Genomic DNA, 45,402 nt, shown 5'->3' with positions numbered 1-45,402 from the left:
CCGGTGATGGCGTCCGAAGATCTCGCCGAGTTCATAGCCGATGACCGAGAGGAAGTTTCGGTTGGCGTCCCGGACGGTTCCGTCGAGGTCGAACTGGATCACAGCTTGCGAGCGATCAACAGCCGCCGCGAGGCTGTGAATCTCCGCCTCAACCGCCTGCTGCGCTCGACGTGTCTTGGAACCAAGGCCGAACATAATCTTCTCCTGTCGGCTCGGGAATGAGACCTACCGCCCTTATTCACTCCGAAAACTTAATGATGATTATATCAAGTACGATTTATTTATCGTTGATGATGTTAACATCGGCCTCTTTCTCGCTGGGATTGGGCCATGACCTCGTCGCAACAGCCGATCGCGCCGGACGATCTTGCAGAACTGCATGTCGATCAGCAGCTCTGCCTGGCCCTTCAAACCAGCAGCAGTCTCATCACGCGGCTTTACCGCAGGCTTCTGGCCCCGCTTGGCCTCACCCATCCCCAGTATCTGGTTCTCATCGCCCTGTGGGAATTCGACGGCCCAATGACGATGGGGGATCTCGGCGATCGCATCTCGATGGAGACGGGATCATTGACGCCGCTGGTCAAGCGCATGGAGGCGGCCGGGCTCGTCACGCGCAAACGCGACGAACGCGATGAGCGACGGGTCTGGGTGGAGACGACAGCGAAGGGGGACGGGCTGCGTCACGACCTCCTGCGCGTTCGAGGCGAAGTCGTCCACCAACTCCCGGTCACGTCCGAGCAGATCGCCGCGCTCAGGCGTCTCCTGCAAGACATGAACGAGGCTTTGACATAGTGGAGTCCGCCCTGTCGCATCAGGATGAACTTGTCGAACTTGAAACGAAGGAACGGCCTACTGGCGGCGTCCGCCTGCGATGAAGGCCTGTATCGTCGGAAAGGCCGCCGTCTGCGGCCGCATGTCCTCGCAGGCATAGTGCTTGATCGCGCCGTAGATGCTGGTGCTGTTCGTCGCCTCCCACGACGTGTCCTCGGAATAGCGGTCGGCCTCCACGCCATCCGCCCCATAGGTCACTGTCGCCCCAGAACGCGATTGGCCGTCCGAGCACCGCACCATCACCTCTTCGGTCTCATGGCTGAGATTGGTCGCCTCGCCGCGCGCGGGCACCCGCGCCATCCGCGTCGTCGCCACGCCGTCCACCGGCGCCAGCGCATCGATATCCACCAGATAGACGGTGGTGTCGCTGCGTGAAAACGCAGCCCAGCTTTCGGCCGCCGATGGCGATGCGATCGCCGCCGTCGCCAGGATCGCCGCCACGCCGATTGTTCTGATCATCCTCTTCCCTCCCCAGGCAAGACGATCATTTCATACCCGAGCGCGCGAGAATTCAATCTCTCCCGAGGGGGGCGAAAAATGTTTTCGATCAGGGCCGATCGCGAGACGGCAGGGCGTCGATCTCTGCGGTCGTCAGCTTCCTGGCGATGCGCACGCGGCACGGTTGAGGGCCCGTCGCCGGGCTGAGCAGTGAGGCCTGATCGCCGGGACACAGGCGGCTGGATGCGGCGACAGGTTCCAAGGCAATCGACAGGGCGCGGGTCATGTCGCGACAGAAGGGAGTTTCGATCTGGAACACACCGGCGTCCGCCGTGCGAACATACAGGGTCTGGTCGTTCGGCGCGGTGAAGTTGCGCACAAGATTGGGCCGGAAGCACTGGCCGGCATCGGCGCGGCTGGCCGTCGCCATACCCTGCGATGGCGCACAGGCCGATAAGGCGAGGAGGACCGCCGACGACAGGATGAGACGATGCATATTCAACTCCCGAACAAACCCCCGCTTCATCCTGCGCGCGTCGGCGAGAAAGATGCAAGGCCGTCCGCCAGAACCGAAGACCGACGGGGCGACACGCGCGCCGCGAGATCGTGCGGCAGGGGCGAGGGCTGACCAAGGACGAGGGCGGCGATATGCTCGCCTAGCAAGGGCGCGACGCAAAAGCCGCGCGACCCCAGACCGCCGAGCACATAGAGTCCGTCATCGAGAGCGCCCGCCACAGGCAGGCGATCCGGCGTCGTGGCGCGGACTGCAGCCCGATGCTGCACCGTCCCGGCCGCCGTGATGCGCTTGGCCAACGCCGGCAAGCGCGCTTCCAAGGTCGCCAGATTTCGTACGCTGTCGTCCTCGCGCGGCGCCGTGTCGGTGTCGCCCCGGTCATGGGTCGCGCCGAACAGCACGCCTTGGCCCGTCGGAACCGCATAGCCGCCCCAAGCCATGGGGTGGATGGTCACGTCCCCGTCGATCCAGTCCGCCTGCCCCCGCACGGGCGACAGGCGCGGCGTCTGGTCGAACCCGTCCATCAGGGCGGCCGATCCCCAGCCGGCGGCGAGAACCACCGCATCGACCTCGCCCAGCACCGCATCATCTTCCCCGATCAGCCGCCAGCGGCCGTCGGCGCGCTCCAGCCGTGTCACGCGCTCAGAGCGCATCTCCGCGTCGGCCAGCCAGTTCGAGAGCACCGCCGCAGGGCGCACCGCGAATGCCCCCTTCATCAGAAGACCGCCCTGCTCCGTCGCTTCGCCGGCCACGGCTGACGCCGCCCCCTCGTCCAGCACGGCCATGGCATCGTCATTCCAGATCGGCTGGCGAGCGATCTTTTCGAATCGAGCGGCATCGCGCGGCGCCTGGGGCAGTTGCAGCACGCCGTGGCCCGTCACGGCGTCCGGGATCGCGGCGTACAGATCGCCCGCCCGCTCCAGCGCCTGGGCGTGGAGGGCGGCGATGCCTTGGTCGCCGGCGTCCAGACGCGGCGTAACCAGGGCCGCCGGAAAACCAGAGCCGCCCGCGCCGGGGCGCTCGCCCTCGAACACCACGGCCCGGACGCCCTGCGCCTTTAGCGCGCGCGCCACCGATGCGCCGGCGATGCCCGCGCCGATCACGGCGACGCGGGGCTGCGGCGACGGCTCGAAAGCCGAGGGCAGATGGGCCTCAAGCCGCTCGCGCTTGCGGCCATGGCCGGGGCGCTTCTCGACGACGAAGCCCTGCTCGGCCAGGCGCCGGCGCACAGCTCCGGCGACGGTGAAGGTGGCCAAGCGCGCGCCCGGCGCTGAACGGCCGGCGATCAGGGCCATCACCTCGGGCGACCACATGCCCGGGTTCAGCGCAGGCGAGAAACCGTCCAGAAACCAGGCGTCCGCCGCTCCCGACCACTGCTCCAGCGCCCAAGCCGCATCGCCCACCGCCAGGTCCAGCACGGCGTCGAAGCCTGGCAGATCCACCCGGTGAAAGCCCGGCGTCGCGGCCGGCCAGTTTGCGATCAAGGCCTCGGCCGCCTCCGTCAGTTCGGGCCAGGCGCCCAGCGCCCGCGCCGCTTCCGCCGCCGTCAGCGGAAACCCCTCGATAGAAAAGATGTGCAGCCGCCCGCCCTCGGGCCGCGTCCGTCGCCACAGATCCAGCAGGGCGGCGATGTTCAACCCCGTGCCGAACCCCAGCTCGGCCACCGTGAAATGATCCCGTCCCATCCAGGCGTCCGGCAGGCCGCAACCTTCCAGAAACACCGCCCGCGTTTCAGCCAACCCGTCGTCTCGCGAAAAATAGACGTCGCCGAACCGGCCGGAGCGCGGCTCGCCCTCTTCGGTCCAGGTCAGCAGGGGCGAGGCGTCGTCATCAGGCGTCATCGCGCGGCTCTAGCACCTTCGTCGCCGACATGAAAAAGGCCGCCCCAGTCGGAGCGGCCTCTTCGGGGTTTGGTTTCGACGCGGCCTAGTGGGCGGCCGCCGGACCATGCGCAGGTTCGGCCGGCGCGACAGGCGCGGGCGCGGCGGCGGAGGCGTCGGCGCCCTGCATCGTCGTGGCGGCCTGGGCGGCGGTGTCTTCCTGAATGGCCTGATTGGCCGCCGCTTCGGCGTCCTTGGCGGCCTGATCGACCGTCAAAGCGGCTTCTTCGGCGCTGCCGGCGGCCTCGACCGCATCGGTGGCCGGCGCTTCGGCCTTTTCTTCCGGGGCCTTGCTACAGGCGGCCAGGACCAGGAGCGCAGCGGATGCGGCGACGAGGGCTTTGATACGCATGAAGATGTCTCCGAAGCTTGCGAGACCGGAACGTCTCTTGGCGCAAACGATAGGGCCGCCGCGCGCGGCAGGGCAAGTTAAGATCAGGAAAGTCGGGATCAGTCGGCAGTGATGCTGTTCAGCGCCTCTTCCATCTCGCCAAACGACGGCTGCGCCGATGACGGGATGTCGCCCCGGCCGATCTCGACCGAAATCTGGGCGGCGTTGCCGTGCAGGTGGGCGACCAGCACCGACTGAATGATCTTATAGTAGGCGGCTTCCTCGTTGATGATCGCCGTCAGGCGCGCCGCGAACGGACCGACCAGACCATAGGCCAAGAACACGCCCATAAAGGTGCCGACCAGGGCGCCGCCGATCATGCCGCCCAGAACCTCGGGCGGCTCGGTGATCGATCCCATGGTCTTGATGACCCCCAGCACGGCGGCGACGATGCCCAGAGCAGGCAGGCCGTCGGCCAGGTTCTGAAGCGCATGGGCGTTTTCCAGATGCTCGTGATGGTGCTTTTCGAGCTGCTTTTCCATCGCATCCTCGACCTGGTGCGGATCTTCCAGGTTCATCGTCATCATCCGCAGGGTGTCGCAGATGAAGTCGACCGCGAAATGGTCCTTCAGCACCTTGGGATACTTCTGGAAGATGGTCGATTCCTTGGGCTTTTCGATATGGCTTTCCAGCGCTACCACGCCCTTGGACTTCATCGTCTTGGTCAGCTGGAACAGCAGCGACAGCAGGTCCTTATAGTCCTGCTTCTTCCACTTCGGCCCAGCGAAGGTCTTGCCCAGCCCCGCCATGGACCCCTTGATCACCGGCAAGGAGTTGGAGATCAGGAAGGCGGCGATGCCCGCCCCGCCGATGGCCATCAGCTCGTGCGGCGCGGCGTGCAGGATCACTTCGAACTTGCCGCCCGAAATGGCGTAGCTGCCGAAGACGAGGCCGAACAGCAGCACGATGCCGATGATCTGGAACATGGAGGCGAACAATCCTGACGCGAGAGGTCGGGACTATCGCCATTAATCATTAAGACGGCGTTTCGCGAACGCCGCCTTCCCAGTCGTTACAGACGGCTTTCGCCCTTCAGGATGGCGTTGCGCCCGGCCGCCGTCAGCTTCTGATAGCCCGCAGCCCCGCCCCGCACATAGAGAGCGGCGCCGGTCTTGGACGGATCGAACCCATCGACCACCAGATCGGCCTTGCGATATTTGAAGGTGCCGGTCGTCTCCGCCGACTTGATCAGACGCACAAACACCGGCTGAGCATAGGCGGGCAGCTTGGCCTCGACATGGTCGGAGAAGGCCTGGGCGTCGAACTTGCCTTCCACCACCAGGGCCGCCATCCCGGCCTTGCCGTCCTGGGCCGGAACGGGCACGCCATAGACGATGGCTTCGGTCACGCCCGGCGCGTCCATCAGCACCTGTTCGACCTCGGAGGTCGAGACGTTCTCGCCCTTCCAGCGGAAGGTGTCGCCCATCCGATCGACGAAGTAGAAATAGCCTTCCTTGTCCTGCTTCATCAGGTCGCCGGTGCGGAACCAGCGGTCGCCCTTCTTGAACACGTCGGTCAGGATTTTCTTCTGCGAGGCGGCTTTGTCGGCATAGCCCGAGAAGTCGTGGCGGATGTCGTTGCCGATCAGGCCGATGGCCTCGCCGACCTCGCCGACGCGCGCCAGGCGACACAGTCCGTCCGAGCCGCGGATGGGCTGTTCGGTTTCCACGTCGAATTCGACCAAGCGAATATTGATCTGCGACTTCAGGAAGCTCGGCACACGACCGATCGCGCCCTGTTTGCCGTCGAAGTTGAACAGCGAGACATTGCCTTCGGTCGAGCCGTAGAACTCCAGGATGTCGGGAATCTTGAACCGGCTCTGGAAGTCGGGCCAGACATCGGCGCGCAGGCCGTTGCCGAACGCCAGACGCAGCTTGTGCTTGGTCTCGTCCTCGTGCGGCGGGCAGTTGACCAGATAGCGGCACAGCTCGCCGATATAGACGAACATGGTCGCGCCCGACGAGCGCACGTCGGGCCAGAAGGTGCTGGCCGAGAACTTCTTGCGGATCACCAACCGCGCGCCGTTCAACAGCGCTGCGCCCACGCCGACCAGACCGCCGGTCGAGTGATACAGCGGCAGGACATTGAAGATCCGGTCTTCGGGCGTCGAACGCGTGGCGCCGGCGAAGGCGCGCATATAGGTCCGGGCGCGCGAATGCGGGATGCGCGCCGCCTTGGGCAGACCGGTCGTGCCGGAGGTGTAGATATAAAGGGCGGTGTCGCGGTTGGTCAGGCCTTCGCGCGCCGACTTGGACGGCCGCACCGAAGACCCGCCGCGCACGGGCTTGTCCAGGCCGCGACGGTCGCTGGTCTCCAGATCGTCGGTCAAGCCCAGAACCCAGAGCGCCAGGTTGTGATCGACCAGAGGCCGCGCCTCCTCGATCTGACGCCAGCAATCCTCGTCCGCGACGACGTTGAAGGCCTTGGAAATGGCTAGGCAGTGAGCCAGCCCCTGTCCGTTCAGATTGGTGTTGATCAGGGCCGTGGCGATACCGACCTTCGAGAAGCCGATCCACGCCGCCAGATACTCGATCCGGTTGGTCATCATCAGGGCGATGGTGTCGCTGCGGCGCAGGCCCCGGTTCTTGGCCCAGTGGGCGAAGCGGTTGGCCATGGCGTCCAGGTCGCGATAGGTCAGGGTGCGCTGACCGTCGTCGATGGCGATGTTGTCGGCGAACTTGTCGACGGCTTCTTCGAAGTCGTCGCAGAGCAGGACGTCGCTGTCCAACTCGATCGGCTTGATGCGTTTCAACAGACGGAACAGGCCGCGCGCGAACCGGACATCCCTACGGATATTGGCTACAAAACCCATGCGCGCCGTACTCCGGTCAATGCGTGTTCCACCCGGTCCGGTGATGGACGAAGGCGGCCGGTCGGGTCAACCGTAGGGTCCGCAATCCTTCGCGAACCTGACGAATTGCCGTCCAGCCGTGATCCATTTGTTCGGTTGACGCGGCGGAAATCCAGAGCACCGCCCTGCTTTTTATTGCCGCATTGACGGCAAATGCGGCGGCCGCGCGCACGGTCTTCGCCCCATTCCGGGCGGAAACGGTGTTTCTTCGGGGCTTTTGCGCTTTACGCGGAACGCCGTTGCGGAACGGCGGGTTGGTTGATCGACGTTATGGAGGACAGAAACAATGTCTATGACCTATGCCAACGCCAATACCGAAGCCCGCGCTGACGACACGACCTTCGTCCCGCGTTACGCTCGCACGACCAAGTCCAAGAAGTCGGTGAAGACTTGGATGATCCTGGCCCCGATCGGCGCGGTGGTGCTGCTGGGCAGCGGCGTCGCCATGATGATGGGCGGCGAACAGGCCGCTCCAGCCCAGCCCGCCGAGACGGCCGCACCGCCCATGCAGACCGCGCCCGCCGCGATGACGGCCGCCCAGGTGCCGGTCACGCCCGCTCCGGCCGAGGCTACGCCAGCTACGGCTCCGACGCCCGCCGCTGCGCCTGCGCCGGTCGCTCGCCGCGCCGAACCCGTGGCCCGTCGCGCTGCGCCGGCCGTTGAACGGCCTGCCGCTGCCCGTGTTGAGACGCCGGCTACGCCTTCGGGTCCGCAACCCTACACCGCGCCGGCCGCCTCGACGGCGAGCACCAGCCGGTTGAACACCGCGCCTGCAGCATCTACTCCGGCTCCGGTCGTGACCACGCCTGCCGCTCCGGCGATCACGGTCCAGCCGCTGAACTGATCTCAGCAGAATAATGGAAAGCCCCGGTTTCGGCCGGGGCTTTTTCTATGATCGAGGTTCAGGCGCCGCTGACGCGCCAGATGACATTGCCCACATCATCGGCGACCAGCAGGGCGCCTTCTCGGTCGATCTGCACCCCGACGGGCCGGCCTTGCGCCTGACCCCGGGCGTTCAGAAATCCGGTCAGAACATCCTGCGGCGGCCCGGCGGGACGTCCATCGACGAACGGCACGAAGATCACCTTGTAGCCACTGCGCACGCTGCGATTCCACGATCCGTGCTGACCGACGAAAACGCCAGAGCGCAAGGCTGGCGGCAACAGGTTCGCGCCTTGTCCGAATGTCAGCCCCAGCGACGCCGTGTGCGCGCCCAGGGCGTAATCCGGCCGGATCGCGCGCGCGACCATCGCCGGATTGGCGGGTGGGCGCGTATCGACAGTCTGGCCGTAATAGCTCCACGGCCAGCCGTAGAAGGCGCCCGGCGTCACCGAGGTCATATAGTCGGGCACCAGATCGTCGCCGATTTCATCACGCTCGTTGACCGCGACCCATAGCTGGCCGGTCTGAGGGTTCCAGTCCATTCCGACCGGATTGCGCAGGCCCGAGGCATAGACCTGCCGCGCGCCCGTCGCTGGATCGATCTCCAGGATGGCGGCGCGGTCGACTTCCTCGTCCAGGCCGTTTTCGCCGACGTTGGAGTTGGAGCCGACCCCGACATAAAGCCGCCGGCCGTCCGGGCCGGCGACCAGGCTCTTAGTCCAGTGGTGATTGCGGCCGGCGGGCAGGTCCGTGATCTTCGTCGCCGCTGCGTCGATCTGCGTCTGGCCGCTCTGATACGGAAAGGCCACCACCGCATCGGCGTTGGCGACGTACAGGCGGTCGCCGACCAGAGCCATGCCGAACGGCGAGTTCAGTCCGGTCAGGAAATCGCTCTTGATCTCCGCTGAGCCGTCGCCGTCCGCGTCCCGCAGCAGGACGATCTTGTTGGGGCTTGGGACACCGGCGCCAGCCTTGGCCATGACCTTGCCCATCACCCAGCCACGCAGACCGCCTTTCTTGTCTTCGGGCTTGGGCGGCGCATTCGACTCCGCGACAAGAATATCGCCGTTGGGCAGGCGATAGAGCCAGCGCGGATGATCCAGGCCTGTCGCGAACGCTTGCACGCGCAAACCCGCCGCCGCGACCGGCGTCGCGCCTTCAGGCCAGCTCGACGCCGGGGCGATGTTGACGGTGGGCAGCAAGCCCTGACTCGGCGCCGGCAGTTGCGGGTCCGGCCCAAAGCCGGCCGAAACGGGCAAGGCTGTCCCGCTGGCGCAGGCTCCCAAACCGATCACCGTCGCGAGCAGTGTCGAGGCGAACAGAACCGTCCGTGACGAGCGCATAGCCTTTGATCCTTACCGCGCCGGTTGGGCCGGGAACTCCAGACGACTGACGTCGTACCCGAGGGCCCGCGCCCGTTCGGTCAAGGCGCGCACCTGCTGCTCGCTGGGCAGATCGCGCGTATAGATGAACAGGCGATTGAAGGTCGGATCAGCCGAGATGAACCAGCTGTAGTCGTCCGCCCGGTCCAACACCCAATAATCCCAGGTCACGAACCCGGCCAGATATTTGACCCTCAGCTTGGCGTTGGTGCCCGGATCGAGGATTTCGCCCCGTCCGCCGATGGCCTTTTCCTTGCCGTCCGGCGTGCCGACCTGACAGGTGTCGCGTACATCGACCCGCGTGCCCTCCACCGGCGTATAGATCGACGCGCCGGCGACGCAGCCGTCGGTCAACCGATCCGGCAGACGCGCGATCTCGTGCCAGCGCCCGGACCACAGACGCTGCACATCCACCGGCTTGGCCGGCTGCGGCGCGCGATATTCGGAAGGCGACGGTGCGGTCACGCATCCCGCCAGCGCGATCGCGGCGGCGGCGGATGCGGCGAGGGATTTCAGGCTGGACATGAGCGTTTCCGTTTGAAGCCATAAGCCGCTTTCAGCGACCCTGGTTCCGTTACGCACCGACGGCGAAATCGGACGCTGCGGGACGAAAATCTCACAGCCGAGTGCAGTATCCATCGCTTGTTCCTTGGCGCACATTGACGTTCTCACCTCCGTTCGACGGAGATACCGCTGGTGGACACTGTTATTCTGACCGAAAGCCGAAACGCTCTACACCCCGCACGCCTGACGCACCTTCAGCGGCTCGAGGCCGAGAGCATCCACATCCTGCGCGAGGTGGCGGCCGAAGCCGAGCATCCGGTCATGCTCTATTCGATCGGCAAGGACTCGGCCGTCATGCTGCATCTGGCGAAGAAGGCCTTCTATCCGTCCAGGCCGCCCTTCCCGCTTCTGCACGTCGACACGACGTGGAAGTTTCGCGCCATGTACGCGATGCGCGAACAAGCGGCGGCCGATCTGGGCGTCGAACTGTTGGTCCACCAGAACCCCGACGCCCTCGCACGCGGCATCAACCCCTTCGATCACGGCTCCGCCCTGCACACGGACCTGTGGAAGACCGAAGGTCTGAAACAGGCCCTGAACCAGTACGGCTTCGACGCGGCCTTCGGCGGCGCCCGTCGCGACGAGGAGAAGTCGCGCGCCAAGGAGCGCATCTTCTCCTTCCGCACCGCCGAACACCGTTGGGACCCCAAGACTCAGCGGCCCGAACTCTGGCGGCTCTACAACACGCGCAAAAAGCCCGGTGAGAGTATCCGCGTCTTCCCGATCTCAAACTGGACCGAGCTGGACGTCTGGCAATACATCCACTTGGAGCAGATCCCCATCGTGCCTCTGTATCTGGCCGCCGAACGGCCGGTGGTGGAACGTGACGGCGCCCTGATCATGGTCGATGACGACCGGTTCCGGCTGCGCCCCGGCGAGACGCCGCAGATGAAGTCCGTCCGTTTCCGCACCCTGGGCTGCTACCCCCTGACCGGGGCGGTCGAGAGCACGGCCGCGACCCTGACCGAGGTCATCCAGGAAATGCTTCTGACCACCACATCCGAGCGCCAGGGCCGGATGATCGACCACGACCAATCCGCCTCGATGGAGAAGAAGAAGCAGGAGGGCTATTTCTGATGGCTCACCAGTCCGACCTAATCGCGCGCGACATCGACGCCTATCTGGACGCCCACCAGCACAAGAGCCTGCTACGCTTCATCACCTGCGGCAGCGTGGACGACGGCAAGTCCACCCTGATCGGCCGGTTGCTGTACGACTCCAAGATGATCTTCGAGGATCAGATGGCGGCGCTGGAGGCGGACAGCCGTCGTGTCGGCACCCAGGGCGGCGACATCGACTTCGCCCTTCTGGTCGACGGCCTGGCCGCCGAGCGCGAGCAGGGCATCACCATCGACGTCGCCTATCGCTTCTTCTCGACCGAAAAGCGGAAGTTCATCGTCGCGGACACGCCGGGTCACGAACAGTACACCCGCAACATGGTCACCGGCGCCTCAACCGCCGACGCCGCCGTCATCCTGATCGACGCCCGGCGCGGCGTGCTGACCCAGACGCGCCGCCACGCCTATCTGGTCAGCCTGCTGGGCATCCGCCACGTCATCCTGGCGGTCAACAAGATGGACCTCATGGGCTGGTCTCGGTCCGCGTTCGACGCCATCGACGCCGACTTCCGCGCCTTCGCCGGTCAGATCGGGCTGAAGACGTTCGACGCCATTCCGATGTCGGCCCTGCGCGGGGACAACATCACCGAGCCCAGCGCCCATTCGCCCTGGTACGCCGGCCCGCCGCTGATGCACCTCTTGGAAACGTTGGAGGTCGGCGACGATCTTCAGGCCGATCCGTTCCGCCTGCCGGTGCAATGGGTCAACCGGCCCAACCTCGACTTCCGCGGCTTCTCCGGCCAGATCGTCGCCGGGACCGTGCGCCCCGGCGATCCCGTCCGCGTCCTGCCGTCGGGCAAAACCTCGACCGTGGCCCGGATCGTCACCGCCGATGGCGACCTGGATCAGGCCGTCGCTGGTCAGTCGATCACCCTCACCCTGGCCGACGAGATCGATGTCTCGCGCGGCGACGTCCTGGCCAGCGCCGACGCCCCGCCCGAGGCGGCCGACCAGTTCGAGGCCACGGTGGTATGGATGGACGACGAACCCCTGCTGCCGGGCCGGCCTTACCTGCTCAAGATCGGCGCCAAGCTGGTGGGCGCCACCATCACCGAGCCCAAGCACAAGGTGAACGCCAACACCCTGGAGCAGCAGCCGGCCAAGCGGCTGGAGTTGAACGAGATCGGCGTCTGCAACCTGTCGCTGGACGCCCCCGTCGCCTTCGCCCCCTATGCCGAGAACAAGGACCTGGGCGGGTTCATCCTGATCGACCGGATTTCGAACCGCACAGTCGGGGCGGGTTTGCTGCACTTCGCCCTGCGTCGCGCCCACAACATCCACTGGCAGGCGCTTTCGGTCGACAAGGCGGCGCGCGCCACGATCAAGAACCAGACAGGCCGCGTCGTCTGGCTGACCGGCCTGTCGGGCGCGGGCAAGTCGACCATCGCCGATCTGGTGGAAAAGCGGCTGCACGCCGACGGTCGCCACACCTATCTGCTCGACGGCGACAATGTCCGCCACGGCCTGAACCGTGACCTCGGCTTCACCGAAGAGGACCGGGTCGAGAACATCCGCCGCGTCGCCGAAGTGTCCAAACTGATGGTGGACGCCGGCCTGATCGTCCTTGTCAGCTTCATCTCGCCCTTCCGCGCCGAACGCCGTCTGGCCCGCGACCTGCTGGGCGCGGGCGAGTTCGTCGAGGTTCACGTCGACACGCCGCTGGCGGTCGCCGAAGCCCGCGACGTCAAGGGCCTGTACAAGAAGGCCCGCGCGGGAGAGCTCAAAAACTTCACCGGCATCGACAGCCCCTATGAAGCGCCCGAACACCCCGAGATCGTCGTGGACACCACGACCATGTCGCCCGAGGACGCCGCTGAACGCATCGTCGCTTGGCTGGATGGGCGCTTCTCGATCGAGGACTTCGCCATCTAGGTTCGGAACCTTGACCGTTCGCTGGACGCTCTAGGAACTGATGACCAATCCGATCCAGAAGCTGGGCCTCGACACCATTGAGCAGTCGCAGATCGCCCGCATCGCCGGGATCAATCTGACGCTGGGCGGTCTGGTCAGCGCGGGCGTGATCCTGCTGATCGCCTTCGCGGCTCATTGGCTGGTGACGCGGTCGCTGCGCCGCGTGCGCGAGCGCTCGGACCGCAGCCGTCAGGCGATCTATCTGCTGGAGCGTCTGGCCGGCTACGGCATCATCGTCGTGGGCGTCATGTCGGCCCTGTCGGCGGCAGGGCTGAACCTGTCGTCCCTGACCGTCTTCGCCGGCGCGCTCGGCATCGGCGTGGGTCTGGGTCTGCAGGGCGTGGTCAAGGAGTTCGTCTCCGGCCTGTTCCTGATCTTCGACCGGATGGTGTCGGTCGGCGACTATATCGAGATCGAGGACATCGGCATCCGCGGCGCCATCATGGAGATCGGCCCGCGCGCCACCCGTGTCCGCACCAACGACAACGTCAATGTCCTGGTGCCCAACTCGCGCTTCATCGAACAGCCCGTCACCAACTGGACGATGAAGGGCGACACCCGCCGCATCCATGTGCCCTTCACCGTCGCCTATGGCTCGGACCGGGGACAGGTGCGCGATGCGGTTCTGGCCGCCGCCCGCGCCAGCCCCTTCACCCTGCCGGAGACGGAGGCCCGCAAGAGCCAGGTCTGGCTGGTGGCCTTTGGCGATCGGGGCCTGTCATTCGAACTGGTGGTCTGGCCGACGCGCGACGCCGTCAAACGCCCGGCGGCCATGCACGCGGCCTACACCTGGCTGATCGCCGACGCCCTGGATGCGGCGGGCGTCGAGGTGCCGGTGCCCCAGACCGATCTTCGCCTGCGCACCGCCTTCGGCCTGGACGGCGAGGAGGCCTTGAAGCGCCTCGGCTACGGCGTCGGCTCGCCACCGCGACCGACCGGCCCGCAAAGTCCCGCCCGAACCGCCAACGACGCCGCCGACGACGTCATGGCCGACGACGAGGCCGAGACGCCGGAACCGCCCGCTCCGCCCAAGGCGCGTCAGACGGACTGAACCGCCTTGGCCTTCGACCGCCAGGCATGCAGCAACGGCTCGGTATAACCGTTCGGCTGCTCGACGCCTTCGAACACCAGCGCCCGCGCCGCCTGATAGGCCAGACTGTTATCCGGGTCCGTCGCCATCGGCCGATACAGCGGATCGCCCGCATTCTGCCCATCCACCTTGGCCGCCATGCGCTGGAAGGCCGCCTCGACCTGATCGGCCGTACAGACCCCGTGCAGCAGCCAGTTGGCGATATGCTGCGAACTGATCCGCAGCGTCGCCCGGTCCTCCATCAGGCCGATGTCGTGGATGTCCGGCACCTTGGAACACCCCACCCCCTGATCGATCCAGCGCACGACATAGCCCAGTATGCCCTGGGCGTTGTTGTCCAGCTCGGCCGCCACGTCGTCCTCGGACCAGTTGACGCCATTCACCAGCGGCGGGGTCAGCAAAGCCTCCAGCCCCGGCGTCTCGCGCCCAGCGACATCCTTCTGAACCGCGAACACATCGACCGCATGATAGTGAAGCGCGTGCAGGGTCGCCGCCGTCGGCGAGGGGGTCCAGGCGGTGTTCGCGCCCGTCTTCGGATGACCGATCTTGTGCTCCAGCATGTCCGCCATCCGGTCCGGCGCCGCCCACATCCCCTTGCCGATCTGGGCCTTGCCCGACAGGCCGCATTTCAGGCCGATGGCGACGTTCCTCGCCTCATAGGCCGCGATCCAGGCGCTGGACTTGATGTCCGCCTTTCGCACCACCGGGCCGGCCTGCATGGCCGTGTGGATCTCGTCGCCGGTGCGATCCAGAAAGCCTGTGTTGATGAAGACGATCCGGTCCTTCACTGCCTGGATGCAGGCCGCCAGATTGGCTGAGGTCCGCCGTTCCTCGTCCATCACCCCGACCTTGATCGCATGACGTGGCAGGGCCAGCAGATCCTCGACCGCATCGAACAGACGGTCGGTGAAGGCGGCCTCTTCCGGCCCGTGCATCTTGGGTTTGACGATATAGACCGAGCCGGTCGCGCTGTTGCCGAACCCGCCCAGACCCTTGATGTCATACAGGGCGATCAGGCTGGTCACGATCGCATCCATGATCCCCTCGGGCGCCTCCGACCCGTCCGCCAGACGAATGGCCGGGGTCGTCATCAGATGCCCGACATTGCGCACGAACAGCAGGCTGCGACCCTTCAGGATCACCGACGACCCGTCCGGCGCGGTCCACTGGCGATCCGGCTCCAGAGCGCGGGTCAGTGTCTCGCCGCCCTTCTTGAACGTCGCCGACAGATCGCCGCGCATCAGACCCAGCCAGTTGCGATAAGCCTCGGCCTTGTCCGCCGCATCGACGGCCGCGACGGAATCCTCCAGATCGACGATGGTCGAAAGGGCCGATTCCAGCACCACATCCGCCAGCCCCGCCGCATCGCTGCGCCCCACCGGATGGCTGCGGTCGATCACCAGTTCGATGTGCAGCCCGTTGTTGACCAGCAGGATCGAGGCGGGCGCGCTGGCCTCGCCCGTGAAGCCGACGAACTGTTCCGCATCCTTCAGCGCGGGTGACAACGCGCTGTCGATCACCGACCAGCCGGCGACATCCGTATGCGATCCCTCCGCCAGCGGCGCCGCCTCGTCCAAAAAGGCCTTGGCTCGCGCGACCACTCGCGCGCCGCGCGCCGCGTCATAGCCGCCGCCAGCCGGCAGGTCGCCCAACGCATCCGTGCCGTAAAGCGCGTCATACAGGCTACCCCATCGTGCATTGGCTGCGTTCAGCAGGAAGCGAGCGTTCAGCACCGGCACGACCAGCTGTGGTCCGGCCATGCGTGCAATCTCGGCGTCCACGCCTTCGGTCCCGATCGTGAACGGCGCGGGCTCCTCGACCAGATAACCGATCTCTTTCAGGAAGGCCTGCGACGCCGCCACATCATACGGCTGGCCCCGCCGCGCACGGTTCCAATCGTCGATCTGCGCCTGCAAGGCGTCGCGTCGCGCCAACAGCGCTCGGTTCTCGGGCGCGAACTGCTCGAAAATCGCCGCCGCTCCGCTCCAGAAGGCGGCTGCATCAAGCCCCAGCCCCGGCAGCACATCCTGCTCGATCAGGGCGATCAGTTCGGCCGCGACCTTCAGCCCGGCGCGATCTTCGTGGGTCGTCATGACGGCCTTTTCTCCGGCGTGACGCCGGCCTGTAACAATGCGTGATCAGGTAAGCTGAGGCCGACCGCCCGCGCAAGGGTCACGTCGCGTCATCGCCATCGCTTTTCGTCCAGGGCGAAGCCCGGCTGGTCACAAACGCTTAACCGCGTCCGTGAACGGGACCGCAAGCGACGGCGCCTATTGTGAGCTTACGGACGAACTCGCGTCCGGTCAGTCGAGCGTCTCGCCCATGCTGTTTCTTCTGAACGACGTCGTGTTCGACCTGGACGAGGCCTGCCCGGTCACGCCTGCCGACGCGCGCCGGTTCGAGAAGCTGGGTCTGGACTATCTGCTGGAACTGGGTTGCGAACTGTTCGCCGAGGACCCGCTGCTTCATCGCAACGATCCCGAACGCGCCCGTCGCCTGGCCTGGCTGATCGCCGAGCGCAGTCCGGACGTGAACGCCGCCCTGTTCGCGGCGCCAGCCGCCGCCTGCAATCCGGACTTGGTCGAGCCGCGCTTCTGCACCCTGCCCGAACAGGTGATGCGCCAGCTTCAGGCCAAGGGCCGTCGCCTCGACGCCGTCTCCGCCGACCGCGCCGTCTGGAACCGCCTGGCCGCCTGATCGCGGCCTGAAACGCCGTCAGAAGACGGCGTTGAACACCACATGGACCAGCGTCGCCACGGCTACGATAAAGCCGAAGCCGACGACCAGCCCCACCGCCGGATGCAGCGGCGCCCGCTCACGCGGCGCGTGGGCGATACGATCTTGAGGATGGATGACAGCCATCGTCCTTGTCCTTTCCCTATGATCCCGGATCGATCCGGGAGGGGAGAGTCGGACTCTGACGGCCTGATCGTCTCCTCCAGAACCGAGCATGACTCCGATAGCCCTTCGTGGCGAGGGGTTATTTCATCCGGTGCAATCCCGTGACTTTGAGGCGTGTCCGCGCTAGTCGCGCGCCATGTCTTCCTTGACCCTGCCTGAAGAAGCGGCGCGCCGTCGCACCTTCGCCATCATCGCCCACCCGGATGCGGGCAAGACGACCCTGACCGAGCACATCCTCTTGGCCGGCGGCGCCATTCGTGCGGCCGGCGCCGTGCGGGCGCGCGGCGAGAACCGGCGGACGCGGTCCGACTGGATGAAGATCGAGAAGGAGCGGGGCATCTCGGTCTCGGCCTCGGTCATGACGTTCGAGCACGACGGCAAGATGTTCAACCTGCTCGACACGCCCGGGCACGAGGACTTCTCCGAAGACACCTATCGCACCCTGACCGCCGCCGACTGCGCCATCATGGTGCTGGACGCCGCCAAGGGGATCGAGCCGCAGACGCTGAAGCTGTTCGAGGTCTGCCGCCTGCGCGACATCCCGATCATCACCTTCATCAACAAGCTGGACCGCGAGGCCCAGGACCCGATGGCCCTGCTGGACGACATCGCGTCACGCCTTCAGCTGGACCCCGCCCCGATCTGGTGGCCCGCCGAGAGCGGCAATCGCCTGCGCGGCATGGTCGAGGTCGGAACCGGCCGGTTCCAGCCCTACACCCGCAAGGCCGCCGGGTCGGCCGAGGATCCCGAACACCCCCCCGCCCTGCCGCTGGACCAGGCGGCGCAGTATTTCGAGGCGGGCGAACAAGACAACCTGGCCGAGGCCGTCGAACTGGTCGAGGGCGGCTATCCGGCATTCGACCGCCAGGCCTTCCTGGAAGGTCACATGACCCCGGTGCTGTGGGGATCGGCGCTTCGCCACTTCGGCATCGACGAACTGCTGAAGGCCATCGGCGACTGGGCCCCGGCGCCCAAGGTGATGAAGGCGAAGAAGGAATCGCCGCCCGAGACCCGCAACGCCCCCGCCCCCGTTGAGACCGAGGTCGAGCCCGGCTCGAACGAAGTCACCGGCTTCGTGTTCAAGGTCCAGGCGAACATGGACCCCAATCACCGCGACCGGATCGCCATGTTCCGTATGGCGTCGGGCGCCTTCAAGCGCGGCATGAAGCTGAAGGTGCAGAACACCGGCAAGTCCCTGTCGGTCAATGCGCCCATCATGTTCTTCGCCTCGGATCGCGAACTGGCCGACGACGCCTTCGCCGGCGACGTGATCGGCATTCCGAACCACGGCGTGCTGCGCGTCGGCGACAGCCTGTCGGAGAGCGGCGTGGTCCGTTTCGCCGGCCTGCCGAACTTTGCTCCGGAAATCCTGCAACGGGTTCGCGTGAAGGATCCGCTGAAGGCCAAACACCTCAAGAAGGCTCTGGAAGGTCTGGCCGAGGAAGGCGTGACCCAGCTGTTCCGTCCCGAAATCGGCTCGGACTTCATCGTCGGCGCCGTGGGCCAGCTGCAGTTCGAGGTCATGGCAGACCGTCTGGGCGAGGAGTACGGCCTGGACGTCGTCTTCGAACCCTCCCCCTACGCAGAGGCGCGCTGGATCGCTCCAGGCGCGGAGGGCTCCGACGCGGACGTCGAGGACTTCAGCGGCAAATACCGCCCCCAGATGGCGCGCGACATCGACCAGGCCCCGGTCTTCCTGGCCAAGTCGAGCTGGGAAACCGGCTATGTCGGCGAACGCTTCCCCAAGATCGCCTTCACCAAGACGAAGGAGCGCGGCTAAGGCCGGGCGCCGCTAACGACTTCCTTTGGTCACGTAGCTGAGCCATTCTGAGGTCATGTCGACGCTTCTCGCCCTCGCCAGCACCGTCTTTATGCTGCAGGCCGCCCCTTCCGTGGGGCTGGTTTCGTATGAGGAGGCGGTACGTTGTGCGGGCCTGACCCAGGCCGCGTCGGAGCTTGAAGGCGGCGAGAGCGCCCAGGGACGGCGGCTGTATGACGCCGCGCTCTACTGGTCCCTGGCGGCCATGCAGGCCGCGACGGCGGCGGGCAAGGCGGCGCCGGCCGCCGAGGCCGATCAGACCCGCGCGCGCATCGCTGCGGTGCGTCAGCTCAACGCCGAGGCGCCCGAGGCGCGCGCGAACCTGCAACGCTGCCAGCAGAAGACGCCGAAACTCGACTAGGTCGCCGGCTTAAGGCCAAGCCGAACCGCATTCCCGGCGCTGCGTTTGCATTGGACGTCGCAGGTGACGCAGTCTGCGTCCCGAAGCGGGATAACCGAGGTCCAGCATGTTCGAATTCGGCCGTGATCTTCGAAAACTCTTCGCCCAGGCGCGAGAGAGCGAAGACCTGGGCTGGGTCGAACTGATCGGCGCGGATTTGCTGCGCGCCGAGGCGCGACGCGAGGCCACGGACGCCGGACGCGTCTCCTGCGCCCGCCCCTTCGAGACCGAAAACCGCGCCTGCGCCCTGTGGCGCGAACACGCCCGGCGCACCGGCGCCCCCGACAGTCTGGACCGGGCCGAACGCTGCGCCGACAGCCTGGCGCGTTCAGCCGTGGGCGAAGATCAGATCGCGCGGGCCGCCATGGCCAAGGCTGCGGTGCTGATGCTGCGCTTTGATCTGTGCGGCGATCCCGCCCGTCTGGACCGCGCGGCGACGACCCTTGCGGCGATCGGGCAGCCGCGCAGCCGACGTATCGCCGTCGGCATGGCCGCGCTTCACGCCCGGCTGACGGTCCGCACGGCCCGGCTGAGCGGCGACATCGCCCGCCTTCAGCAGGCGGCTGACTTGATCGATGAGGCGGTGCGCAGGGACGACGCCGAGGACATGGATCTGCGCATGGATCGCGCGGCCCTTTCGCTGGAAATGGGCGTGGTCCAGCGCGACGTGCATCTGCTGGATCAGGCAGGCCGCGACCTGGGCGCCCTGGTCGAGGCCGCATCCCCTGACCATCGCCCCCTGACCCGCGCCCGCGCCTTGGCCCTGTGCGGCGCCGGCCTGTCGGCCCTGGCCGCGATCGCGGGGCATGACGAGGCCCGCAACCAGGGGCGGATCATGTTCGACGCCGCCGCCGATCAGTTCACCCCGGATCACAGCCCGCTGGACTGGGCCGCGATCCAGGTGCTGCGCATCGGCGACGACGCCCAACCGCTGATGCTGCTGACCCAGGCGGAAGCCCTGACGCAGGGCGGCGGACTGATCATCGGCGCCCTGGCGCGTGAGCGGCGCATCACGCGTGAGGTGGCCCTGGCCGAAGCGGTCAAGAACCTGACCGCCCTGATGACGCTGGAGACCCGGTTGCGGGCGCGCATGGCGACGGCGACGCCGCTCGACTGGGCCGCCGATCAGATCGGTATGGCCGAGATCATGCTGGCGCGGCATCGGCTGGGCGGCGTCGTCCCGACCGATCTGGGGCTGATCCTGGGCGAGGCGGCGATGACGGCCCGGGAAATGGGCGTCGACGCCCTTGCCGATCGCGCCGAGGCGCTTCTGAGGGCCTAGACCTCAGCCGCCCATGGCGACGAAGGCCCCGTTCAGGAACCGCGTCTTTCCATAGGCCATCCGCTGCCCGTCATCGGCCAGAACCCGCCCGCCGGCGGCTTCCAACACCGCCTGGCCTGCTGCGGTGTCCCATTCCGAGGTCGGGCCCGTGCGCGGATAGGCATCGAACCGCCCCTCGGCGATCAGGCAGAACTTCAGTGACGAATCCGTCCCCTGCCAATGCGAGCAGCCGTGACGGGCGGCCAGACGCGTCGCCTCCTCGTCGGTGACGCTGTGGCTCAGCAGGGCCATGCCTTCCTGCGGCCGGTCGCGCACCCGGATCGGGCGCCAGTCCTCGCCCGAATGCGCCTCGCCGGCCTGAAGGGCGCCGAACTGACGCCGGAAGGCGCCGCCCCCGGGCTTGTCGGTGCGCCAGGTCGTCGCCGTCGCCGGCGCCGTCACCACGCCCGCGACCGGATAGCCGTTATGGATCAGGGCGATATTGACGGTGAAGGCCTCGCCGCCGCGCACGAAGCCGCGCGTGCCGTCCAGCGGATCGATCAGCCAGAACCAGTCCTCGGCGGTTTCAGGCGCGCCATCGGCCGACACGGCCTCTTCCGCCACCGTCTGCACGCCCGGATACAGGGCCGCCAGCCGTTCCAGGATCAGAGCCTCGGCCGCCCGGTCGGCCTGGGTCACCGGACTATCGTCCGACTTCGTTTCGACCGCCGTGCCTGCGCGCCAATAGGGCAGGATCAGCCGCGCGGCCTCCTCTGCGATCTCGGCGATGGCCAGGGACAGCGCGCCGGACGTCAGATCGCGCTCAAGAGCAGGTGTCAAAGAGGTCGTCATTGGCGGGTCGATAGACCATCCGGGCGGTTCCATGAACCGGCAAATCACTCCAACTTCGCGCGCGACACGAACTGTGACCTGAGCGCGCCAGACATCATGACCTCCCCCCACGACACAGACGCCGCTCCGCTGGACCTTCCGGTCGATGCGACCGAGCTGGCGACCTATATCGCGGCCAAGCTGTGCCATGACTTCATCAGCCCGTCGGGCGCCATCGTCTCGGGCCTGGACCTGATGCAGGACCCGACGGCTCAGGACATGCGCGACGACGCCCTGGCCCTGATCGAGCAGAGCGCCAGGAAGATGGTCGCCCTCGTGCACTTCGCCCGCGTCGCCTTCGGCGCCGCCACGACCAGCGAGACGTTCACCGCCCGCGAGATCGAAAGCCTGGTGTCCGGCATGGTCCAGGGGGGTCGCGCCTCGCTGGACTGGCGCATCGCCGACGGCGAGTTCACCAAGCCCCAGGCCCGCGCCCTGACCAACCTCGCCTATCTGACCGTCGGCGCCCTGCCGATGGGCGGCGTCGCCACCATTCAGTCGCGGGTGGAAAACGGCCTGCTCTATCTGGAAGGCTTCGCCGAGGGCGCCCGCGCCCGGCTGAAGCCCGAGGCGGTCACGGGTCTGGCCGGCGAACGCCTGGTCGAGGGCCTGGCCGGCCAATGGATCCAGCCCTACTGGCTGTGGCTGACCGTGAACGAGGCCGGCGGCGCTCTACGCGTCAAGGTTGAAGACGGAAAGGTCGCACTGGTCGCGCGAATGCCTGCCTGAGGCGTTTCCAAACGACTCATTAACTGGCGTTTGAGATAAAAACAGTCCATGCGCCACGGGCGAAAGCCGTCGTGTCATTGAGGGATCGACCTTGGACTTCCGAACCTGCCTGATCGTCGACGACAGCCGCATCATCCGCAAGGTTGCGCGCCGCATCGTCGAGGGCCTGGGCTATGAGGTCGATGAGGCTGCGGACGGTTCCGAGGCCCTGGCCTATTGCACCGGCGCCATGCCCGACGTCCTGCTGGTGGACTGGAACATGCCTGTGATGGACGGCATCACCTTCCTGCGTCGCCTGCGCGCCATGCCGGGCGGCAAGCAACCCAAGGTGCTGTTCTGCACGATCGAGACCCGCCCCGAGCGGATCGCCGAAGCCCTGGCCGCCGGCGCCGACGACTATGTGATGAAGCCGTTCGACGGCGAAATCCTGCAGTCCAAGCTGACGGAGGTCGGAGCGATCGCCGCATGACGCCTGAGGACTTCGACAAGCTGCAGTCCCTTCTCGCCACCCGCGCCGGCTATCGGCTGTCGCGGGATCGCATCCACCTTGCCGAACACCGGCTGGGTCCGATCGCGCGGCGCGAAGGCTACGCCAATGTCGAGGCTCTGCTGACGAACCTGTGGGCCAATCCGGTCGCCTCGCTGGCCTGGTCGGTGATCGAGGCCCTGCTGAACGCCGAGACCTGGTTCCGTCGCGACCGCACCCCTTTCCGCATTCTCGAAACCGAACTGCTGCCGGCCCTGTCCAAGGCGCGGCCCGACGGACGGATCAAGATCTGGTCGGCAGGCTGCTCGACCGGCCAGGAGGCCTGGTCCATCGCCATGACGGCCAGGGAGATCGGCGTCGATGTCGATCTGGTCGCCACCGACCTGTCGCAGCGCGCGATCGAGAAGGCGCGCTCGGGCCTCTACACCGGCTTCGAGATCCAGCGCGGGCTTACGGCCAAGACCATGCTGCGCTGGTTCGAACCGCGTGAAGACCAGTGGATCGTCAAGGCCGAACTGGCCGACGCCGTGCGTTTCGGTCGCGCCAACCTGCTGGACGAACCGACCGATGACGCCCGTTTCGACGTCATCTTCTGCCGCAATGTCATGACCGATATGGACCCGTCGCGCCGGGCGCGTCTTCTCGACGGACTGGAGCGCCGCCTGGTCGATGACGGGTGCCTTCTTCTGGGCGTGGACGAAAGTCTGGAAGGCGAGACGGTCGCCTTCCGCGCCGTGAACGGCCGCCGGGGCCTGTATGTAAAGGCGCCGTCCGCGCTTCGCCGCGCCGCCTGACCCCGCCCTTCATGCGGGCGATCAGCCCGCGTGCAACTCCTGCTTCACCCGCTCCGCCAGCGTCTTGATGTCCAGCGGCTTGGGCAGGAAGGACACGCCCGTCTCGTCCTGCAACAGGTCCGAGAAGTCGCTCTCGGCATAGCCCGAGATGAACATGACCGGCGCGTCGCCCAGATATTTGCGCGCCTTCTTCAGCAAGGACGGCCCGTCCAGTCCCGGCATGATGACGTCGGAGATCATCATGTCGATCTGGCCGGCGTGTTCCTCGGCCAGCAGCAGGGCCTCCTCGCCGTCGGCGGCCTCGATCACCTCATAGCCGCGCTGACGCAGCAGCCGGGCGGCGATGCCGCGCACGGCGTCCTCGTCCTCGACGAACAGGATGCGGCCGGCGCCCGACAGGTCGCGCGGCGCCTTGGCCTTGACCTCGACAGGCTGAACCTCGGCCAGTTCCGCCTCGCCCGCCGCCGGCAGGAAGATGCGGAAGGCGGCGCCCGCCCCCTCGATATTGCTGACGGTGATATGGCCGCCCGCCTGCTGCACGATGCCATAGACGGTGGCCAGGCCCATGCCGGTGCCCTCGTTCACCGCCTTGGTGGTGAAGAAGGGTTCGAAGATCTTGTCCGCCAGTTCGGGCGGCACGCCGGGTCCTGTGTCCGAGACCTCGATCAGGGCCACCTCGTCCGTCGGCGCATCGACCCAGCCCAGGGCTCGCGCCTCGTCGCCCGTCAGGCGGCGCGTGGCGATGGTGACGACGCCGGCGCCCGGCTCGACCACGCCGCGCATGGCGTCGCGCGCGTTGACGGCCAGATTCATCACCGCCGTCTCCAGCTGAGACTTGTCGGCCAGCACGACCGGCAGGTCGCGTCCGTAGTCGGTCTCCAGCCGGACGTCCTCGCGCAGCAGCCGCCGCAGCAGGATGGCGAACTCGCCGACCAGTTCGCCCAGGTCCAGCCGCTCGCGCCGCACCGTGGACTTGCGCGAGAAGGCCAGCAGCTTGCGCACCAGGTCGGCCGCGCGAATGGCCGTCTGGCGGATCTCGTTCAGGCCCTCGTAGGACGGATCGCCCACTGGGTGCCGTTCCAGCAGACCCGACAGCTGAAGCTGGATCGCCGTCAGCAGATTGTTGAAGTCGTGCGCCACGCCCCCGGCCAGCTGGCCCACGGCCTGCATCTTCTGCGCCTGGTTGAGCTGAAGCTCCATCGACTTCTGACCCGAGACGTCGAACAGCCAGATGCGCCGCTTGTCGCCCTCGGGCGCCACATACAGATGCAGCATCTTGTCGGGATAGGCCCGCGCGACCAGTTCGATCGGGCCCGACGATCCGCCCGCCAGCTTCAGCCGCGCCTCGGCGATGCCGCCCGGATCGAACAGATGACCAAAGGCTGCATCGCGCGCCGCCCCCGGTCCGGTCAGGACCGCCAGCGCCGGATTAGCTTCTTCCGCGCGGCCGGAAAACAGGTCGTCGCCGCCGATCACGGCCGAGCCGAACGGCGCCCCGGCGGCCATGGCTCGCGCCTCGCCGGTCGCCGCGGCGGCGGGCGTGTGAACGGGCGCGGCGGCTATGGGCAGGACGGCGTCCGGCGCGGCGCGCATCAGGAACCGTCCCTCGCCCGTCTTTCCATCGCCGATCTGGCCGATGACGACCTCGACCTCGCGCTGTCCGATCATGACGATGGCGCGGCCCGGCTCGCCTTTGCGCGCCTGGGCGAAGGCCATGTAGAGCGCCTGGGCCGACTTGCCGCGCGGCAGGGCGCCGGTCGCCCCATTGGCCTCGGACCAGGCGGCGTTGAAGGCCAGGATCTGCCCCGAATCCCACACCAGCGCCGCCGGTTCGGCCATGGCGTCCAGCACCTCGATGGCCGCATCGCTGCTCGGCTTGGCGTCCGCCGCCCGGCGGAAGCCGAACAGACCGATCAGGGCGATCGCGCCCACGGTCAGAATCAGCACCAGTCCCGGCGCCGAGGTCGGGTTGGCGCGAAACGCCGGGTAGGCTAGGGCCGCGATCGCCGCCACGACGCCGAACGCCATCACGCCGGACAACAGGTCGAACGAAGGGCGGCGGGTGGACGTCATACAGCCTCGCGAATCAGTGTTGCGATCATACGCCCAAATCCTGACGCCGCCTTACCGGCGCTTACGGGACTGGAAGACGAAGCCGATGATCTTGGCGGCGGCGTCGAAATGTTCGCGCGGAATGACCTCGTCCACCTCGACGGTGGCGTACAGGGCGCGCGCCAGCGGCACGTTCTCGACGATCGGCACGCCGTGCTCGGTCGCCACTTCGCGGATACGCAGGGCCAGGGCGTCGACGCCCTTGGCCACGCAGATCGGCGCTCCATCGCCCTGATCCGGCTCATAGCGCAGGGCGACCGAGTAGTGGGTCGGGTTGGTCACGATGACGGTGGCCTTTGGCACATTGGCCATCATCCGCTGGCGGCTGCGCTGCATGCGGATCTGCTTCAGCTTGGCCTTGATGTGCGGATCGCCTTCGGACTGTTTGAAGTCTTCCTTCAGCTCTTCCTTGGTCATCCGCATCCGCTTGGCGAAGCGCATCTTCTGCCAGATGAAGTCGGCCCCGGCCGTGGCGCCCAGCAGGATGATCGAGGCCACGAACAGCGAGATCGCCATGTCGCGCGCCAGCGGCAGGATCGCCAGCGGGCTGATTGAGGCCATGTTCTCGAACTCGCGCAGGTGCGGCTTCAACACCATCCAGCACACGGCGCACACGGCGATCAGCTTCAGGAAGGTCTTGACGAATTGCGCCAGGCCGTCGGGACCAAAGATGCGTTTGAACCCTTGCATCGGACTGACCGCCGACCATTTGGGCTTCAGCTTTTCGGCGGTGAAGATCAGACCGGACTGGGCGACATTGCCCCCGACTCCGCCCAGGATGGTCGCCAGCATGACGGCTCCCAGAAAGGGCGCCACGGCCCAGACGGCGCGCACCATGATCTGGTTTCCGGCGCCCGAGTTCAGCACCCCCAGCATCTCGTGCGGGGCGGCGATGAAGGGCAGCATCTGTTCGGCGATGGACGAGGCGAACCAGCCCCCCCCCATCAGGATCACCGCCGCCGCCCCCGCCAGCGACAGCACCTGGGCGACGTCGGGCGACTTGGCCGCATCGCCCTTCTTTCGGGCGTCCTCAAGCTTTCGCGGGGTCGCCTCTTCGGTTTTCGACTCGGGATCCGCGCCTTCAGCCACCAGGGCCTCCCAGCACGAAATACTCCGCCAGACGGCGGTAGCGGTCGATGAAGAGGGTGCCCAGCGCACCCAGGCTCAGCGCGAAGATCGACAGGCCCAGGATGACACTCAAGGGCGCGGCGGCGAAATAGACCTGGAACGACGGCATGACCCGCGCCACCAGGCCGGACGCCAGGTTGAAGATCAAAGCAAAGACCAGCACCGGCGCCGACAACTGCACCCCCAGCATAAAGCTGTCGCCCAGGGTCCGCACGGCCATCTGGGTGAAGTCGGCCATCATCAGCGGCTGGGCCGGCGAGATCAGCCGATACGATCCCACCATGCCGGCGATGAACAGGTGGTGGGTGTCGGTGGCGAACAGCAGCGTCACCCCCAGCAGGGCCAGAAAGGCGGCGATGGTCGAGCCCGGCTGGGCCTGCATCGGATTGGCGGTCTGGGCGAAGCTGAGCGTCGTCTGCAACGACACGATCTCGCCCGCCGTCGCCAGGGCGCTCATGAACATGCGTAGCAAGAGGCCGATCATCAGGCCGACGACCACCTCGCGGATGATCCAGCCGACCATCAGCCCCATGCTGTCCGGCAGGCCCGGCAGCGAGCCGCGCACCACCGGCCACAGCGCCAGACTGATGACCAGGGCCAGCGACAGCCGCACGCGCGGGGGCACATAGGCCTCGCCGAAGCCGGGAATCAGCATCAGGATCGCCGCGATCCGGGCGAAGATCAGCCCCCCGGCCCAGACCTGATCGGCGGTCGCATAAGCGTCCACTACATCCCCGCGATGCGGGCCGCGATCTGGCGCATGAAGCCGCCCAACAGGGCGCCCATCAGCGGCAGGAACAGGATCAGCGAAACGAAGATGGCGATGATCTTGGGCGCATAGATCAGGGTCTGTTCCTGGATCTGCGTCAGGGCCTGAAACAGGCCGATCACCACGCCGACGACCAGGCCGACCAGCAGCACCGGCAGGCACAGCTGGATCGTCAGCCAGATGGCGTCGCGCCCGACGTCCAGAACTTCCGCGCCGTTCATCGGCTGCTCCCGCAAACTACTGGGCAGAAAATGCCGACAGGATGGTTAACAGGCCGCTAACCACACGCGTCTTCGCGCAGACCTGACCACGGAAAAATCTCGTCGGCGGCCTTGAACGGCGCCGCTTCGATGCCGACTTCCCCGCCTTCGCCTTGGGGAGCGCCAGCCATTCGATTTCAGACGAATTAGACGAATTAGACTCTCTTTTTCCGACTCCACCGTCTGAACGCGCGTCCGCCTCGTAATGGGACGGCTCGCCCTCTCCCCTTCCCTCAAGCGCTCCGCTATCTAGGCCGCCATGACAGACGCCCCCGCCTCCAAAGTCTCCCAGGCCGACGCCGAAGCCGCCGTCCGCACCCTGATCGAATGGGCCGGCGACAACCCGGACCGCGAAGGTCTGCTGGAAACCCCCGCCCGCGTCGCCAAGAGCTACCGCGAGCTGTTCCAGGGCTATGAGGTCGATCCGCTCTCCTATCTGGAAAAGACCTTCGAGGAGACCGGCGGCTACGACCAGCTGGTCGTGCTGAAGGACATCCGCTTCGTCAGCTTCTGCGAGCACCATATGCTGCCGGTCGTGGGCAAGGCGCACGTCGCCTATCTGCCGACGGACCGCGTCGTCGGCATCTCCAAACTGGCTCGGGTCGTGCGCGGCTTCGCCCGCCGCCTTCAGATCCAGGAGAAGATGACATCCGAGATCGCCGAGGCCATCCAGACCGTGCTGAAGCCGCACGGCGTCGGCGTGGTCATCGAGGCCGAGCACAGCTGCATGACCCTGCGTGGCGTCAATGCGCCCGGCGCCAGCCTGTCGACCAGCCACCTGATCGGCGTCGTCCGCGACGACCCCCGCACCCGCGAGGAGTTCATGCGTCTGGTGCTGTCGTGACGTTCGCCTGACAGGCGAACTGGCCCGACGCTTGCGGTGAAGGGATCAAAGGAGGCGCTGACGATGCCCTGGTCCCTGATTTCGACCCGCAATGAGACAGTTCAGATCGCCCGCGGCGGCTGGCTGGACGCGCTGCGTTTCATCGTGGCCTTCCTGATCATCCTGCATCATTTCCAGGCCGCCGGTCCCGAGCCGCTCGCCCACCTGATCAATCCGATCTTCGAACGCGGCGGCTTCCTGCTGACCAACTTCTTCCTGATCGACAGCGGCTATGTGCTGATGCGTGTTTATGGCGCGGCGGTGGACAAGGGTCGGATGTCGCCCGGCGACTTCTTTCTGAAGCGGTTCCTGCGCGTCGTGCCCGCCCACCTGATCATGGGTTTGTCGCTGGTCGCCTTCGTGCTTCTGGCCACCGCCGCCGGCTCGCCGCCCCGCAATCCCGAATGGTTCGCCTGGGATCAGCTGCCGGCCCAGCTGCTACTGCTGCAATCCTATGGCGTGCATGGCGGTTTGGGCTGGAACGCGCCGACCTGGTCGATCTCGGCTCTGATCGGCTGCTATCTGGCCTTCCCTTGGATCATTCGCGGCCTGATGCGTCTGGGCCCGTGGTCCGCCCTGGCCGTCGGCGTCGGCGTCTATCTGATCGCCAACCAGCTGTGCTGGTCGTTCCTCGGCTATCCCGTCTATCAGATGCCGATGCGCCACGGCATCATCCGCGCCTTGCCGCTGTTCTTCCTGGGCATGTGCCTGGCCTGGTTCGCCCAGAAGGTCTGGATCGCCCCGCGCCTGGCCGGTTGGGCCGGGGTGCTGGCCGCCGTCGGCTTCTTCGCGCTTCAGCTTCACGACAAGCACGCCCTTGCCGCCCTGACCCTGATCTCGATCATCATCCTGGCCGCCGGCGCCGTGCCTGTGACCAAACCCTCGAAGTGGGTCGAAACCGCCGCCATGGTCTCCTTCTCCATGTTCATCTCCAACGAGGTGGTCCGCATCGTCTGGTTCGGCGTGGTCAATGCGGTCGAGGCGCGCGTCGCCTTGCCCCTCTTCGTTCAATGGGGCCTGTGGGGCCTGGGCGTCATGGCGGCGGTCGCTTTCGCCTTCGCCTTCCACTTCGCGATCGACAATCCGATCCAGACCCGCATCCGCACCTGGCTGAAGCGTCGCAGCGCCCGTCGCGGCAAGGCGCAACCCAAGCTCGGCCCGGTCATCTCCATCGACGGCTGACTGCCCTGGGCGAGCGGTGATCCTCGACCCCAAGGTCGCCTTGGCGACCGACGATCCTCGACCAAAGTCGCTCTCTCCACCCGCCCCGCTCTCGGTCAATGTCGGCCTCCACGCATCCTGAAGGATGTGCAGAACGGCCGATAACGGCGACACGGGAGGAAATGGAACATGGCAACCGACGCACCCCTTGCGTCCGGAGGAGAGGAGCACACCGTCGATCGCAGCGATCGCCTGGTCATCCTCGCCTCATCGGTCGGCACCGTCATCGAGTGGTACGACTTCTATCTCTACGGCTCTCTGGCGGCGATCATCACCGTCCAGTTCTTCTCGGGCGTCAACGAAACCACCGGCTACATCTTCGCCCTGATGGCCTTCGCCGCCGGCTTTGCGGTGCGGCCCTTCGGCGCCATCGTCTTCGGGCGGCTGGGCGACCTTTGGGGACGCAAGAACACCTTCCTCGTCACCATGCTGCTGATGGGTCTGTCGACCTTCGTCGTCGGCCTGTTGCCGCCCTATGCGGTCATCGGCATCGCTGCGCCCATCATCCTGGTGCTGATGCGCCTGATCCAGGGCCTGGCCCTGGGTGGTGAATATGGCGGCGCCGCCACCTACGTCGCCGAGCACGCCCCGCAGGGCAAGCGTGGCTTCTACACCTCCTTCATCCAGATCACGGCGACCGCCGGCCTGGTGCTGAGCCTCGTGGTGATCCTGAGCGTCCGCCTTGCGGTCGGCGAAGAGGCCTTCGCCGCCTGGGGCTGGCGCATTCCGTTCCTGGTCTCGATCCTGCTCTTGGGCGTCTCCCTATGGATCCGCCTGAAGCTGGCCGAAAGCCCGTCGTTCAAGAAGATGAAGGCCGAGGGCAAGGGCTCCAAGACCCCGCTGAAGGACAGCTTCGGCAAATGGCCGAACCTGAAGATCGTGCTGATCGCCCTGCTGGGCCTCACCGCCGGCCAGGCCGTCATCTGGTACACCGGTCAGTTCTACGCCCTGTTCTTCCTGGAACGGGTCATGAAGGTCGACGCCACACTGGTCTATGTGCTGCTGACCATCGCGCTTGTCGCCGCCTCGCCCTTCTTCATCTTCTGGGGCTGGCTGTCGGACAAGGTGGGCAGAAAGCCGATCATCCTGGCCGGCTGCCTGATCGCGGCCCTGACCTATTTCCCGCTGTTCAACGCCCTAACGCAGGCCGCCAACCCGCGTCTGGCCGCCGCCGCCGCCTCGGCGCCGGTCACGGTCTATGCCGATCCGGCCGACTGCAATCTTCAGTTCGATCCGGTGGGCAAGACGGTGTTCAACCACTCCTGCGACGTGGCCAAATCCTATCTGGCCAAGGCGGGCGTGACCTACACCAACGTCGCGGCCCCGGCCGGCACCGTCGCCGAGGTGCGTATCGGCGATCAGGCCGTCATCCCCAGCTTCCGGGGCGACGCCATGGCCCCGGCCGACTTCGCCGCCCAGAAGAAGACCTGGGACAAGAGCCTGGGCGAGGCCCTGACCGCAGCCGGCTATCCGGCCAAGGCCGACAGCGCCCTGGTCAACAAGCCGATGGTGGTGCTGATCCTATTCATCCTCGGCTTCTACGTGACCATGGTCTACGGACCGATCGCGGCGGCCTTGGTCGAGATGTTCCCGACCAACATCCGCTACACCTCCATGTCCCTGCCCTATCACATCGGCAACGGCTGGTTCGGCGGCTTCCTGCCGACCACCGCCTTCGCCATCGTGGCAGCGACAGGCAACATCTACTCCGGCCTCTGGTACCCGATTGTGGTGGCCCTGGGGACGGTCGTTCTGGGCTTCCTGCTGGTCAAGGAAGGCAAGGACGTCGATCTGAACGCCTGATCCTGCTTTCAGGCGGAATGAAGGGCGGGTCGTTGCAAGACGGCCCGCCTTTCGCTTGTGAAACACCCCGTGCCCGGTTCAGATGCCCCGATGTTCAGCCTGACGATCCTCGGCCTGGTCGCCGCCTATATGGCAGTGCTGTTCGCCGTCGCCTGGTCTCAGGAACGGCCGTCGGCGCGCGCGCGCGGCAAGGGGCTGGGGCCGTCGGTCTACGCCCTGTCGCTGGCGATCTACTGCACCTCATGGACCTACTATGGCGCGGTCGGCACGGCGGCGCGCGACGGGTGGGAGTATCTGCCCATCTACATCGGCCCGGTGATCGGCCTGACGTTGCTGTTTCCGCTGTGGCGCCGGATCGCGGCGGCCGCCCGGCGCGAGAACGTGGGCTCCATGGCCGACTTCGTCGCCTCGCGTTACGGCAAGAGCCAGACCCTGGGCGCGGCGGTCACGGTCGTCGCCATCCTGGGGTCGCTGCCCTATATCGCGCTGCAGCTGAAGTCGCTGTCGATGGCCGGCGCCCTGCTGACCGCCGGCACGCCGGTTGCGGGATCCGAGGGTCTGACGGTCCTGGTGCTGGCCGGGGTGCTGGCCTTCTTCGCCATCCTGTTCGGCGCCCGTCGTCCCGACCTGACCGAGCACAATCGCGGCCTGATCCAGGCCATCGGCCTGGAATCGATGGTCAAGTTGGGCGCCCTTCTGTTCGTCGCCGTCTTCGCCCTGGTCCTCCTGCTGAACGAAGGCTCGCCCCCGCGCATCATCGAAGGCCTGGGCGCCCTGGCCGCGCCGCCCGAGGTCACGCCGCGCTTCACCGCCATCACCCTGCTGTCGACCCTGGCCATCTTCTGCTTGCCGCGCCAATTCCATGTCGCCTTCGTGGAGGGCGGTCAGCCGTCGGACGTGAAGCGGGCGCGGTGGATCTTTCCGCTCTATCTGCTGCTGACCAGTCTGGCGGTGCTGCCGCTGGTGGCGGCGGGCGCCCTGTTCGCGCCGTCGGTGAATCCGGACCTGCTGGTGCTGGCCCTGCCGTTCCAGCGCGGCGAGACCCTGCTGACGGCCGTGGTCTTCGTCGGCGGCTTTTCCGCCGCCACCGCCATGGTCATCGTCGAGGCCGTCGCCCTGTCGGCCATGGTGTCCAACAGCCTGATCCTGCCCTTCCTGGCGCGCGAGCGTTGGCGGGTGCGCGGCGACGCCTCAGACATGGCGGGGACCATTCTTCAGGTGCGGCGGGGGGCCATCGTCGCGGTCCTCTTGCTGGCCTGGCTCTATTACCAGGCGACGGACCAGTCGCGCGGCCTGGCGGCCATGGGGCTGGTGTCATTCGCGGCGATGGCCCAGCTGGCGCCGGCCCTGTTCGGCGCGGTCCTCTGGCGCGGCGGCCATGCGCAGGGGGCGCTGGCGGGCATGACGGTCGGGATGGGCGTCTGGATCGTCATGCTGGCCCTGCCGCAGCTGTCGCCCAGCGCGCCCTGGCACCTGCACGTCATGATGGGGGTCAAGGATCCGCTGGCGCTCGGCGTCTTGGTCAGCCTGGCGTTGAACCTGGCGGCCTATGTCGGCGTGTCGCGCTTTGCTCAGCCCCGCTTGATCGACCGGGTTCAGGCCCGCGCCTTCGTGGATCGGCTGGGACCGGACTGGATGGAGGCCCGGCCCGCGCCGTCGGGCGCCTCGGTCGGCGATCTGCGCGCCCTGGTCGCCCGCTTCATCGGCGACGAACGGGCCGAGCGCGCCTTCACCGCCTGGGGCGATGAGACAGACACCAAGCTGCGTGACGCCGACCCGGCCGACGCGGCCCTGGCGCGCGCCGCCGAACGGATGCTGGCCGGCGCCATCGGGGCGGCCTCGGCCCGGCGGGTCATCGCGGCGGCGCTGGCCGGCGTCGGGCGCGCGCCTGAGGACGTGGTGCGGATGCTGGACGAGGCGTCCCAGGCGGTTCAGTTCAACCGCGACCTGCTACAGACCACGCTCGACAATATCGACCAGGGCGTGATCGTGGTGGACGAGGATCTGCGCGTCACCGCCTGGAACCGGCGCTACGTCGCCATGTTCGACCTGCCACCCGGCTTCGTCCACGTCGGCCTGCCCATCGCCGTCATCTATCGGCTGAACGCCGAGCGCGGCGAGAGCCCCGACGACATCGAAGCCTGGGTCGAGCGACGGCTGGAAGCGCTGAGCCGCCGCATTCCCCACGACCACGAACGCCAGCAGCCCGACGGCCGGGTGCTGCGTTCCTCCGGCGCGCCGATCCCCGGCGGCGGCTACGCCACCAGCTACACCGACATCACGGCCCTGCGCCAAGCCGCGCGCGAGCTGGAGGAGGCCAACGAACGGCTGGAGGCGCGCGTTGCGGACCGCACCGCCCGACTGGACGAGGCCCGGCGCGTGGCCGAGGACGCCACGGCCTCCAAAACCCGGTTCCTGGCCGCCGCCAGCCACGACCTGCTGCAACCGCTGCACGCCGCCCGCCTGTTCATCGCCGCCTTGAAGGAGGAGCCGGCGCTGGAAGATGCGACCAGCCGCACCCTGGCCGTCAACGCGGACCGCGCCATCGACAGCGCCCACCGTCTGCTGACCGCCCTGCTGAACCTGTCCAAGCTGGAGGCCGGCGGCGTGCGGACCAATGTCGCGCGGCTGTCGCTGGGCGGCCTGTTCGACGAACTACGCCGCGAGTTCGCGCCCGTGGCCGAGGCCAAGGGTCTGGATCTGACCGTGACGTCCAGCCGCCTGTGGGTCGCGTCCGACCGTGATCTGCTGCGCTCCATGCTGCAGAATCTGGTGGCCAACGCCATCCGGTATACGGATGTCGGCCGGGTGTTGGTCGGGGCGCGTCGGCGGGGCGAGACGGCGCAGCTGTTCGTCTGCGACACCGGACGCGGCATTCCCGATACCGAACACGAAACCGTCTTTGGCGAGTTCGTGCGTCTGCCGGGCGCTGTCGACGAACCGGGCGCAGGCCTGGGGCTGGCCATCGTGCGCCGCCTGTCCAGCCTGCTCGATCACCCGCTGGAGCTGAGTTCACGTGTGGGGCGCGGCACGACCTTCCGGATCACCGTGCCGCGCAGCGCGGCCGATGTGGTTCCCGACGTCGCGCCGGTGCGCGAGGCGCGCCTGCCGCTGTCGGGTCTGCGCGTGTTGTGCGTGGACAATGAGCCGGTGATTCTGGACGCGCTGAACGCCTTGCTCACCCGCTGGGGCGCGCGGCCGACGCTGGTCGCCAGCGTCGAGGCAGCCAAGACGGCGCAGGGGCCGTTCGACGCCGCCGTGGTCGATCTGCATCTGGGCGATGGGCCGGAAGGCTTCGCCGTCATCGATTGGCTGAGGCCCCAAGGCGTGCGCCGCATCGCCCTGGTCACGGCAGACACCCGCGACGGGCTGAACGAACAGGCCACGGCGGCCGGCGCCGTCCTTCTGCCCAAGCCGATCAAGCCGGCGGCGCTGAAGGCCTTCCTGTCTAGTTAAGCCGGGTCCAGCGATTTGGCCAGGATCACCGCCTGGGTCCGGTTGTGAACGCCCAGCTTTCGAAACACGCTGGTCAGATGCGCCTTGATGGTGGCTTCGGAGACGCCAAGGTCGAAGGCGATCTGCTTGTTCAGCCGGCCAGCCTTCAGCCCTTCGAGGATCCGCAGCTGCGACGGCGTCAGGCTGGCCACGCGGCCGGCCAGATCGTCGTCGGCCTCGGGCACATCCGGCGCCCAGCTGTCGCCGGCGAGAATGGCCGCGATCGCCTCGACCATCTGCGGCAGGGACGAAGACTTGGGAATAAAGCCGGCGGCGCCCAGACCCAGGGCGTGGCGCACCACCCGCGCATCCTCGCTGGCCGACACGACCGCCACCGGCACGGTCGGCTGCTCGGCCCGCACGGCGGCGAGGCCCGCCATGCCCTCGCTGTCCGACAGCTTCAGATCCAGCAGCAACAGATCGACGGGTCCCGCGACCATCGCGGCCCGGGCTTCGGCCAGGCTGGCGCATTCCACCACCTCCGCGCCCGGCGCCGCCTTGTCGACGGCCGAGCGCAGGGCGGCGCGAAACAGCGGATGGTCGTCGGCGACGACGATGCGATCCATGGGCTTCCTTCCGTGCGCGGCGTCTGACCGGCCGCGTCGTCGCCATCATGGCGCGGTTCGACTTTGGTCGAAATTAGACCAATGGCCAATGGCTCCCCGAGGCCGGAGGCGGAAAGGTCGTCAAAGGGACGCCCGCGCGAGACGGGCGCGGGAGGTTCATCATGATCACGAAAAGCCTGATGGCGGGAGCCGCCGCCGTTGCGCTGATGGCGACGCCCAACCTGGCCTCGGCCCAGGACCAGGCCGCGCTCGAGGCGCGCATCGCTCAGCTCGAAGCCCAGTTGAACGCCCTGAAGTCCGAGGTCGTCGCCGCGCGAACCCAGCAGGCGGCGCAACAGCAGGACATCATCCGCCTGGAAACCCGCCCCGCCGCGCCCGCCCCGGTCCAGCAGGCGACGGCGCCAGCGGCGCCCAGCGACGGCTTCCGCATCGGCGACCACACGGTCAAGTTCGGCGGCTTCGTCAAGGTGGACGCCTACGCCAGCCGCTACTCGGGCGGCGACCCGGCAAACGGCGACGCGCTGCGTGAATTCCACATTCCCGGCTCCATCCCCATCGGCGGGACCGATGAGGATACGGCGACCGACTTCAACGCCCGCCAGACCCGGTTCTGGCTGACCACCGACGGCATGATCGGCGGCCACAAGATCGGCACCCGCATGGAGATGGACTTTCAGACCCTGCCCGGCGCCGGCGACCAGCGGACCACCAGTCCCGCCAACCCGGCCCTGCGTCGCGCCTTCATCACCATCGACAACTGGCTGATCGGCCAGGAGTGGACGAACTTCCAGAACACCGCCGTCCTGCCTGAATCCGCCGACTTCATCGGCGCGGCGGAAGGCACGGTCTTCGCCCGTCAGGTCCAGGTCCGCTACACCCGCGGTCCCTTCTCGGTCTCTGTCGAGAACCCCGAGACGACCGTGACCCCGTTCGGCGGGGGCGCCCGCATCGTGGCTGACGACAACAGCATCCCGGACTTCACCGCCCGCTATGCGGTGTCCAAGCCTTGGGGCGATTTCCAGATCGCGGGCCTGCTGCGCCAGCTGAAATACCAGAGCCCGGCCAGCAACATCGACTCCACCGCGACCGGCTGGGGGCTGTCCGCCTCGACCAAGATCAAGGTCGGCGCCAAGGACGATTTGCGCCTGATGGTGACGGGCGGCGAAGGCATCGGCCGCTATGTCGGTCTGAACTTCTCCAACGACGCGGTGCTGAACGGCGCGGGCGATCTGGATGCGATCGGCGTGGTCGCCGGCTTCGCCGCCTATCGCCACGTCTGGGCGCCCGGCTGGCGTTCCAGCCTGATCTGGTCGGCGCAGAAGGTGGACAACGACTTGGCCTTCACAGGCCTGGCCGCCAACCGTTCGGCCCAGAGCTTCCACGCCAACTTGATCTGGTCGCCGGTTACGGCGTTTGATGTCGGCGCCGAACTGATGTTCGCAGACCGCGAGATCGAAACCGGCGCCAGCGGCGACATGACCCGACTGATCCTGTTCGCCAAATACGGATTCTGAATTGATGCCGGAGACGTCTCGCGTGCCTGATCCCGCCCTCTATCCCGTCCCCGCCGACTGGGCCGACAAGGCGCACATGGACCGGGAGGCGTACGAGGCGGCGCGGATCGCCGCGCGCGAAACGCCCGACGCCTTCTGGGCCGAACAGGCCAGACGTCTGGACTGGATCACCCCGCCGACCCGGATCAAGGACGTCTCCTTCAACAAGGAAGACTTCCGCATCCGCTGGTTCGAGGACGGCGTCCTGAACGTCTCGGCGAACTGCATCGACCGTCACCTGCCCCACCGCAAGGACGAGACGGCGATCATCTGGGAAGGCGACGATCCCGCCGACAGCCGCCACATCACCTTCGGCGAACTGCACGCCGAGGTGTGCCGCATGGCCAATGTGCTGAAGGCGCATGGGGCCACAAAGGGCGACCGGATCACCCTGTATCTGCCCATGATCCCCGAGGCCGCCTACGCCATGCTGGCCTCTGCGCGGATCGGCGCGGTGCATTCAGTTGTCTTCGGCGGCTTCTCGCCCGACAGCCTGTGCGGCCGGATCGAGGACTGCGGCTCCAACCTGGTCATCACCGCCGACGAGGGCCTGCGCGGCGGCAAGCACATTCCGTTGAAGGCCAATGTCGACGAGGCCCTGACGAAGGTGAAGGTCGACACCGTCCTGGTCATCCGCCGCACCGGCGCCGACGTGCCGATGATCGAGGGCCGCGACTTCGACTATGGGCTGGAGGCCGCCAAGGCCGACACCGACTGCCCGCCCGAGCCGATGAACGCCGAGGATCCGCTGTTCATCCTCTACACCTCCGGCTCGACGGGCAAGCCCAAGGGCGTGCTGCACACCACGGGCGGCTATCTGTTCTGGGCCGCCTGGACGCACGAGATCGTCTTCGACTATCGCCCCGGCGAGGTCTTCTGGTGTACGGCCGACGTGGGCTGGGTCACGGGCCACTCCTATATGGTCTATGGCCCGCTCGCGAATGCGGCGACGACCCTGATGTTCGAGGGCGTCCCCAACTATCCCGACGCCGGCCGCTTCTGGCAGGTGGTGGACAAGCACAAGGTCGAGATCTTCTACACCGCGCCCACGGCCCTGCGCGCCCTGATGCGCGAGGGCGATGCGCCGGTGAAGGCCTCTTCGCGCGCCTCGCTGCGTCTGCTCGGCACGGTGGGAGAGCCGATCAATCCCGAGGCCTGGCGCTGGTATCACGAGGTAGTCGGCGACGGCCGTTGCCCCATCGTGGACACCTGGTGGCAGACCGAGACGGGCGGCCATCTGATCACCCCCCTGCCCGGCGCCACCGACCTGAAGCCCGGATCGGCGACCCTGCCCCTGCCCGGCGTCGAGCTTCAGATCGTGGACGCCGAGGGCCAGCCGCTGGAGGGCGCCGTCTCCGGCAACCTGTGCATCACCGACAGCTGGCCGGGCCAGATGCGTACCGTATATGGCGACGATCAGCGCTTCTTCGACACCTATTTCTCGACCTATCCGGGCCGCTACTTCACCGGCGACGGCTGCCGTCGCGACGAGGACGGCTACTACTGGATCACCGGCCGGGTGGACGACGTCATCAATGTCTCCGGCCACCGGATGGGCACGGCCGAGGTCGAGAGCGCGCTGGTCCTGCACGACGATGTCGCCGAGGCGGCGGTCGTCGGCTATCCCCATGACATCAAGGGCCAGGGCATCTACGCCTATGTCACCCTGAACAACGGGGCCGAGGCGACCGAGGATCTGAGAAAGGCCCTGGTCGCTCACGTTCGTCACGAGATCGGCCCTATCGCCGCCCCCGACGTGATCCAGTGGGCGCCGGGCCTGCCCAAGACCCGGTCGGGCAAGATCATGCGCCGCATCCTGCGCAAGATCGCCGAGAACGAGATCGGCGCTCTGGGCGACACCTCGACCTTGGCCGACCCGTCGGTCGTAGACGATCTGGTCAAGAACCGCGCCGGGGCCTGAAGACGCGGGTTCAATGCGGGGGCTGATGCGCCTATCTGTGCGTCACCCCGCCGCAGCCTGAGCCGTCCATGCCTCGTTTCCTGTCCCGCCTGCCGATCGACGGCTATCTGCTGGCCCTGATCGGCATGGTGATCCTGGCGGCGCTGTTTCCCGCCAGCGGACAGGCGGCCGTCGTCATGGACGGGGTAGTCAAGGCCGCCATCGCCCTGCTGTTCTTTCTGTATGGCGCGCGAATGTCGCCGGCGGCCATCGGGGCCGGCCTGATGCACTGGCGGCTTCAGGGCACGGTCTTCCTGTCGACGTTCCTGCTGTTTCCGCTGCTGGGGCTGGGCCTGGTCTTTCTGATGCGAGGATCGCTTCAGCCCGATCTGCTGACGGGGATGCTTTATCTGTGCCTGCTGCCGTCCACGGTGCAGTCGTCCATCGCCTTCACCTCCATCGCCGGCGGCAATGTCGCGGGCGCCCTGACCAGCGCCAGCCTGTCGAACCTGCTGGGCGTGATCGTGACGCCGCTGCTGGTCGCCCTGCTGATCGGCGGCGCCAATGGCGGCATCCATCTGCAGTCCATTCTCGACATCGGTCTGCAGATCCTGGCCCCCTTCGCTGTAGGCCAACTGTGCCGCCCCCTGCTGAAGGACTGGCTGACCCGCCACGCCAAACTGACCGGCCTGGTCGACCGCGGCTCCATCCTGCTGATCGTCTATGCCGCCTTCAGCGAGGGCGTCGTCGCCGGCGTCTGGTCCCAGGTCGCGCCGCTGGATCTGGCCAAGGTCATCGGTCTGAACATCGCCCTGCTAGCCATCGTCCTGGCCCTGACCCTTTTCGCCGGCCGCGCGCTGAAGTTCGATCGGCCCGACCGGATCGTCATCCTGTTCTGCGGCTCCAAGAAGAGCATGGCCACCGGCATCCCCATGGCCGGCATCCTGTTCGCCGGTCACGCGGTGCCGCTGATCGTCCTGCCGATCATGCTGTTCCACCAGATTCAGCTGTTCGCCTGCACCATCATCGCCCAGCGCTATGCGCGCGAGAACGAAGCGGCCGCAGCCATCGAACAGACCGCCTAAGTCCGGCGCGGTGAGCTGAAAGAGAGATCAGGGCTGACGCGTTTTAGTATTCCCGTGCATAATATCATGCCTTCTGACGCATTAACATCGGCGATCAAGGTTAAGCCGCGTTAGGCGTGTTCGCTCGCGTGACATTAACGGGCGACGATCTAGTGTTCCTCTGCAATGTGCAGATCGGAACCGCAGATGACCCAAGGTATCCTTCGCGCTCTCGCCGCCGCCACGCTCGGGCTCGGCCTGGTCGCCGCCGCCGCCCCCGCCTTCGCCGGGCCGACCGCAGGCGGCACCTATCGCCTTCGCGCCACTGTGCCGGTCGCCTGCTGGGTCAAGCCAACCTCGCCCGTCCTGGCGGCCGCCGGTCGCTCTGGAGAGGTGGTCGAGGCTTGCAACAGCCCCGGCGGCTTCACCGTCTCGGCCCAGTATCGCCCGTTGTCGCTGACCGAAAAGGCGGTGATGTTCTACGGCGACCGGACGTTTGATCTGGACAAGTCCGGCATGCAGACCTTGCGCCGCTCCAGCATCGCGACGATCCGTTCGGTGTCCTATCGCTTCGACGACGTCGAACTGGAACAGCCGCTGATCCTGGCCCTGACGATTCAGCCGATCTGATCGACGACCATATCCATCCCAATTGAAGAGAGGCGGGGACGCGCGACGTCCCCGCCTCTTTTTGTTGGCTCCGGCGCTTAAAGTGCGGCGACCGTGAAGGTCAGGATGTCGGAATAATCGCCGGCGCGCTTGGCGGTCGTGCTGCCGACGCTGATGGTCAGCGGATAGTCGTCCAGTCGCGCGCGACGCGACACCACATCGACCCGACCGCCGCGCGACAGGTCCATGTCGCGATCGCCCAGAACCAGACCATAGGGCACATACCATTCGCTGGCGCCCTGACGCAGGCGGCCCTGGTTCTGCGACGCCACCGACACGGTGTATCCGGCCGTGCTCAGAACATAGAGGGTCGTGCGCAGTTGCCGAACACCTTGGGTCAGTTCCCCCAGGTCGATCGTCGGCGTGCCGCCGTTGCGACGAAACTCGCCCTTCAGACCCATGACGGCGGCTGACGGCACCTGGAGGCTAAGCGTGACGGGCTTTTCCGCCAGCGGTCGGCCGTCCGGTGTTTCCAGATTGATGAAGGCGTTCTGGGAATAGAGACCCGCCGACAGGGTTTCAGCCGGGGCGGCGGTGAAGGAGAAGCGCATCAGACCACGCTCTCCGGCCGCCAGGTTGAGCGGCCGCACCCCGATGCGGCGCGCGCTCTGGCCCGCGCGCGGCGTGACATCCGCGCCGCCTCGCTCGTCGACCAAGGCGTAGGCCATACGCTGGGCGCCGGCTTCGTTGACCAGGCCAAACTGCTCGCCGCGCAGTTCGACGCGGCTGACGGCGGTGCAGGGTCCGTCGCCCTGGTTCACCACGGCGACATCGAATTCCTGCACGGCCACGTCCTGATCGAACGGCTCGTAGCGCATCATCCATTGATCGGCGCCGGATTCGATCACCAGTTGGCAGCCCGGCGCGGCCTGGCTGGGCGCGGCCGCCATCAAGGTCGCTGTCGCAGCAGCGGCGGCCAGGAGCAGGGCGGATGTACAATTACGGGACATTTCAGCCTCCTCGGCTAAGTCTTGGGCTCAGGCTTCGGGCATGTCGAGCGGAACGGTAATGGTCTCGAGATCAAGCAGACCTTCGTTGTCCGCAGGAACCGTAAACTCGAACCCAAGCGCCGGCGTGGAGAACAGTTCGACGCGATAGCGCTTGCCCGGCTCCAGGTTCTGCACCGCAAACCGTCCAACCGAGTTGGTGAAGAACAGTTCGGGCTGTGCGTTCGCATCATCAAGGGGCGTCACACGACCCGAGATCAGCGACACAGGACGGTTTTGGTTGCCGACCAGACGACCCAGCGCGCTGACGAACTTGGCGCTGCCGACCTGGATAGCGTAGCCGCTCTTATAGGTCGGACGGACGCGCGCGATGCCGTCGCCGATGTTGTAGCCCAAGGGCGCGTCGAGCACATCATAACGCACCGACTGGTTCACATAGGCGGTAAGGTTGTTCGCCACCGCGCCGCCCAGCAGGCCGCTGCGGCCCGTGTAGCGACCGCCTTCGAAGCTGTCGCCGACGATGACGGGATGATCGTCGATGCTCTTGTGCGGATAGACGATAGCGAAGCTGTCGTAGATGTTGCGGCCAACAGCAACCTTGCCCCCGGTCGTCGAGATCGACGATCCGAAGCGCAGGTTCGTCACCTGCTCTTGCGTGATATTCGAGAAGTCCCGCCCGAACGCCGTATGGCTCAAGCTGGCGTCGAAGCGATTGCCGACATAATCGACCTGACCCGAAACGGTCGCCGGCCCATCGTCATAGGTGGAGGCCAGCGAATAGCCGAAGGAACCGACGCGGTTTTCGCTGGACTGCTGCGCGCGCACACTGCCGCTGTTGCGGGCCGAGTTATAGCGACCTTCGACACGGCGATCGTAACGCGGCTGCCAGATCAGGGCGAAGGTCGCGCCGAAGCCGCCTGACTGGAAGCCGCCGAAGCTGGCGCCGAAGTCGGAATACTCCAGCCCGACCTGCGCGCTCCATTCCGGGGCGAACCGGTAGGTGGAGGTGGCGTTGATCGAATAGGAATCGTCGATCAGATCGCTGCGGCTCATCCGATAGGAGGCGCTGACGTTCGCCAGCCAGTCCTGCGAGAACTGGTGCGAATAGCCGCCAGAGAAGACCCATGACGTCGGGTTCTGACCGGTCGGATTGCCGATGGAGGAGAAGTCTTCCGAGGTGAAGTCGGCGACGACGGTCCAGCTATCGAAGGTCTCGCCCAGATCGACGACGTGGTCGTAACCGAGCGCGAAGGCGTAACCGACGCCTGGATCGCCGTTGCTGGCGGCGGCGTCCAGGCGAACGCGCGCGCCGTTGCGAAGGATCAACTGGCTCTGGCCCGACAAGGTCTGGGCGTCCTGCGACGCCTGGAAACCGATGCCCACAGCAGGCCGGTTCTCGAACGCCTTGCGCCAGAAGCCGGTGAAGGCCAATTCGCCTTCGGAATAGTCGGGCGATCCGAAGATGCCGTTGTTGATGGCGCCGAAATAGGCCCCGTATTCGTAATCGCCCGGTTCAAGCTCGATGGCGTCCAGATAGGCGCTGTAGGCGACCGTTTCGGCGCGGCCCGAGTCGTTCTGGATTTCCAGCTGGATGTCGTTGGAGCCAGTTTCCAGCGGCAGGTTGGTCAGGTCGTACTGGCCGGGATCAAGGCGAAACTCGCGCACGAACACGCCGTTTCTCAGCACACGGATCGTCGAGGCTTCCTGCAGCACCAGCTGACGGCCGCCGGCCAGGACATTGTTGCGGAACGAGTCGAAGCGTTGACGCTGGCGCGACACGCCGACCCCGCCGAGCTGCGAGAAGCCCTGACGACCGCGGATTTCGGGTTCCAGATCGCCGAGATACCAACGGCGATAGTCTTCGGGCTGATCGAATACGAACCGGGCGTAGCGACGCTCGACATTGTATTCGCCGGTGAACAGATCCTCGCGGCCCTGAACGTCGGCTTCGAAGACCAAACGCTTGTAGCGGATGGCGCCGTTCAGGAAGACGCTGGGCTTACTGACATCGCCCGTCGATTCCCGACGCTGGATCGAGACGTTGCTGTTAAGATAGGCGCTGAAGGGTTCGGGCGGCAGGCCCGGCGTTTCCGGCTTGCCGCCGCGAAACAGCGACTCGACCGTCCGCTTGGTCGGATCGATGCGCAGGACCAGAACGGCCAACTGTTCCGGGTCATAGTCCAGCTGAATGCCGGTGTCGTTGATCTCCTCCGGCGCAAACGACGTGATGCCTTGCAGCCGCGTCGCGAGCTCGGTTTGGGCTTCCGGGGTCAGCAGGGGATCGATCAGCGTCTTGAAGCCCGCCGTGTCGACAATGAAGCGGTCATCACGCGTCAACACGACCGGAAGTTCGCCCAGCACGCGGCTGTTGAAGTTCAGCGGCACCGTCATCGGGATGTCGCGATCGTAGGGGTTGATGTCGCGACGTTCGCGCGGCGCGGCAGGCGCAGCAGCAGCAGTCGGCGGCGTTTGCTCGACCGGAGCCGGCGCCTCGGGCGTAGGTCCGGCTACCGTTGAGGCGGGCGCGGGCTGGGCGGGCGCCTGCATGGCATGAGCGCCGGAGGCGGCGGCTTCGCCAGCCGCCAGACTGGCTCGGTTAAGAGCCGCCGTAGCATCCTCTGCCGCCTGTTCGTAGGCCGCGTTAGCCGCCCTGACGGCGGCCAACGCCGATGATTCCGGAACGCACGCCAGCCCCCATGCCAGTGCGAGAACCGAGACGCCCCCCAGCGCTCTCATCGTCCGAACTTCAACGTGACGGGCTTGGCGGGATCCAGCGCCGTGCCGGTGGGCAGTTTAAAGGTTCTCTTGCCGCCACCGGGCGCCAGATAACCGACACCGACGGTCTTGGAGATCTCACCGCTGTCGTATTCGCGGCGGAAAGGCTGGCCGGCGGTATCGGTGCCTTCAACGATCCAGGTGGCGCCGCTCATCAAGGCATAGCGTTTGCCGGTGTTGGACACGACGATCTCGATACCGGGTTCCGCAGGCGGCGGCGGCGCGGCCTGACCATTCGTGAGGGTGGAATCGATCTCGGGCGCCGGCGGGCTGACCAAGGCGGGCGTCACCGAGACGACCTCGACCTTCGGCTCGGCGCCGGGCGGCGCCACGACGATCAGCGCCTTCATCGTATAGAGGACCTGGACCGACACCGCGCCGCCGCTCTCGGGCGTGGCGGTGGGGTCGGTGGCGACCGGCAACTGGCGGACCCATAGGTAATAGGCGTGGGACGTCTCGATCTTGGGATCACCGACCCACTGGACCCGAACCACCTGACGACCATTGACGGGCACCAGCCCTTGGGGCGGGAAGACCAGGAAGTCGTCGTCGGCGTCCGTCTCGGTCACATTGCCATTGGCGTCGATGTCCATGCGCGTGATGCGCGTCTCGAACGGCAAGGCGACGGATCCGACATTGCCGACCTCGATCCGGGCGGCCGATCCGGCGCCGGTCGTGGTCAGTTCAGACACCATCGGCGACACGCGCATGGCCCATGCCGCGCCGGCGATCGCCATGATCACGAGCGCAACCGCAAGCACGCCGATCGCCAAGGCGATAGACCTGCCCCTGCGAAGGCTGAACGATGAAGACATTGTGCTACTTCCCCCGAAGACCGGTCTGACGCCGGCTTGAGATTCCCGTCGCGAGCCGCCGCGCCCGGGCTGCTGCAAGCGTCGCGCCAGCTTGACTTAAGTATGGCGTAACAATGGTGACTGAAACGCAAACAGGGGGGACATGCAGACCCCCCTGTCGCCGTTTCTCAAGTCGTTCTGAAGATCAGAAGGCTTGGATGTTGACGGTCAGCTGGCCTTCATAGGCGCCGGCGAGCAGCGACTTGGACGGAACGGGGATGTTCACGTTCAGGGCCATGGCCGACTTCCAGGCGCCGTGGCTGGCGCTG

The 45,402-nt window shown here is 66.8% G+C and carries 40 protein-coding genes; 20 read left to right on the top strand and 20 right to left on the bottom strand.

Features of this window, described 5'->3' with window-relative positions; genetic code table 11:
- The coding region (locus GGC30_RS14100) for a PAS domain S-box protein (protein WP_153925500.1) at positions 1–195 on the bottom strand (195 nt) is incomplete at its 3' end.
- Positions 196–330: 135 nt separating this feature from the next.
- Between GGC30_RS14100 and GGC30_RS14095 the strand changes: the two genes are divergently transcribed.
- Positions 331–792, top strand: coding sequence for a MarR family winged helix-turn-helix transcriptional regulator (locus GGC30_RS14095; protein ID WP_153925498.1), 462 nt, complete (start codon positions 331–333; stop codon positions 790–792).
- 57 nt (positions 793–849) lie between these two features.
- Here GGC30_RS14095 and GGC30_RS14090 read toward each other — a convergent pair whose 3' ends face one another.
- The 6 genes from GGC30_RS14090 to GGC30_RS14065 form a co-directional block, all read right to left on the bottom strand.
- Positions 850–1,290 (bottom strand): hypothetical protein, encoded by a 441-nt coding sequence (locus GGC30_RS14090; RefSeq protein WP_153925495.1) that lies wholly within the window; start codon positions 1,288–1,290, stop codon positions 850–852.
- An 88-nt stretch (positions 1,291–1,378) separates the two neighbouring features.
- Entirely contained in the window at positions 1,379–1,765 is a 387-nt protein-coding gene (locus GGC30_RS14085; protein WP_153925492.1) for a DUF6491 family protein, read from the bottom strand.
- Between the two features lie 26 nt (positions 1,766–1,791).
- A complete protein-coding gene (gene mnmC, locus GGC30_RS14080; protein ID WP_153925489.1) occupies positions 1,792–3,624 on the bottom strand; it encodes an FAD-dependent 5-carboxymethylaminomethyl-2-thiouridine(34) oxidoreductase MnmC in 1,833 nt (610 codons plus the stop codon).
- Positions 3,625–3,709: 85 nt separating this feature from the next.
- On the bottom strand, positions 3,710–4,015 hold the full coding sequence (locus GGC30_RS14075) for a hypothetical protein (RefSeq protein ID WP_045811531.1): 306 nt from the start codon (positions 4,013–4,015) through the stop codon (positions 3,710–3,712).
- A gap of 98 nt (positions 4,016–4,113) precedes the next feature.
- Complete coding sequence (gene motA / locus GGC30_RS14070; protein ID WP_055754172.1) at positions 4,114–4,980, bottom strand: flagellar motor stator protein MotA; 867 nt, start codon at positions 4,978–4,980, stop codon at positions 4,114–4,116.
- 86 nt (positions 4,981–5,066) lie between these two features.
- Positions 5,067–6,866: a long-chain-acyl-CoA synthetase gene (locus tag GGC30_RS14065; RefSeq protein ID WP_055806787.1), complete on the bottom strand. Its 1,800-nt coding sequence runs from the start codon at positions 6,864–6,866 to the stop codon at positions 5,067–5,069.
- 325 nt (positions 6,867–7,191) lie between these two features.
- Between GGC30_RS14065 and GGC30_RS14060 the strand changes: the two genes are divergently transcribed.
- Positions 7,192–7,749: a hypothetical protein gene (locus tag GGC30_RS14060; protein ID WP_153925485.1), complete on the top strand. Its 558-nt coding sequence runs from the start codon at positions 7,192–7,194 to the stop codon at positions 7,747–7,749.
- Positions 7,750–7,807: 58 nt separating this feature from the next.
- On the opposite strand, the gene GGC30_RS14055 is transcribed toward GGC30_RS14060, so the two are convergent.
- Positions 7,808–9,130 (bottom strand): sorbosone dehydrogenase family protein, encoded by a 1,323-nt coding sequence (locus GGC30_RS14055; RefSeq protein ID WP_153925482.1) that lies wholly within the window; start codon positions 9,128–9,130, stop codon positions 7,808–7,810.
- A 12-nt stretch (positions 9,131–9,142) separates the two neighbouring features.
- Positions 9,143–9,694, bottom strand: a complete 552-nt coding sequence (locus tag GGC30_RS14050; protein WP_153925479.1) for a lipocalin family protein — start codon at positions 9,692–9,694, stop codon at positions 9,143–9,145.
- 171 nt (positions 9,695–9,865) lie between these two features.
- Between GGC30_RS14050 and cysD the strand changes: the two genes are divergently transcribed.
- From cysD to GGC30_RS14035, 3 genes are read left to right on the top strand one after another with little or no spacing between them, the layout of a single operon-like run.
- Complete coding sequence (gene cysD, locus GGC30_RS14045; protein WP_370452006.1) at positions 9,866–10,810, top strand: sulfate adenylyltransferase subunit CysD; 945 nt, start codon at positions 9,866–9,868, stop codon at positions 10,808–10,810.
- Positions 10,810–12,723, top strand: coding sequence for a sulfate adenylyltransferase subunit CysN (gene cysN / locus GGC30_RS14040; RefSeq protein ID WP_153925473.1), 1,914 nt, complete (start codon positions 10,810–10,812; stop codon positions 12,721–12,723). Before cysD ends, cysN begins: the two co-directional genes overlap by 1 nt.
- Positions 12,724–12,763: 40 nt before the next feature.
- Positions 12,764–13,813, top strand: a complete 1,050-nt coding sequence (locus GGC30_RS14035) for a mechanosensitive ion channel family protein (protein ID WP_153925470.1) — start codon at positions 12,764–12,766, stop codon at positions 13,811–13,813.
- On the opposite strand, the gene GGC30_RS14030 is transcribed toward GGC30_RS14035, so the two are convergent.
- Complete coding sequence (locus tag GGC30_RS14030; protein ID WP_153925468.1) at positions 13,801–15,945, bottom strand: malate synthase G; 2,145 nt, start codon at positions 15,943–15,945, stop codon at positions 13,801–13,803. The genes GGC30_RS14035 and GGC30_RS14030 overlap by 13 nt on opposite strands.
- A gap of 229 nt (positions 15,946–16,174) precedes the next feature.
- Between GGC30_RS14030 and GGC30_RS14025 the strand changes: the two genes are divergently transcribed.
- Positions 16,175–16,549 carry a hypothetical protein gene (locus GGC30_RS14025; RefSeq protein ID WP_045811590.1) on the top strand — a complete coding sequence of 125 codons (375 nt, stop codon included), beginning with the start codon at positions 16,175–16,177 and terminating at the stop codon, positions 16,547–16,549.
- Positions 16,550–16,567: 18 nt separating this feature from the next.
- Here GGC30_RS14025 and GGC30_RS16340 read toward each other — a convergent pair whose 3' ends face one another.
- The gene (locus GGC30_RS16340; RefSeq protein ID WP_165113816.1) at positions 16,568–16,714 is read right to left on the bottom strand and encodes a hypothetical protein; all 147 of its coding nucleotides are present in this window, start codon (positions 16,712–16,714) and stop codon (positions 16,568–16,570) included.
- Between the two features lie 175 nt (positions 16,715–16,889).
- Here GGC30_RS16340 and GGC30_RS14020 point away from each other — a divergent pair, with 175 nt between their 5' ends.
- The 3 genes from GGC30_RS14020 (at position 16,890) to GGC30_RS14010 (ending at position 20,254) form a co-directional block, all read left to right on the top strand.
- Positions 16,890–18,533 carry a peptide chain release factor 3 gene (locus GGC30_RS14020; RefSeq protein WP_066629565.1) on the top strand — a complete coding sequence of 548 codons (1,644 nt, stop codon included), beginning with the start codon at positions 16,890–16,892 and terminating at the stop codon, positions 18,531–18,533.
- A gap of 55 nt (positions 18,534–18,588) precedes the next feature.
- On the top strand, positions 18,589–18,933 hold the full coding sequence (locus GGC30_RS14015) for a hypothetical protein (protein WP_153925465.1): 345 nt from the start codon (positions 18,589–18,591) through the stop codon (positions 18,931–18,933).
- Positions 18,934–19,039: 106 nt separating this feature from the next.
- Positions 19,040–20,254 carry a hypothetical protein gene (locus GGC30_RS14010; protein WP_153925462.1) on the top strand — a complete coding sequence of 405 codons (1,215 nt, stop codon included), beginning with the start codon at positions 19,040–19,042 and terminating at the stop codon, positions 20,252–20,254.
- Positions 20,255–20,257: 3 nt separating this feature from the next.
- On the opposite strand, the gene cysQ is transcribed toward GGC30_RS14010, so the two are convergent.
- Positions 20,258–21,085 carry a 3'(2'),5'-bisphosphate nucleotidase CysQ gene (gene cysQ, locus GGC30_RS14005; protein ID WP_153925459.1) on the bottom strand — a complete coding sequence of 276 codons (828 nt, stop codon included), beginning with the start codon at positions 21,083–21,085 and terminating at the stop codon, positions 20,258–20,260.
- A gap of 96 nt (positions 21,086–21,181) precedes the next feature.
- Between cysQ and chpT the strand changes: the two genes are divergently transcribed.
- From chpT to GGC30_RS13990, 3 genes are all read left to right on the top strand, one after another.
- Entirely contained in the window at positions 21,182–21,853 is a 672-nt protein-coding gene (gene chpT, locus GGC30_RS14000; RefSeq protein WP_153925456.1) for a histidine phosphotransferase ChpT, read from the top strand.
- Positions 21,854–21,944: 91 nt separating this feature from the next.
- Entirely contained in the window at positions 21,945–22,322 is a 378-nt protein-coding gene (locus tag GGC30_RS13995; RefSeq protein ID WP_017505646.1) for a response regulator, read from the top strand.
- Positions 22,319–23,134: a protein-glutamate O-methyltransferase CheR gene (locus GGC30_RS13990; protein ID WP_153925452.1), complete on the top strand. Its 816-nt coding sequence runs from the start codon at positions 22,319–22,321 to the stop codon at positions 23,132–23,134. The genes GGC30_RS13995 and GGC30_RS13990 overlap by 4 nt, the downstream gene beginning before the upstream one ends.
- Before the next feature lie 21 nt (positions 23,135–23,155).
- On the opposite strand, the gene cckA is transcribed toward GGC30_RS13990, so the two are convergent.
- The 4 genes from cckA to fliQ are packed head-to-tail and all read right to left on the bottom strand — an operon-like array spanning position 23,156 to position 27,364.
- Positions 23,156–25,207, bottom strand: coding sequence for a cell cycle histidine kinase CckA (gene cckA, locus GGC30_RS13985; RefSeq protein ID WP_055806826.1), 2,052 nt, complete (start codon positions 25,205–25,207; stop codon positions 23,156–23,158).
- Between the two features lie 51 nt (positions 25,208–25,258).
- Positions 25,259–26,335 carry a flagellar biosynthesis protein FlhB gene (flhB, locus tag GGC30_RS13980; RefSeq protein WP_055753861.1) on the bottom strand — a complete coding sequence of 359 codons (1,077 nt, stop codon included), beginning with the start codon at positions 26,333–26,335 and terminating at the stop codon, positions 25,259–25,261.
- Entirely contained in the window at positions 26,328–27,101 is a 774-nt protein-coding gene (gene fliR, locus GGC30_RS13975; protein WP_066554187.1) for a flagellar biosynthetic protein FliR, read from the bottom strand. The genes flhB and fliR overlap by 8 nt, the downstream gene beginning before the upstream one ends.
- The gene (gene fliQ, locus GGC30_RS13970) at positions 27,101–27,364 is read right to left on the bottom strand and encodes a flagellar biosynthesis protein FliQ (RefSeq protein ID WP_017505641.1); all 264 of its coding nucleotides are present in this window, start codon (positions 27,362–27,364) and stop codon (positions 27,101–27,103) included. The genes fliR and fliQ overlap by 1 nt, the downstream gene beginning before the upstream one ends.
- Before the next feature lie 298 nt (positions 27,365–27,662).
- Here fliQ and folE point away from each other — a divergent pair, with 298 nt between their 5' ends.
- The 4 genes from folE to GGC30_RS13950 all read left to right on the top strand — a co-directional run bounded on the left by folE (position 27,663) and on the right by GGC30_RS13950 (position 34,766).
- Entirely contained in the window at positions 27,663–28,247 is a 585-nt protein-coding gene (gene folE, locus GGC30_RS13965) for a GTP cyclohydrolase I FolE (RefSeq protein ID WP_055753859.1), read from the top strand.
- A gap of 63 nt (positions 28,248–28,310) precedes the next feature.
- Positions 28,311–29,468 carry an acyltransferase gene (locus GGC30_RS13960; protein WP_153925449.1) on the top strand — a complete coding sequence of 386 codons (1,158 nt, stop codon included), beginning with the start codon at positions 28,311–28,313 and terminating at the stop codon, positions 29,466–29,468.
- 168 nt (positions 29,469–29,636) lie between these two features.
- The gene (locus GGC30_RS13955) at positions 29,637–31,310 is read left to right on the top strand and encodes an MFS transporter (protein ID WP_153925446.1); all 1,674 of its coding nucleotides are present in this window, start codon (positions 29,637–29,639) and stop codon (positions 31,308–31,310) included.
- Positions 31,311–31,400: 90 nt separating this feature from the next.
- The gene (locus tag GGC30_RS13950) at positions 31,401–34,766 is read left to right on the top strand and encodes a PAS domain-containing hybrid sensor histidine kinase/response regulator (RefSeq protein WP_153925443.1); all 3,366 of its coding nucleotides are present in this window, start codon (positions 31,401–31,403) and stop codon (positions 34,764–34,766) included.
- Here the strand turns inward: GGC30_RS13950 and GGC30_RS13945 are convergent.
- On the bottom strand, positions 34,763–35,371 hold the full coding sequence (locus tag GGC30_RS13945; RefSeq protein ID WP_153925440.1) for a response regulator transcription factor: 609 nt from the start codon (positions 35,369–35,371) through the stop codon (positions 34,763–34,765). The two genes, GGC30_RS13950 and GGC30_RS13945, sit on opposite strands and share 4 nt — an antisense overlap.
- Before the next feature lie 161 nt (positions 35,372–35,532).
- On the opposite strand from GGC30_RS13945, the gene GGC30_RS13940 reads away from it, so the two are divergent.
- The 4 genes from GGC30_RS13940 to GGC30_RS13925 all read left to right on the top strand — a co-directional run bounded on the left by GGC30_RS13940 (position 35,533) and on the right by GGC30_RS13925 (position 40,518).
- Entirely contained in the window at positions 35,533–36,885 is a 1,353-nt protein-coding gene (locus GGC30_RS13940; protein WP_153925437.1) for a DcaP family trimeric outer membrane transporter, read from the top strand.
- Between the two features lie 4 nt (positions 36,886–36,889).
- Entirely contained in the window at positions 36,890–38,845 is a 1,956-nt protein-coding gene (acs, locus tag GGC30_RS13935; RefSeq protein ID WP_153925434.1) for an acetate--CoA ligase, read from the top strand.
- A gap of 68 nt (positions 38,846–38,913) precedes the next feature.
- The gene (locus GGC30_RS13930) at positions 38,914–39,909 is read left to right on the top strand and encodes a bile acid:sodium symporter family protein (RefSeq protein WP_153925431.1); all 996 of its coding nucleotides are present in this window, start codon (positions 38,914–38,916) and stop codon (positions 39,907–39,909) included.
- 186 nt (positions 39,910–40,095) lie between these two features.
- Entirely contained in the window at positions 40,096–40,518 is a 423-nt protein-coding gene (locus tag GGC30_RS13925; RefSeq protein WP_039246275.1) for a hypothetical protein, read from the top strand.
- 77 nt (positions 40,519–40,595) lie between these two features.
- Here GGC30_RS13925 and GGC30_RS13920 read toward each other — a convergent pair whose 3' ends face one another.
- The 3 genes from GGC30_RS13920 to GGC30_RS13910 form a co-directional block, all read right to left on the bottom strand.
- A complete protein-coding gene (locus GGC30_RS13920; protein WP_153925428.1) occupies positions 40,596–41,507 on the bottom strand; it encodes a hypothetical protein in 912 nt (303 codons plus the stop codon).
- Between the two features lie 27 nt (positions 41,508–41,534).
- Positions 41,535–44,168, bottom strand: coding sequence for a hypothetical protein (locus GGC30_RS13915; RefSeq protein ID WP_228763754.1), 2,634 nt, complete (start codon positions 44,166–44,168; stop codon positions 41,535–41,537).
- A 68-nt stretch (positions 44,169–44,236) separates the two neighbouring features.
- Positions 44,237–45,052: a hypothetical protein gene (locus GGC30_RS13910; protein ID WP_228763753.1), complete on the bottom strand. Its 816-nt coding sequence runs from the start codon at positions 45,050–45,052 to the stop codon at positions 44,237–44,239.
- Between the last annotated feature and the right edge of the window lie 350 nt (positions 45,053–45,402).

Origin of the sequence: Brevundimonas sp. SPF441, from assembly GCF_009661015.1 — a bacterium.
Lineage (GTDB): Bacteria > Pseudomonadota > Alphaproteobacteria > Caulobacterales > Caulobacteraceae > Brevundimonas > Brevundimonas vesicularis.
Note: the sequence above shows the minus strand (reverse complement) of the source record. Positions and strands in the feature narration are given on the sequence as shown.

Coding starts and splice junctions, on each gene's coding strand:
- GGC30_RS14095 (WP_153925498.1), top strand. CDS start 331: ATGACCTCGTCGCAACAGCCGATCGCGCCGGACGATCTTGCAGAACTG.
- GGC30_RS14090 (WP_153925495.1), bottom strand. CDS start 1,290: ATGATCAGAACAATCGGCGTGGCGGCGATCCTGGCGACGGCGGCGATC.
- GGC30_RS14085 (WP_153925492.1), bottom strand. CDS start 1,765: ATGCATCGTCTCATCCTGTCGTCGGCGGTCCTCCTCGCCTTATCGGCC.
- mnmC (WP_153925489.1), bottom strand. CDS start 3,624: ATGACGCCTGATGACGACGCCTCGCCCCTGCTGACCTGGACCGAAGAG.
- GGC30_RS14075 (WP_045811531.1), bottom strand. CDS start 4,015: ATGCGTATCAAAGCCCTCGTCGCCGCATCCGCTGCGCTCCTGGTCCTG.
- motA (WP_055754172.1), bottom strand. CDS start 4,980: ATGTTCCAGATCATCGGCATCGTGCTGCTGTTCGGCCTCGTCTTCGGC.
- GGC30_RS14065 (WP_055806787.1), bottom strand. CDS start 6,866: ATGGGTTTTGTAGCCAATATCCGTAGGGATGTCCGGTTCGCGCGCGGC.
- GGC30_RS14060 (WP_153925485.1), top strand. CDS start 7,192: ATGTCTATGACCTATGCCAACGCCAATACCGAAGCCCGCGCTGACGAC.
- GGC30_RS14055 (WP_153925482.1), bottom strand. CDS start 9,130: ATGCGCTCGTCACGGACGGTTCTGTTCGCCTCGACACTGCTCGCGACG.
- GGC30_RS14050 (WP_153925479.1), bottom strand. CDS start 9,694: ATGTCCAGCCTGAAATCCCTCGCCGCATCCGCCGCCGCCGCGATCGCG.
- cysN (WP_153925473.1), top strand. CDS start 10,810: ATGGCTCACCAGTCCGACCTAATCGCGCGCGACATCGACGCCTATCTG.
- GGC30_RS14035 (WP_153925470.1), top strand. CDS start 12,764: ATGACCAATCCGATCCAGAAGCTGGGCCTCGACACCATTGAGCAGTCG.
- GGC30_RS14030 (WP_153925468.1), bottom strand. CDS start 15,945: ATGACGACCCACGAAGATCGCGCCGGGCTGAAGGTCGCGGCCGAACTG.
- GGC30_RS14025 (WP_045811590.1), top strand. CDS start 16,175: ATGCTGTTTCTTCTGAACGACGTCGTGTTCGACCTGGACGAGGCCTGC.
- GGC30_RS16340 (WP_165113816.1), bottom strand. CDS start 16,714: ATGGCTGTCATCCATCCTCAAGATCGTATCGCCCACGCGCCGCGTGAG.
- GGC30_RS14020 (WP_066629565.1), top strand. CDS start 16,890: ATGTCTTCCTTGACCCTGCCTGAAGAAGCGGCGCGCCGTCGCACCTTC.
- GGC30_RS14015 (WP_153925465.1), top strand. CDS start 18,589: ATGTCGACGCTTCTCGCCCTCGCCAGCACCGTCTTTATGCTGCAGGCC.
- GGC30_RS14010 (WP_153925462.1), top strand. CDS start 19,040: ATGTTCGAATTCGGCCGTGATCTTCGAAAACTCTTCGCCCAGGCGCGA.
- cysQ (WP_153925459.1), bottom strand. CDS start 21,085: ATGACGACCTCTTTGACACCTGCTCTTGAGCGCGATCTGACGTCCGGC.
- chpT (WP_153925456.1), top strand. CDS start 21,182: ATGACCTCCCCCCACGACACAGACGCCGCTCCGCTGGACCTTCCGGTC.
- GGC30_RS13990 (WP_153925452.1), top strand. CDS start 22,319: ATGACGCCTGAGGACTTCGACAAGCTGCAGTCCCTTCTCGCCACCCGC.
- cckA (WP_055806826.1), bottom strand. CDS start 25,207: ATGACGTCCACCCGCCGCCCTTCGTTCGACCTGTTGTCCGGCGTGATG.
- fliQ (WP_017505641.1), bottom strand. CDS start 27,364: ATGAACGGCGCGGAAGTTCTGGACGTCGGGCGCGACGCCATCTGGCTG.
- folE (WP_055753859.1), top strand. CDS start 27,663: ATGACAGACGCCCCCGCCTCCAAAGTCTCCCAGGCCGACGCCGAAGCC.
- GGC30_RS13960 (WP_153925449.1), top strand. CDS start 28,311: ATGCCCTGGTCCCTGATTTCGACCCGCAATGAGACAGTTCAGATCGCC.
- GGC30_RS13955 (WP_153925446.1), top strand. CDS start 29,637: ATGGCAACCGACGCACCCCTTGCGTCCGGAGGAGAGGAGCACACCGTC.
- GGC30_RS13950 (WP_153925443.1), top strand. CDS start 31,401: ATGTTCAGCCTGACGATCCTCGGCCTGGTCGCCGCCTATATGGCAGTG.
- GGC30_RS13945 (WP_153925440.1), bottom strand. CDS start 35,371: ATGGATCGCATCGTCGTCGCCGACGACCATCCGCTGTTTCGCGCCGCC.
- GGC30_RS13940 (WP_153925437.1), top strand. CDS start 35,533: ATGATCACGAAAAGCCTGATGGCGGGAGCCGCCGCCGTTGCGCTGATG.
- acs (WP_153925434.1), top strand. CDS start 36,890: ATGCCGGAGACGTCTCGCGTGCCTGATCCCGCCCTCTATCCCGTCCCC.
- GGC30_RS13930 (WP_153925431.1), top strand. CDS start 38,914: ATGCCTCGTTTCCTGTCCCGCCTGCCGATCGACGGCTATCTGCTGGCC.
- GGC30_RS13925 (WP_039246275.1), top strand. CDS start 40,096: ATGACCCAAGGTATCCTTCGCGCTCTCGCCGCCGCCACGCTCGGGCTC.
- GGC30_RS13920 (WP_153925428.1), bottom strand. CDS start 41,507: ATGTCCCGTAATTGTACATCCGCCCTGCTCCTGGCCGCCGCTGCTGCG.